This window comes from Flavobacterium ammonificans (genome assembly GCF_020886115.1).
GTDB classification, from domain to species: Bacteria; Bacteroidota; Bacteroidia; order Flavobacteriales; family Flavobacteriaceae; genus Flavobacterium; species Flavobacterium ammonificans.
The window spans coordinates 1614805-1672475 of record NZ_AP025185.1 but is presented as its reverse complement, the minus strand read 5'-3'; the positions used below and the strand labels follow the sequence as shown (position 1 = coordinate 1672475).

Annotated in this window: 53 protein-coding genes and 1 other RNA gene (2 of these 54 only partly in view); 33 read left to right on the top strand and 21 right to left on the bottom strand. The window is 34.7% G+C overall.

Annotation, left to right across the window (positions count from 1 at the left end):
• A protein-coding gene (locus tag LPC20_RS07420; protein ID WP_338083175.1) for an ABC transporter permease crosses the window boundary here: on the top strand, window positions 1-185 show its 3' end. It extends 2179 nt beyond the left edge of the window; only the last 185 of its 2364 coding nucleotides appear in the window; its start codon lies off the left edge, out of view; the stop codon is at window positions 183-185.
• Complete coding sequence (locus tag LPC20_RS07415) at window positions 178-1482, top strand: TolC family protein (RefSeq protein ID WP_229324027.1); 1305 nt, start codon at window positions 178-180, stop codon at window positions 1480-1482. Before LPC20_RS07420 ends, LPC20_RS07415 begins: the two co-directional genes overlap by 8 nt.
• A gap of 137 nt (window positions 1483-1619) precedes the next feature.
• On the opposite strand, the gene LPC20_RS07410 is transcribed toward LPC20_RS07415, so the two are convergent.
• The 3 genes from LPC20_RS07410 to LPC20_RS07400 form a co-directional block, all read right to left on the bottom strand.
• A complete protein-coding gene (locus tag LPC20_RS07410; protein ID WP_229324025.1) occupies window positions 1620-3596 on the bottom strand; it encodes a tetratricopeptide repeat-containing sensor histidine kinase in 1977 nt (658 codons plus the stop codon).
• A 57-nt stretch (window positions 3597-3653) separates the two neighbouring features.
• Window positions 3654-3842, bottom strand: coding sequence for a hypothetical protein (locus tag LPC20_RS07405; RefSeq protein ID WP_229324023.1), 189 nt, complete (start codon window positions 3840-3842; stop codon window positions 3654-3656).
• A 280-nt stretch (window positions 3843-4122) separates the two neighbouring features.
• Window positions 4123-4839, bottom strand: coding sequence for a LytR/AlgR family response regulator transcription factor (locus LPC20_RS07400; protein ID WP_229324020.1), 717 nt, complete (start codon window positions 4837-4839; stop codon window positions 4123-4125).
• Between the two features lie 133 nt (window positions 4840-4972).
• Here LPC20_RS07400 and LPC20_RS07395 point away from each other — a divergent pair, with 133 nt between their 5' ends.
• The 17 genes from LPC20_RS07395 to LPC20_RS07315 all read left to right on the top strand — a co-directional run bounded on the left by LPC20_RS07395 (window position 4973) and on the right by LPC20_RS07315 (window position 21165).
• On the top strand, window positions 4973-5644 hold the full coding sequence (locus LPC20_RS07395; protein WP_229324018.1) for a response regulator: 672 nt from the start codon (window positions 4973-4975) through the stop codon (window positions 5642-5644).
• Window positions 5645-5849: 205 nt separating this feature from the next.
• Window positions 5850-5996, top strand: a complete 147-nt coding sequence (locus LPC20_RS07390; RefSeq protein WP_229324016.1) for a hypothetical protein — start codon at window positions 5850-5852, stop codon at window positions 5994-5996.
• 120 nt (window positions 5997-6116) lie between these two features.
• Window positions 6117-6416 (top strand): hypothetical protein, encoded by a 300-nt coding sequence (locus LPC20_RS07385; RefSeq protein ID WP_229324014.1) that lies wholly within the window; start codon window positions 6117-6119, stop codon window positions 6414-6416.
• 72 nt (window positions 6417-6488) lie between these two features.
• The gene (locus tag LPC20_RS07380) at window positions 6489-7220 is read left to right on the top strand and encodes a GLPGLI family protein (protein WP_229324012.1); all 732 of its coding nucleotides are present in this window, start codon (window positions 6489-6491) and stop codon (window positions 7218-7220) included.
• Window positions 7208-9868 (top strand): TonB-dependent receptor, encoded by a 2661-nt coding sequence (locus LPC20_RS07375; protein ID WP_229324010.1) that lies wholly within the window; start codon window positions 7208-7210, stop codon window positions 9866-9868. The genes LPC20_RS07380 and LPC20_RS07375 overlap by 13 nt, the downstream gene beginning before the upstream one ends.
• A 487-nt stretch (window positions 9869-10355) precedes the next feature.
• Complete coding sequence (locus tag LPC20_RS07370; protein WP_229324008.1) at window positions 10356-11204, top strand: RteC domain-containing protein; 849 nt, start codon at window positions 10356-10358, stop codon at window positions 11202-11204.
• A gap of 627 nt (window positions 11205-11831) precedes the next feature.
• Complete coding sequence (locus LPC20_RS07365) at window positions 11832-12107, top strand: helix-turn-helix domain-containing protein (RefSeq protein ID WP_229324006.1); 276 nt, start codon at window positions 11832-11834, stop codon at window positions 12105-12107.
• 453 nt (window positions 12108-12560) lie between these two features.
• A complete protein-coding gene (locus LPC20_RS07360) occupies window positions 12561-13229 on the top strand; it encodes a transcriptional regulator (RefSeq protein WP_229324004.1) in 669 nt (222 codons plus the stop codon).
• Window positions 13230-13296: 67 nt separating this feature from the next.
• Complete coding sequence (locus LPC20_RS07355; protein ID WP_229324002.1) at window positions 13297-13902, top strand: P-loop NTPase family protein; 606 nt, start codon at window positions 13297-13299, stop codon at window positions 13900-13902.
• Between the two features lie 363 nt (window positions 13903-14265).
• Window positions 14266-14517 carry a hypothetical protein gene (locus LPC20_RS07350; RefSeq protein WP_229324000.1) on the top strand — a complete coding sequence of 84 codons (252 nt, stop codon included), beginning with the start codon at window positions 14266-14268 and terminating at the stop codon, window positions 14515-14517.
• Between the two features lie 103 nt (window positions 14518-14620).
• Window positions 14621-15571 (top strand): hypothetical protein, encoded by a 951-nt coding sequence (locus LPC20_RS07345; protein ID WP_229323998.1) that lies wholly within the window; start codon window positions 14621-14623, stop codon window positions 15569-15571.
• Window positions 15572-15945: 374 nt separating this feature from the next.
• Complete coding sequence (locus tag LPC20_RS07340) at window positions 15946-16377, top strand: hypothetical protein (RefSeq protein WP_229323996.1); 432 nt, start codon at window positions 15946-15948, stop codon at window positions 16375-16377.
• Between the two features lie 65 nt (window positions 16378-16442).
• The gene (locus tag LPC20_RS07335; protein WP_229323994.1) at window positions 16443-16607 is read left to right on the top strand and encodes a hypothetical protein; all 165 of its coding nucleotides are present in this window, start codon (window positions 16443-16445) and stop codon (window positions 16605-16607) included.
• A 90-nt stretch (window positions 16608-16697) separates the two neighbouring features.
• Window positions 16698-17753 carry a nucleotidyltransferase-like protein gene (locus LPC20_RS07330; protein WP_229323992.1) on the top strand — a complete coding sequence of 352 codons (1056 nt, stop codon included), beginning with the start codon at window positions 16698-16700 and terminating at the stop codon, window positions 17751-17753.
• A complete protein-coding gene (cap12, locus tag LPC20_RS07325; protein ID WP_229323990.1) occupies window positions 17750-18688 on the top strand; it encodes a CBASS system CD-NTase-associated NAD(+) hydrolase Cap12 in 939 nt (312 codons plus the stop codon). The genes LPC20_RS07330 and cap12 overlap by 4 nt, the downstream gene beginning before the upstream one ends.
• 204 nt (window positions 18689-18892) lie before the next feature.
• Window positions 18893-19591, top strand: a complete 699-nt coding sequence (locus tag LPC20_RS07320; RefSeq protein WP_229323988.1) for a hypothetical protein — start codon at window positions 18893-18895, stop codon at window positions 19589-19591.
• Between the two features lie 185 nt (window positions 19592-19776).
• Window positions 19777-21165, top strand: coding sequence for an ATP-binding protein (locus LPC20_RS07315; RefSeq protein ID WP_229323986.1), 1389 nt, complete (start codon window positions 19777-19779; stop codon window positions 21163-21165).
• A gap of 998 nt (window positions 21166-22163) precedes the next feature.
• Here the strand turns inward: LPC20_RS07315 and LPC20_RS07310 are convergent.
• Genes LPC20_RS07310 through LPC20_RS07300 form a run of 3 tightly spaced genes read right to left on the bottom strand, consistent with a single transcriptional unit; the run spans window position 22164 to window position 23552 of the window.
• Window positions 22164-22370: a hypothetical protein gene (locus LPC20_RS07310; RefSeq protein WP_338083174.1), complete on the bottom strand. Its 207-nt coding sequence runs from the start codon at window positions 22368-22370 to the stop codon at window positions 22164-22166.
• 30 nt (window positions 22371-22400) lie between these two features.
• Complete coding sequence (locus LPC20_RS07305; RefSeq protein WP_229323982.1) at window positions 22401-22796, bottom strand: DUF5675 family protein; 396 nt, start codon at window positions 22794-22796, stop codon at window positions 22401-22403.
• A complete protein-coding gene (locus LPC20_RS07300) occupies window positions 22797-23552 on the bottom strand; it encodes a hypothetical protein (protein WP_229327144.1) in 756 nt (251 codons plus the stop codon).
• 1024 nt (window positions 23553-24576) lie between these two features.
• On the opposite strand from LPC20_RS07300, the gene LPC20_RS07295 reads away from it, so the two are divergent.
• Window positions 24577-25062 (top strand): DUF2147 domain-containing protein, encoded by a 486-nt coding sequence (locus tag LPC20_RS07295; protein WP_229323980.1) that lies wholly within the window; start codon window positions 24577-24579, stop codon window positions 25060-25062.
• Here LPC20_RS07295 and LPC20_RS07290 read toward each other — a convergent pair.
• A complete protein-coding gene (locus LPC20_RS07290) occupies window positions 25059-26075 on the bottom strand; it encodes a DUF6268 family outer membrane beta-barrel protein (protein ID WP_229323978.1) in 1017 nt (338 codons plus the stop codon). The genes LPC20_RS07295 and LPC20_RS07290 overlap by 4 nt on opposite strands.
• Before the next feature lie 196 nt (window positions 26076-26271).
• Here LPC20_RS07290 and LPC20_RS07285 point away from each other — a divergent pair, with 196 nt between their 5' ends.
• The gene (locus LPC20_RS07285) at window positions 26272-26721 is read left to right on the top strand and encodes a LexA family protein (protein WP_229323976.1); all 450 of its coding nucleotides are present in this window, start codon (window positions 26272-26274) and stop codon (window positions 26719-26721) included.
• The gene (locus tag LPC20_RS07280; RefSeq protein WP_229323974.1) at window positions 26721-27980 is read left to right on the top strand and encodes a Y-family DNA polymerase; all 1260 of its coding nucleotides are present in this window, start codon (window positions 26721-26723) and stop codon (window positions 27978-27980) included. The genes LPC20_RS07285 and LPC20_RS07280 overlap by 1 nt, the downstream gene beginning before the upstream one ends.
• 19 nt (window positions 27981-27999) lie before the next feature.
• On the opposite strand, the gene LPC20_RS07275 is transcribed toward LPC20_RS07280, so the two are convergent.
• Entirely contained in the window at window positions 28000-28338 is a 339-nt protein-coding gene (locus tag LPC20_RS07275) for a 7(1) septoil knot domain-containing protein (RefSeq protein WP_229323972.1), read from the bottom strand.
• Between the two features lie 127 nt (window positions 28339-28465).
• On the opposite strand from LPC20_RS07275, the gene gcvT reads away from it, so the two are divergent.
• Together gcvT and LPC20_RS07265 are read left to right on the top strand one after the other, a co-directional pair.
• Window positions 28466-29548, top strand: coding sequence for a glycine cleavage system aminomethyltransferase GcvT (gene gcvT / locus LPC20_RS07270; RefSeq protein ID WP_229323970.1), 1083 nt, complete (start codon window positions 28466-28468; stop codon window positions 29546-29548).
• A 57-nt stretch (window positions 29549-29605) separates the two neighbouring features.
• A complete protein-coding gene (locus tag LPC20_RS07265; RefSeq protein ID WP_229323968.1) occupies window positions 29606-30316 on the top strand; it encodes a YebC/PmpR family DNA-binding transcriptional regulator in 711 nt (236 codons plus the stop codon).
• Window positions 30317-30452: 136 nt separating this feature from the next.
• Here LPC20_RS07265 and capA read toward each other — a convergent pair whose 3' ends face one another.
• Together capA and LPC20_RS07255 are read right to left on the bottom strand one after the other, a co-directional pair.
• Complete coding sequence (gene capA, locus LPC20_RS07260) at window positions 30453-31493, bottom strand: cysteate synthase (protein ID WP_229323966.1); 1041 nt, start codon at window positions 31491-31493, stop codon at window positions 30453-30455.
• 72 nt (window positions 31494-31565) lie between these two features.
• Window positions 31566-33701, bottom strand: coding sequence for a S9 family peptidase (locus LPC20_RS07255; RefSeq protein WP_229323964.1), 2136 nt, complete (start codon window positions 33699-33701; stop codon window positions 31566-31568).
• Window positions 33702-33772: 71 nt separating this feature from the next.
• Here LPC20_RS07255 and LPC20_RS07250 point away from each other — a divergent pair, with 71 nt between their 5' ends.
• Entirely contained in the window at window positions 33773-34093 is a 321-nt protein-coding gene (locus LPC20_RS07250) for a YbaB/EbfC family nucleoid-associated protein (RefSeq protein ID WP_229323962.1), read from the top strand.
• A 1-nt stretch (window position 34094) separates the two neighbouring features.
• On the opposite strand, the gene LPC20_RS07245 is transcribed toward LPC20_RS07250, so the two are convergent.
• Entirely contained in the window at window positions 34095-34775 is a 681-nt protein-coding gene (locus LPC20_RS07245; RefSeq protein ID WP_229323960.1) for a VOC family protein, read from the bottom strand.
• Between the two features lie 2 nt (window positions 34776-34777).
• The gene (locus LPC20_RS07240) at window positions 34778-35803 is read right to left on the bottom strand and encodes a threonine aldolase family protein (protein WP_229323958.1); all 1026 of its coding nucleotides are present in this window, start codon (window positions 35801-35803) and stop codon (window positions 34778-34780) included.
• Window positions 35804-35892: 89 nt separating this feature from the next.
• Here LPC20_RS07240 and prfB point away from each other — a divergent pair.
• The 3 genes from prfB to LPC20_RS07225 all read left to right on the top strand — a co-directional run bounded on the left by prfB (window position 35893) and on the right by LPC20_RS07225 (window position 39857).
• Window positions 35893-36991, top strand: a protein-coding gene (gene prfB / locus LPC20_RS07235; protein ID WP_229323956.1) for a peptide chain release factor 2 whose coding sequence is annotated in 2 segments (ribosomal slippage) — window positions 35893-35955 and window positions 35957-36991 — 1098 coding nt in all. Because the reading frame shifts where the segments join, the coding sequence is not laid out codon by codon here.
• Between the two features lie 142 nt (window positions 36992-37133).
• A complete protein-coding gene (gene lpxD / locus LPC20_RS07230; protein WP_229323954.1) occupies window positions 37134-38132 on the top strand; it encodes a UDP-3-O-(3-hydroxymyristoyl)glucosamine N-acyltransferase in 999 nt (332 codons plus the stop codon).
• Between the two features lie 96 nt (window positions 38133-38228).
• Window positions 38229-39857 (top strand): acyl-CoA carboxylase subunit beta, encoded by a 1629-nt coding sequence (locus LPC20_RS07225; RefSeq protein WP_229323952.1) that lies wholly within the window; start codon window positions 38229-38231, stop codon window positions 39855-39857.
• 47 nt (window positions 39858-39904) lie between these two features.
• Here LPC20_RS07225 and LPC20_RS07220 read toward each other — a convergent pair whose 3' ends face one another.
• Complete coding sequence (locus LPC20_RS07220) at window positions 39905-40945, bottom strand: AMP-binding protein (RefSeq protein WP_229323950.1); 1041 nt, start codon at window positions 40943-40945, stop codon at window positions 39905-39907.
• A 21-nt stretch (window positions 40946-40966) separates the two neighbouring features.
• Window positions 40967-41878, bottom strand: a complete 912-nt coding sequence (locus LPC20_RS07215; protein WP_229323948.1) for a CPBP family intramembrane glutamic endopeptidase — start codon at window positions 41876-41878, stop codon at window positions 40967-40969.
• A 76-nt stretch (window positions 41879-41954) separates the two neighbouring features.
• Here LPC20_RS07215 and arsC point away from each other — a divergent pair, with 76 nt between their 5' ends.
• A complete protein-coding gene (gene arsC / locus LPC20_RS07210; RefSeq protein WP_229323946.1) occupies window positions 41955-42299 on the top strand; it encodes an arsenate reductase (glutaredoxin) in 345 nt (114 codons plus the stop codon).
• Between the two features lie 89 nt (window positions 42300-42388).
• Window positions 42389-44848, top strand: coding sequence for a TonB-dependent receptor (locus LPC20_RS07205; protein WP_229323945.1), 2460 nt, complete (start codon window positions 42389-42391; stop codon window positions 44846-44848).
• A gap of 350 nt (window positions 44849-45198) precedes the next feature.
• Here LPC20_RS07205 and LPC20_RS07200 read toward each other — a convergent pair whose 3' ends face one another.
• Window positions 45199-46416, bottom strand: coding sequence for an NAD(P)-dependent oxidoreductase (locus LPC20_RS07200; protein WP_229323943.1), 1218 nt, complete (start codon window positions 46414-46416; stop codon window positions 45199-45201).
• Window positions 46417-46640: 224 nt separating this feature from the next.
• Between LPC20_RS07200 and LPC20_RS07195 the strand changes: the two genes are divergently transcribed.
• Both LPC20_RS07195 and ssrA read left to right on the top strand, forming a co-directional pair.
• Entirely contained in the window at window positions 46641-47840 is a 1200-nt protein-coding gene (locus LPC20_RS07195) for a serine hydrolase domain-containing protein (protein WP_229323941.1), read from the top strand.
• Window positions 47841-48036: 196 nt separating this feature from the next.
• Window positions 48037-48433, top strand: a transfer-messenger RNA (tmRNA) gene (gene ssrA / locus LPC20_RS07190).
• 67 nt (window positions 48434-48500) lie between these two features.
• Here the strand turns inward: ssrA and LPC20_RS07185 are convergent.
• The 6 genes from LPC20_RS07185 to LPC20_RS07160 all read right to left on the bottom strand — a co-directional run bounded on the left by LPC20_RS07185 (window position 48501) and on the right by LPC20_RS07160 (window position 57227).
• On the bottom strand, window positions 48501-51926 hold the full coding sequence (locus tag LPC20_RS07185; RefSeq protein ID WP_229323940.1) for a methylmalonyl-CoA mutase family protein: 3426 nt from the start codon (window positions 51924-51926) through the stop codon (window positions 48501-48503).
• 112 nt (window positions 51927-52038) lie between these two features.
• The gene (locus LPC20_RS07180) at window positions 52039-53094 is read right to left on the bottom strand and encodes an o-succinylbenzoate synthase (RefSeq protein ID WP_229323938.1); all 1056 of its coding nucleotides are present in this window, start codon (window positions 53092-53094) and stop codon (window positions 52039-52041) included.
• A 6-nt stretch (window positions 53095-53100) separates the two neighbouring features.
• A complete protein-coding gene (locus tag LPC20_RS07175; RefSeq protein WP_229323936.1) occupies window positions 53101-54300 on the bottom strand; it encodes a tetratricopeptide repeat protein in 1200 nt (399 codons plus the stop codon).
• 75 nt (window positions 54301-54375) lie between these two features.
• Window positions 54376-55326, bottom strand: a complete 951-nt coding sequence (gene menA, locus LPC20_RS07170) for a 1,4-dihydroxy-2-naphthoate octaprenyltransferase (RefSeq protein ID WP_229323934.1) — start codon at window positions 55324-55326, stop codon at window positions 54376-54378.
• A 69-nt stretch (window positions 55327-55395) separates the two neighbouring features.
• The gene (locus LPC20_RS07165; RefSeq protein WP_229323932.1) at window positions 55396-56235 is read right to left on the bottom strand and encodes a 1,4-dihydroxy-2-naphthoyl-CoA synthase; all 840 of its coding nucleotides are present in this window, start codon (window positions 56233-56235) and stop codon (window positions 55396-55398) included.
• A 137-nt stretch (window positions 56236-56372) separates the two neighbouring features.
• The gene (locus LPC20_RS07160; RefSeq protein ID WP_229327142.1) at window positions 56373-57227 is read right to left on the bottom strand and encodes a CvfB family protein; all 855 of its coding nucleotides are present in this window, start codon (window positions 57225-57227) and stop codon (window positions 56373-56375) included.
• 147 nt (window positions 57228-57374) lie between these two features.
• Here LPC20_RS07160 and LPC20_RS07155 point away from each other — a divergent pair, with 147 nt between their 5' ends.
• Window positions 57375-57671: the start of a carbon-nitrogen hydrolase gene (locus LPC20_RS07155; RefSeq protein ID WP_229323930.1), read on the top strand. It continues 591 nt past the right edge of the window; 297 of the gene's 888 nt are visible here — the first part of the coding sequence; it begins with the start codon at window positions 57375-57377; the stop codon falls past the right edge of the window.

Below are 57671 nucleotides of genomic sequence, written 5' to 3'. Positions count from 1 at the left end.
CAGTGTTTCCAGTTTATTATTTATTGAGTAAGTGGCTTGAGAATTTTGCCTACCGAATTGAGATTACCGTACTCCCGTTTATTATAGGATTTTTGATTTTATTATTGTTTACATTAATTGTGGTATTATTTCGAGCTTATCAAGCTACCAAAGTAGATGTTCTCAAATATTTGAAATATGAATAAAAACAACATCATTATTATTTTATTAATTGGATTTAGTCATCTTGCAATTGGCCAAGTAAATACTTGGTCGGTGCAAGAATGTATGGACAAAGCATTGGAAAATAATATCGAAATTAAAATACGTCAACTCGAAGTAAAAAGAGTCCAGAAATCACATAATTCATTTTTAAATCAACTCTTGCCATCAGTTAATTTATTTGGTGATCAAAGTTATAATTTTGGTTCCACCATAGATCCTTCAACTAATGGGAGAGTAAGTTCGAATATTCAATTCGATAACTTTTATATTAATACTAAAATGAATTTGATTGATTTCGGTATGTTTTTTACCGTTCAAAAAGAAAAAATTGATATTGAAAAAGCAAAAGCTGAAAAAGAAATTATCGAAAATGAGTATAAATTGCAAGTTTTAGAAAGTTTTTATCAGGCACTTTTTACCCAAGAATTACTTACCATTCAAAAATTGCAACTCGATAACGCACTATTCAATTTGAATAGAATTCGAAAAGAAGTAGCTCTGGGAAGCAAACCAAAAAGTGATTTATATGATATGCAACTCAGTTTTTCACAAGAAGAAAAACGAATTGTAGAGACCGAACAACTTTCTAAAATTCAAAAAATGCAATTGTTTCAGTTAATGAACTTTCTCCAAATAAATCCATCAGAAGTAACTTTAGAGACAAATTTAATTGATGAAAAAGCATATGAAAATAATTCAGAATGGAATAACCCTAAAATTAAATTAGCCGAATTGAATTTCAAAAGTAATTTAAAATGGACTTCTATTCAACGTGCCAATAAATTACCCAGTCTAACTGCTTATTACTCTCTTTCAACGTTCTTTTACAAACCTATTGGTGAAACAAATAACAACTTAATTAGTTTTAGAAGTCAATTGGAAAACAACAAAAATCAACAATTTGGTATCCAAATGGCTGTGCCCATTTTTAATGGATTTAGAACAAATAAAAAAATAGCGACATCCAAAATTGAAACCGAAAAAAGTAAATTGATATTAGAACAAGAAGAACAAAAATTAAATAAACAACTTGCTTTAGAGGTTAGTAACAAAGAAAACTATGTGCAAATTCAACAGCGATTGATAGAAATGTTAGTTTTTGCCAAAGCATCATTTGCAACCACTCAAGCTAAATTTAGTACAGGAAAAATAGATGCACTCACCTTTGCATCAATAAAAAATGCAGTCATTTCTAGTGAATACGATTTACTTAAAAACAAACTGCAATTGCAATATGTCGATTTAAAAATCAGTTTAATTAAAAATAATAAATTATGATTTTAAAATAAATAAGATGTATTAAATAGATAGTTTTTAAAAAAAACTATGTTCATAGAAATGAATTTAAGATCTTGAGTTAAAAATTTGATAACAATAAAATAGTTTCTTTTAATTAAAGTAGTATATAAACCTTCCTAAATAACAAACTTACATTCAATACGAGTCCCCTGCCCTACAGCACTTTCAATACGAAAATCAGCCTTAACCAATCGAGCCCTATCCCGCATATTCTTAAGTCCAATTCCAGAAGAAGCGGTAGCCAAATCAAAACCTTTTCCTGTATCACTTACAGTCAGTAATAATGAACTAGCATCAGCTTGACCAATAGTAATATGACAGTCGGTTGCTGCGGCATATTTAACCACATTAGACAAGGCCTCTTGTACCATTCTGTAGAGCGTAATTTTTACCAAACCGGAAACTGCCTCCCAATCAATCCCAGCAGCACAATCCAAATGCAAATTCGTTTGGGTCGTTGCGCTAAGCTGTTGTACGCATTGTGCCAACAAGACAGGATAATCAAAGTGCGAAGCCACAACATCAGTATGCAAATCATGAGAAATCGCTCTAATATCCTGCTCAATAGTCTGTAGGACGTCTATTTGTTCCAATCGTTTGACCTCAACATCTGGAATAGAGGGAGAATTAAGCATGCCCAACTGCAATCGGGTGCCGTACAATTTATTCATCACATTATCGTGCAACTCCCTCGAAATCCGATTCTGCTCCTCTTCCCTAGCGCTATTGAGCGCAACTTGCGAAGAACGCATCAAATCAAACAACTCCAACTCGGCCGCTTGCAATTGCTTTCTGTAGGCAATCTCTTTACGCTGGCCTATCACATAACGAACACCCAAAGCAGCCACCAAAACCACCACGCCAAAAATCAAATACAAATTCTTACTGCTCAATTCTTTATTCGCATCCTCCACCACAGCGGTTTCGTATTCAATGCGAGCGTACTTGTTTCTGTTTTTGCGTTGGACAACAGCAAGACTATCCGTTAGCCGAATAATCTTTCCTTTATAATAGGAATCACGTTGAGGTTCCGCTTTTGAGAGTAAATCATAAACTAATTTCAATTCATTACTCGCTTTGATCTTATTCTCTAAAACCAATGCCCTATTCAAATAATCTCGTGATTTTGTAGTGTCTTTAACTTTTAAATAATATTCAGCAAGATTTATAATTTTATATAAAACATTACTCTCTGTATCATTTTTTAATGAAATGTTATAGGCTTTTAATAATAAGGGCTTGGCATTTTTTAAATCACCACTTTTCATTTTTGAATAACCAAGATTGCCTAACACATTGGCATAATCACTAGGCCATTTTTTTGCAATACCATCATTTAAAACAGAGTTTAATTCTTTTACTGATTTATCAAACTCATTTCTTTTATCATAAACATTAGCAATATTTACAGATAAAGTGAGTTTATATTTAAAAGTATTAGATGTTTTTAATAGTTTTAATTCATTTTTAGCATAACCAAAGTATTTAAGTGCATTTTCATTATCATCCAATCTCTCGAGTGTACAGCCCATCATATTGTAAACAGTATACAATAACTCATGGTTAGAACTATACTTCAAAAATTGAAGAGAATTTGAAAATTCAATTTCACTTTCAGTATAGTTTCCTTCATAAAATAAAATATACCCTTTATTAAAAAGCATTTTACCTATTAATTCATCGTTTCCTAATATTTGATATAACTTTTCTGCTTTTCTATAATAATAGAATGCACTGTCTTTATGATCTTGTTCATACGCATCTCCAATGTAATTATAAGATTTTGCAATTGACAAAGTATCATGGAGCGAATTAGATATTAACAACGCTTTTCTACTAACATCAAGAGATTTAAAATTTTGATTGAGATAATAATACTCGGTTGACAAATCAAAGAGATAATTTACAGAGGAAACTGTTTGAGGCAATTCAATTATAGAGTTATTTAAAGAATCTAAAAAAGTAATTTTTTTATCAACATCAAAGGCAATGTATTGAGGTGTCTGAAAAATAGTTGTGCTTAAAGAATTATTTTCTCTTTTGGAACAAGAGAAGAACAGAATAAATAAAATTAAATTTATTAGTTTTTTCAATGATTTTTATTTCAAAAATAAACAAAAAAGACTACGCATAAACATAGTCTTTTTTAATTATCTTAATTTTGGAGTATTTGGCTGCCTATCATCCGCAGCAACCTCCGAACTCACATTCGTTGGCTTGACCACGGTCTTTTCAGCACTAGCTGCTGGGTCTCCAGGTAAAGAATCCGCTGTACACGATTGTAAAACAATACTAAAAACAAACAATAAAATAAATTTCGATACAATTGGGGTTTTCATAATAAATCATTTTTAAGGATTAGAAATAACATCCTAGCCAAGCCTTCTGGGCGCAGCGATTCAATTGATTATTCTGAAAAGAAGGGCGGTCATTCTCAGAGCCGTTTTTAGCATCCTTACCCTACGCTAAAAACAACCACTAAAGCTTTAATTCCATTGATTGGATAAGCCAAATATACCAAGTGCATGCAGTAAAAAAAACGAAATAAACCCCTGATTAGCAACTGCTAAACCAACTGTAGTAACTCAACCGCTTTTGCGAGTAACTGACAAAATGGGTTCAGGAAATCCGAATGATAATCGTATCTATAGCTTCTTTATAGGTTCTGGAAAAAGGTAAGGCAATCTCATTGTTCAACAGATAGCACTGGTTTTTACCCAAGTTAATCCGACTTACATGACCCACATTAATAACGTAGCTGTGGTGAATTCGAAAGAAATAAAAAGGTAACAATTGCTCAAAATGTTTCAAGGTCTTAAAAGCCGTAATGACCTTTCCGGATTGCAAATAAAAATCGGTCGTATTATTATCGGCTTTCAAATAGACAATATCCCGCGTGGTAATAAAATGGTAATCACCATTGGATTTGATAGCAATTTTATCGGCATACAAAGCCTGGTGGGTCTTTTGAAAACGAAACAAGCATTTGCGCAACTCATTCGGGTCTACTGGATGCAACAAATAGCCATACACGCCCCGCTGATAGGCATCAAATGCTTGTTCTTTCGAACTACTCAAAACGATTATAGTAGGCATTACATCCAAAAACTCATGCAATTCACTCAATAAAGAAAGTCGTATTGCGTCTTCATCTGGAGTAGACAATCCGTCTAGGTGCATAAAAACAACATCGGGCTTCAATTCCAATATTTTATTGATGCCCTCGGTTCGATTGGCACAAACGGCCACACACAAAAAAGCATCGTGCGCTTTAATCAATTCTAATGTAGGCTCAATGACTTGGGATCCATCAATAAGTACATACGAAAATTGCATTTTTGTTTGCAATGTAAATAGGCTTTAAAACCTAATTTTACGGTTAAACCGTAATCTTTTCAATATTTTTTGATTAGGTTTGGAACGTTTTAGTTCCCAAATCTAAATCATTCGCGAACCAAACCATTGTATAATGAACATTCTTATTGTAGACGACCATCCGCTCATTGTAGACAGTTATGTGGCACTTTTATCCGCAATCGAAAGCAACAAGAATTCCAACTTTCATTTGGCTTACAATTGCAAAGAAGCCTATGACAAAGTAAACGCACTAAAGGCTAGCGAAATACCTTTAGACATAGCTTTTATTGATGTAAGTCTGCCTCCATACGAAGAAATGAACCTACGATCGGGTGATGAAATTGGAAGCCTGGTACAAAAACAATTTCCCAACTGTAGCATCATTATCATTTCGATGCACAGCGAACCTGTTTGGGTCAACCGAATTGTAAAAACACTCAATCCAATAGGTTTTATTTCAAAAAACGATATCAATTACAGAAGCTTCCCTACTATTATGGAAGCCATCTTAAAGAAAGAAACCTTTTACACCACATCCATTATGGAAGCGCAAAAGGAGTTTGTCGTTAAAAATATTCATTGGGACGAACACGATAGCAAAATAGTACAATTGATAGCCGAAGGACTCAAAACCAAAGATTTAGTAAATTACATTCCCCTTTCCCTGAGTACAATTGAAAAAAGAAAAGCCAACTTAAAAAGGCAACTCATCTTTGAAGGAGGCTCCGATGCCGAACTCATTGAACGCGTTAAAAAAATGGGATTACTAAGCAGTCTTAGTTAATTTCAAGTACATATAAACCTATATAGATTTCACTCCACAAGTGCAGTATTTATTATTAATCTTAATTGAAAAAATCCAAACCGTACTCTTTAGATCCCCACCATGAATAAACCGTAAAAACAACCTTGAAAACCCGTAAAATTAAATTAAAAAACGAGTTTAGGTTTGTAATTGTAAATCAATGCCAATAAATCTTCTAAAAAAAATGAAAGTAGATGAAAGCATGTTTACAATCCGAATCACGCCAAGCGATATTTGGGATGTTTCAAGAAATAACACTATCAAGGTTCGTGAAAGTTTTCAATGTTCAGCCAACATAATGGCATTTAAATCAAATCGAAATAGCACTTAACCAGATAAAAAAAACTTGTAACGGGCAGAAACTCCATAGTGGAAAACAACCGCAGAAAATCTTTGACTGCCTTAACGAGCCGGAAGCTCTTGCAAAGATTCGAGCAAAAAATTATTTAGTATGAAAAAATTATTTCTAACTTTTACGTTATTATTGATTGGTAGTTTGGCTTTTGCAACTAGCTCTAATCAATCGAAATTATTAAACAATGTAGTTACAACTGTTGATACTTATTCAATTGATTCAAAATTATTAAAAGATGAATTAATTGGTACTTGTACTGTAACAGTTAGAATTTACAATGCCGATGGTGAACTCACTACAACAAAAATACATACATTTTACAATGTGGCAAGTGAATCAGAATGTCAAACTTGGTTAGATGCAGTAAGATTAAGTTACGTATTACAACAAGCATAATAACAAATTATTAATTATATTGGCATCATCAATTTAGATGCCAATATAATACTAACTAGAAATTTATCACACGTGAAATACATCATTTTTACACTTTTTTTTCTTCAATCCGCTTTTGGACAAAATAATATAGAAATTAATTATATAATCAAATACAATACAGAAATATACAATGAAAAAAATGGAACCTTATTATTAGATTTAAAACAAAAAAAATCAGTTTTTAATATTTCTAAAAGTAATCTAAAATCAGATTTTCAACAAGAAGCTAATCAAATAAATGTAATTCAGAAAGATGTAGAACGTTATATTATAACTGACTTCAAAAATGATTCATTAATTTTTAAAGAAAAAATCAATAACGAAACTTATATTGTTTTTGAAAATGTTCCAAAAATAAAATGGGAACTCAAATCAGAAATAACAAAAAAAATTGATAATTATATTTGTTACAAAGCAACTACAAATTTTAGAGGTCGAAATTACACAGCTTGGTACTCTCTAGAATATCCAATTCAAATGGGACCATGGAAATTTAATGGTTTGCCTGGATTAATTATGGAAATATATGATGATACAAATAGATATTATTGGGGAGTAACTCAAATAAAGTTTACAAATAAAGAAATAATATTTCCCAATGAAATTAGTCTTTATAAAAAAATTGATTTAAAAAAATATGTTGAATTACGCTACGATAACATTATGGGTAATATTGATTCTCAATTACCAAGGGGAACAGAAACTCAAACAATAAAAGTCGAAAGAAATGGGCTTGAAATTAAATTTGAATGGGAAAATTAACATTGTTATTAATTTTAGCTTCTTTATCATTTTCTGCATATGGGCAAAACTATTTTAAAGGGACAATAATTGACGCTAAAAAAGAGCCAATAATCTCTGCCAGTGTTATTTTAAAAGATAATACTGGAAGTATCATTACATATAATTATACAGATGAACTAGGTAAATACAGTTTAAAAACTGAAAAAACAGGTCAATTGGTTTTAATTGCTTCTTCAATTGGTTTTGAACAACAAAGCAAAGAGATTAGTATTGAAAACAAAAACGAAATAAAGACAATTGATTTTATATTAACTTCAAAAGTTACAGAACTCAAAGAAATAATAATTGAATCAAAAAAACCAATTACTATAAAAAAGGATACTATCATTTTCAATGCAGATTCTTTCAAGCAAGGGAATGAACAAGTAGTAGAAGATTTACTAAAAAAAATACCCGGTTTAAATATTGACGCAAATGGCACCATCAAAGTAGGGAATCAAGAAGTTGAAAAAGTGATGATAGATGGAGATGATTTATTTGAGAAAGGATACAAAATCCTGACTAAAAACATGCCTGTTAACCCAATTGACAAGGTAGAACTATATCAAAACTATTCGAACAATAAACACCTTAAAGGTATAGAAAATAGCCAGAAAGTAGCTTTGAATTTAACATTAAAAGAAGATGCAAAACGTGTTTGGTTTGGTAATATTCAAGCGGGTAACAATTTTACAACTGAAAATAGATATGAGGTCAGAAGCAATTTAATGAATTTTGGAAAAAAAAATAAATATTACTTTCTGACAAATTTAAATAATAATGGTACAGATGCTACTGGAGATATCAATCACTTAATTCGTCCCTATCGTTTTGATGAGCCCTCAAGTTTAGGAGATAATCAAATAGCAAATACAGTATTAGGTTTGGGTTTCGAAACCCCAAATCTAAAACAAAAAAGAGTGAATCTAAACAATGCTGAAATGGTATCCTTAAATAGTATTTTTACATTATCTGAAAAGGTAAAATTAAAAGCACTTGGATTTTTTAACAATGATGAAGTTGATTTTTTTAGAAATAGTTTTCAATCGTTTTCGGTTGGAACAACAACATTTACTAATACTGAAGATTTAGTAGGTCGTAAAACACAATTTACAGGTTTTGGAAAAATCGATTTGACTTATGATATTTCAAAAACAAAAACAGTAGAATATACAGGGAAATTTAATAAAACGAATGAAAAAAATAGAAGTAATTTATTATTCAACAATGATGTATTAAATGAAAGATTAAATTCAAATAATGAATTAATTGACCAAAAAATAAATTATACCCATAAATTTAAGGATAACAAAGTTTTTTTGATTTCAGGTAGGTACATCAACGAAAAAACACCTCAAAATTATTCTGTAAATCAATCTCTTTTTAATAACATATTTACAAATAACGTTAACAACACCAAACAATTTAGCGAAAATAAAATGGAATTTCTTGGCGTTGAAGCACATTTGTTAAACAAAAAGAAAAACGGTGATTTACTGGAAATTAAATTTGGTAATCAATTACGAATTGATAATTTAGATACTCGTTTTGAATTGTATCAAAATGAAAATAATCTCGCTTTTCCAAATGGGTATCAAAACAATTTAATTTATACTTCAAACGATTTGTATTTGTCAGCTAAATATCGTTTTAAATTGAATAAATTTTCTTTATTAACCCAATCCGATTTTCATCAATTATACAATGAATTAGTAAATAGCAACACGAGTTCAAATCAAAATCCTTTTTTTATAATGCCTAAAATTGGCATAGAATGGAAAATTAACGACAACAATAAAATCCTTAGTTCCTATTCTTATAATACCACAAACGCAAGTGTTTTAGACGTATATTCAGGTTTTATACAAACTGGTTACCGTTCGTTTTCAAAAGGGTTAGAAGAGTTTAATCAATTGAATTCATCAAGTGCCATTTTAAATTATACTTATGGCAGTTGGGGCGACAAGTTTTTTGCTAATACTTTTCTCTTGTATTCCAAAAACAATGATTTTTTCAGTACCAATTCTATTATTGCTCAAAATTATTCACAATCTGAAAAAATAATCATCAAAGATCGTGAGTTTGTGACTTTTTCATCTAGTATTGACCGCTATTTTAAACCAATAAAATCGAACCTGAAAATCAATTTAGGAGCAACAAAGTCCAATTTTAAAAACATTGTAAATAGTTCAAATTTAAGAGAAGTAAAAAACTTTAATACTGATTATGGTTTTGAATTACGATCAGGTTTTAGAGGGTTTTTTAATTATCATATTGGATCAAAATGGAATTTCAACGAGGTTGAAACAACCATTAAAAATAGTTTTACAGACAATATGAGTTTTTTAGATTTGTCATTTATACTTAATGATAAATTTAATATTCAAGTACAATCAGAACGATACTTTTTTGGCAATTTGGACAAAAAAAACAATAAATATTATTTCTTGGATCTAGAAGCGCGTTATGTGATAAAAGATAATAAACTAACTCTTTTCTTGTCAGCTAATAATCTTTTTAACACTGAGAAATTTAGAAACTATAGTATTTCAGACATCAACATTTCTCAAACCGAATATCGATTAATGCCTAGATATGTGTTATTAAAAATGGAATATCGATTTTAAAATAGTTCTACCTCACTACATTCCCCCTTCCCTCAATACAATTGAAAAAAGAAAAGCCAACTTAAAAAGGCAACTCATCTTTGAAGGGGGCTCCGATGCCGAACTCATTGAACGCGTTAAAAAAATGGGATTACTAAGCAGTCCTATCAATACAAAACCGTAAAAAAATAGTCAAAAAACCGTAATGGAATAGTAATTATTTGTAGTAAAATTGAAGCCGTTTTACAACAGATAATCAATTGCATGCGCAATTAAGAGGTAACACAGAGAAAAAATAAAAAAGTATAAACCAGATAGCAAACATCGTAAATCGAACATCGCCCCGTAGCTTCGGGGTTGTAAATCGAACATCGTAAATCGTATATCGTAAATCAAAAATCGCCATGTCCCCACCTTAAAAAAATTATAAACCAGATAGTCATATCGTAAATCGCCCCGAAGCTTCGGGGTCATAAATCGTATATCGACTATCGCAAATCCATTTCCCTTGAATCCCAAATACGCCCCCCTATTACGCAACCTCAACGAGCAGTTGAACTTCATCGATTTAGAAATCGACAATCCCATTCAGCAGTGCGAACAAGCCATTAACGTCATTCTCAAATCCATTCATGCCGTTCGGAAAATAGTAGCCAAAGCTAATTTTAAATCAGAAGGAGAAGAAATTAAATTCTTTAAGGAAGTCAAACCGCAGTTCACTTCCAAGCTAATTTATTTCAACCAAATCTATCAAATAGAGCGAAAAAAGCCCAGTGGTGGTGATCGCATACTGAAGAAATACTACAACAACGAACTCTCCAAACTGAAAGCCTTTTTTGACAAAGAATTGGATTTCTACCAATACTTCCGTGCCGGTAATACCTATTTAGATTACCAATATTTCCTCCGAGGCAAGTTTGACATCAAACTCGCCTTAGACTCCTATTATTTCGAAACAGATCCTTCCTTTGCCACCTCCCATGATTTCAAAGTAGCCACAATCCTAGCCAATGATCTCATTCAATTGTATATCGAAAACCAACTATTGGTCCTAGAAAAAAAAGAAAGCTTAGAAAATTCACAACGCGAACCGAAAGGGAAAATAACTTGGACCAGCTCCAAAGTCGCCCTAACCGAACTCCTGTATGCATTACACACCGAAGGAGTATTCAACAATGGTGCTGCCGACCTCAAAGACATCGCCGAATACTTCGAACATATATTCGAAATCGACTTGGGACAATACCGCAGAGCCTTCCTCGAAATCAGAGCCCGCAAAAGTGAGAAAACCAAATTCATCACCAACCTCAACCACCAACTCCTCAAACGCATGGACAACCTCGACGAACTAATCTGACAACCGTAAATCGTATATCATACATCGTATATCATACATCGTATATCGTATATCGACAACCGCCATCTGAAACCTAAACATGATGCCTTACTACAAAACTCATCCGAGCTTAGAGTCCGCAGTCGAGTGTCAAATAGTCGAAGAATTAGTACAAATGAAAAGCTGTCTGAGCGCAGCGAGTTCTTTTCATTTCTAATTCAAGACTTAATTTGACCGACGAGGGCTCAAGTCTTGACCTTTTGTTTCTTTTGAAATCGAAGATTCACGAATTCCAATAAAATATAAACCCATTAGTAATCAAGACAAAATACATCAAAAATTAACTGATAAACATCAACTGAAACCTATTCATGATGCCTTACTACAAAACTCATCCGACCTTAGAGTCCGCAGTCGAGTGTCAAATATTCGCGGAATTCGTAAAATGAAAAACTGTTTGAGCGAAGCGAGTTTTTTTTCATTTAGAATTCAAGAATAAATTTGACCGACGAGGGCTCAAGTCTTGACCTTTTGTTTCTTTTGGGTCAAGCCAAAAGAAAAAAAACACCCAACCCCCACCCCGTTGTGAAACAAAACAAATCAAACACTACAATTTTGCACCATAACTAATAATTTAAATTAAATACTATGGCAATTGAAGTAATCACAAAAGAAGACCTAAACGAGTTCCGCCAATTATTAATCGCCGACCTCAGCACCCTATTAGAAATCAAACCCCAACAGCAGCAAAAAAAGTGGCTCAAATCCAATGAAGTCCGAGAGCTGTTGAACATCTCACCCGGCACACTCCAAAACCTCCGCATCAACGGCACACTGACCTACACTAGAGTCGGCGGTATTATCTTTTATGAATCCGCCCACATCGACAAACTATTAAATGGAAACAAAACCATCAACCGATAACCGATAACTGATAACTGATAACTGATAACTGATAACTGATAACTGATAACTGATAACTGATAACCGTCAATTGAAACCTAAACCCGTTTATGCACCACAAAACGCAACCGACCTTAGAGTCCGCAGTCGTGCGTCAAATAGTCGAAGAGGGCGAAAAATGAAAAGCTGTTTGAGGCTTTAGCCGAGTTTTTTTCATTTAGCCCTCGAGAATAAATTTGACCGACGAGGACTCCAAGTCTTGACCTTTTGTTTCTTTTGGGTCAAGCCAAAAGAAAGGAAAAAAGAAGAATCAGAGTTAACCCAAATCCGAGAACCAATAACAGATAACCGACAACCAATAACCAACAACTGACAACCGATAACCGACAACAGAAAATGAACTACATCAAACACCTCACCGGTTTCTTCATACAAATCGCCCATGAAGCAACCCTCAACCCAACCCACATCAGTTTGTACCTCGCCCTCTTTCAACGATGGAACATCAACCGATTCAAAAATCCCATTACCATTTCCAGAGACGAAATGATGAAAGCCAGTAAAATAGCTTCCAAGGCTACTTACCACAAATGCATCAAAGAACTGCAGCGATTGGGATTCATTGACTACCTGCCCTCCTACAATCCGTATGCGGGAACCACGGTAATTATCCACGATTTATCCAACGGTAGCAGTACCAAAAATAGGCAGCCTACTAGTCAGGTCGCTGAACAGGTTGCTGAACCCTCTATATATAGTAAACCTATACTTAAAACAAAAAGAAAACATTATAAAGAGACCACCCCAGAAAAATTGGAAATTAAGGAAGAAGAAAATGTCTTGGCAGTAGCCAAAGAGAACATCCAAAAAACACACCCGGCGCTCGAAATTGTGAAAGGATATTTCAGCAGTCAAGAAGTCTCCGAATTCGAAGCAGAACGCTTTTTCAATTACTATACCAGTAACGGATGGCTAATTGGCGGAAAAACAAAAATGAAAGACTGGCAAGCCGCCGCGCGCAATTGGATCCTCAATACCGCCAAATTCAGCAGCAGCCTCCCACCCAAAACAACAGGAGCCAACAAACCCCAGGCGCAAAACCTTCACACAACAGTAGACAAAAACTACGACGAACCACTTTAGTATTATTTGTCATACTGAACTTGTTTCAGTATCTCGAACTCGTTACAACCCATAATAAACCGAAAAAATGAAAACCCACTACGACTACCCCGAAATAATCAAATGGCTCGAACAAAAAGGAAAAACCGACTACGGTACGCAATTCCATTTCCGTGAAGCCGACCAAAACAACCTATCCAAACTCATCGCCTACTACCTCAAAGACGAAGTAGTAGCGACCCTATTTGACCTAGACCTCAGCAAAGGAATCCTCCTCACGGGACCAATCGGTTGTGGCAAAACCTCACTGATGAGCTTAATGAAATACGTCACCCACAGAGACAACCGTTTCCATTTAAAAACCTGCCGCGACATTAGTTTCGAATTCATCAAAGACGGCTACGAAGTCATTCATCGCTACAGCCGGGGCAACAACCAAGAAGGTCGCAACTACTGCTTTGACGATTTGGGAGTGGAAAAAAACTTGAAATACTTCGGTAACGAATGCAATGTCATGGCCGAAATCATCCTATCACGCTATGATCTGTTTGTGTCCAAGAAAGTGCAAACCCACATCACCACCAACCTCTCCGCCTCCGAAATAGAAAACGCCTATGGCAACCGTGTTCGCTCCCGAATGCGCGCCATGCTCAACCTCATCTCCTTCGACAAATCCACCCCCGACAAGCGGTAGTCATTGCGAGGAACGAAGCAACAAAAAAAGAAGACCAAATAGTAAACTACTTAATCCTATTTTTACTACTTTTATAATCCAAATCATTTACACCCAAATTAAAATGAACTACACCATTTCGCCCCCAAACACACCAAGCCATCCGCTTGGCAAACTTCAATTACCATTAACCGTAACGAATTGTCCGGAAAACCGTAAAATCATTCCCGACAAACTTTCTATTTTTCCAAAAACAAAATAAGACGTTTGTTATTACTCTAATGTGCTATCGCTTTTGATAGTGTATTGGGATTAATAGCATATAAAATTTTAACAGGAAAACCGAAAACTGGAACAAAGAGTAGGGCAATAAAAAAATAAAGTATGTCAGTAGAAAAAATTTTAAATGAAAGTTGGAGCGAATATGATGATAAAAAAATCAGAGATAACAGAGACCGTAGGTATTTCGCTTGTCAAGAAACATGGGAAGTAGACTATTTAATCAAAAAAATCAAAAAATATTTCCCTTTTCATAATGATACACAAATATTAAATGCAATTAAAAGCTGTTGCAATACAGTTTCAGCTCCAAGACCTAGGACTGAATTCGTTAAATGTGTCATTGAAAAATTATAACTATATGATTTTAAAAGTTATATACTCATAAAATAGTATTTAAAAAAATCACTCATCTTATAAAATTATGGCGAAAATATATCTATTAGGTCAAAAAATAGAAATGGACAAAAATGTAAGTCTATACTATGAATTAAATTATAGACTCAAAGAATTAGGACACGAAATTTTTGATGAAGAAACCGATTACGGTAAAGAACAAGAATATTCATTTAAAAAAGCAATTTTAGCTTCTGATGTAATTATTCCAATAATTACTTCATATTCATTAAAATCAAAAAATTTTTTAAATGAGCTTATCCAATTAAGAAATTATACTAGTCAGCGAAATGATAAATTATTAATTCCAATAGTAGCAGGTGAAATTAATTATGAAAACTTTCCTGAAAGTATATTAAGCATCAACTTTATTACATTAAAAAACAAACTTTCAGAAAATGAAATTAATGAAGTTGTTAAAAAAATCAACGAAGCAATAAATTCTTTTTTAGGTAAAAAGTTGGCAACTGATGAACAGGCTCAAGAAATAAAGGAAAAAATTGAAACAACTGCTCCATCTTATATTAATGAAACCCTAAGCGGATTAAATATTAGAGAGAAAAGACAAAGTAACTCTGGTCGTTTTTGGTATTGTCTAGGTTTTATTTCACTAGTTAGTGGAATTGGTATTGCGATTTGGTTTTCAAATACTACTTTAAGTGTATTCAAAGAACAGGAAAATTGGAGTTTAACAACTTTTTATGCCTTGAAGAGTGTTTTTATTATAATACTCTTAATAGCAGCTTCAAAATACTCTTTCACGCTAGGAAAATCCTATATGAGTGAATCATTAAAAATTGCAGACAGAATCCACGCAATTTCTTTTGGAAAATTTTATCTACAAGTTTTTAATGACAAAATTAATCCCGATGAAATCAAAGAGATATTCAGAGATTGGAATATTAATAATCAATTGAATAATTTCTCAAATCAATCTTCATCAGATTACGACCCAAAAATTATTGAAAGAAGTATTGAACTCATAGATAAAGTAAGAAATATTGGGGGTAAATAAAAGTCTCATGACTTTATAACTATATTATAAGACTAGTCAGTAACTAACTTAAAAAAATAACCCTATGACCATACAAGTAATCAAACCAGGACCAAAAAGAACTGCAACGCCAACAGGAACACCTGCAAAATCAACAACAAAAAAATAGAATTAATAAACTGCTAGCAATACTTAAAAAAGGAATATCACATCAATGATATTAAAAAATAGCGGTAATTATTCCAAACAAATCAATTAAAAGAGACATATGGCTAAAAAAAATCAACCACGGGAAAAGACCCAAACAAAAAAAACTGATTCTTCACCCGGAAAATCTCTAAAACCTAGCATTAATATTAAACTCGGGAGAACTGGAGGTCCAAACTCACCTAAAGATGGCAAGTGATCATATAAAAAAACCGCTCAAAGAGTGGTTAAACGATTTTAACGACGCGACTAGTAAAATAAGTGAACTAGTAAGAAATTTTGCATTTGCTGCAATTGGAATTATTTGGATTTTTAAAAGTGCAGATTTGGCCAAAAACATTATTCCAACAGATTTAATTATTCCGCTCAAATTTGTTGTTATTGGTTTATCGTTGGATTTGTTCCAATACATTTGGAAAGCAATAAATGTTTATATTTTTTATAGTGTATATGAGTGTCGATATGATAAAGGTATATTAAACGACAACGATATATCTGATGTTAAATTTCCAATTTACATTGAGATTTTTTCTTGGCTATTTTTCATTTCAAAAATAATATTCATTGTATTGGCATACTGTAATATTTATATTTTCTTAATATCAAGAATAGGGTCGTAACTACCGCTAATCTAGATTGCGCGGATTTGTAATCCGTGCTTAATCATTATTAAAAATAAATACCTATGAACATTCAAGCAATCAAACCAGGACCAAAAAGAACAGCAATAGCAACAGGAAAACCTGAACAACATCAACGTGATAATAAAAATACACTTGGCAACACACCATCATTAAAACCATCGAAATCAACAAAAAAAAGAATAAGTACACTACTGACAACACTTTAAATGTTAAATAAAAACTTATGCTATCTAGTATTTAGTGGCAAGGCTATCGAATCGTATACTAACAAAAGAAAAAACTTTAAAAATTAAAAAATGGCTAAAAGTTATAGGCAATTAATAGAAAATGTAAAAGGACGAATTAATCCAGAACATTTTGCAATCAAGAAATCTTTTTCGGACGAAATATCAACTATTTCCTATAGTGAAATATTGACTTATATAAGGTTAGCTATGAAGGGAGTTGAACCTGAATACACACAAAAAAGTAAAGATGCAGGCGAAAGGGTAAAAGAGTATTTATCAAAAGAACTGAAAGATGTAAGCTTTAAATATCAAGGTTCTGTAATGACTGACACACACATTAAAGGACACAGCGATATAGATTTATTAACAATTTGCGAAAAATTTTACCAACCTGACAATTATAACATCAAAAAATTATTAGAAAATTCTGAACAACGAATAAAATTCTTTTCGTCATTACCAAAACTTGAAAAAGAAGTTACAAGCTCAACTTATCAAGGAAATGCTTTGGAAGATTTGAGAAATTTAAGAATAGATAGTGAAAATATTTTAAAAGGAGTCTATTCGACCTGCGACATAAACAAACCAAAATCAATTAAGATTAAAAATTTAAGTTTAAATCGTGAAGTTGATATCGTAATTGCAAATTGGTATGATGACATCACATCTGTTATAAATGACAAAGGTGATTATCGTGGTATACAAGTTTATAATAAAGATCCACATTCAAGAGGTGAAGCAGACTATCCATTTTTGAGCATAAAGCGAATTAATGAAAGAAGTTCACTTACAAATGGAAGGTTAAAAAAAATGATACGTTTTTTAAAAAATAATAAAGCTAATTCAGATCACGATATTGATTTAAGCAGTTTCGATATCAATGCTATTTGTTATGATATTAGTGTTTATGAATATCAAAATCTTTCATTTTATGAATTAGTCCCTGTAATTTATAATCAAATGAAGAAAATTGCAACTGACGAAAATAAAGCAGATAGTTTGGTTTCAGTAGATGGTAGAGAATATATTTTTAGAGGAAATAATGTAAAAAAAGACAATTTGAAAAAATTATTGGCAGAGGTAGAAGGTATTTTTATAGACTTGAAAAGCACATTAAGAATATGATTAAGAAAAAACTATTTATTGGTTCATCTTCGGAAGAATCGAAACTTGCAGAGCAAGTAAAAAAATTATTAGATGCTGATTTTGAAGTTACAATTTGGAATGACAATGTTTGGGACACAGCAATTTTTAAAATCAATCAAAATTTTTTAGCCGATTTACTTAAAGCGTCATTACAATTTGATTTTGGAATTTTATTAGGGACAAGTGATGATAAAATAATATTTAGAGGGGAAGAAATGTTGCAACCACGAGACAATGTTCTTTTTGAGCTTGGTTTATTTACAGGACGTTTAGGAACTTCTAAATGTGCCTTTTTAATAGACAACGAAATTAAACTTCCTTCGGATTTTAATGGTCTAACATTAGCAAGATTTGACAAAGCTGATCCAAAAACATTGATAAATTCAGTTAAGCAAATTAGTGATTTATTTAAAAACAGTTCAGATGATGAAATTAATTTTTTCCCATCTGCTACACTAGCTTCTGTGTATTATGAGAATTTAGTAACTCCTATTTGTAGATACATTATTGATAATGGAGGTTTTACAAAAGAAGATAAGCACTATCAAAAGTGCAGAATTAATATTATAGTTCCTGACAGAATAAATCAAGATGTAAACTTACAATTTGAAAAACTCAAAGCAACATTTAAGACCGAAAATGTATCTTTCAAATATTCAGGAAGACCAAGACAAATTAGTATTGACACTCAAATAAAAAATGAAACAATAGAGTTTATTGAATTTCCGACAATTATTACGGGTATAAATCACGCTATCTCAAATTTATTACCAAATGACTTTAATAAACAAAGTCTAGATTATAACACAATACTTGACAGGGAATTAAGACGATTTATTACAACATTGAAATTGCTTTTAATAAAGGGGGGGTTTGACGAAATGGTTACCGTAAAAAGAGAAAGTGAACTTTAAGCCCTCTGCTACCGCGCGATTCCTATCGCGTGGTAAATAACTAAAAAAGAATAATAAAAAGCAAATAATCATCCAAGTTATCAAAACAAGACCAAAAAGAACAGCTACATCAACATGGAAAAAAATAGAATTAATACACCAACCAATATTTAAAAAATTATATAGCATTGATGCTATTTAATAGTTAGACATAATTTATTAATCATGACGATAATAATTGGATTTGTAACAAAATCATCTGCTGTAGTGGCTAGTGATGGAAGAATTTCTGGTGATGCATACTATGAAGGAGAAATTTTGCAGAGAAAATCTGAAGTGATATCAGATAAATTTGACAAAACTTTTTCACTAAAAAATGGGACATTAATTGGAGCTGTCTCGGGTATAATGAGATTTCAAGGAAAAAAAACCAGTGAGCATATTGCTTCGCTAGTAGTAGAATACGATTCCGTTCCATACTCCTTGGATGAACTTGCAGAATATGTTTGTGAAGGAATTAAAACTGGTTTACTAAAAGTATCAAATGATGAAATTCTTTTTCGATTTAGATCAATTGACCTAATACTTATAGGTAGCAAATCAGATTCTGATTCAACTTATGAAATAAAAAGTTGTAGAATAAAACCAAACGATACCAATACTAGCATCGACTACAATATCGACACTAAAGACCCTGTAAAAGATAACCTTACTCACTGGCAGATTTTTGGTGACGATACTTCGCAAGCTATTGTCAATACCTTTTTGCAAAATGAAATCGGATTACTTAAAGTACATAACAAAAAAAAACTTAGATCAATATCATACAAGGCAATCAGGCTTGGAATAAAAAACTCAACTATTAGCATATCAGGAGATCACCAAACCTGTGGCGGTAAAGTCTTTGTAATAAATACTAATTAAACTATCTAAGATGGAGCGGTTTTACATTCAGTGATTAGTCAATATAAAAACGGCAAAAAATAAATAGTATTGCCAATTTTATAAAACTTAAAAAGAGGGAGTAATTCTAATAAAACTAAATAGCTTTTAGAAATTAGTATTATTTTTGCTAATGCCGCATGTATAAATACAAATTATAACAATCAATGCTCAACCCAACTGAAATAAAATCAATAATAGCTGCTGGAGAAGGGTATAATGCCGAATTCAAAGTAAGTATTCCTAGCAAGATAAAAGAAATTACAGAAGAAGTATGTGCTTTTGCAAATGCTTCAGGTGGGATTGTATTAATTGGGGTTGATGATGCAAATACTATCAAAGGGATAACTATTGATAATGGGAAACGTTCAGCTATTCAAAATTCTATCAATGAAATATCTCCTACATTAAAATGTGAATTCTACATTGTTGACGTAGAGGGTTTGAATGTAGCGGTTATAGAAGTGCCATCGGGTCAAAACAAACCTTATATCCTTTCAGGTGCAATTTTTGTGCGTCAAGGTCCAAATTCACAAAAGCTCACATCTGTTGAAGAAATGAGAGACTTTTTCCAACAAGCAGGCAAAATATATTTTGATGATGCTTCTTGTTTAGATGCAACTATTGAAAAAGATATAGCAAAAGAAAATATCGATACCTTTAGATTTGAAGCAGGTTTAGTAAATGTAACTTCAGATGAACAATTATTTTCAAACTTAAAATTAATTACAAACGATGGCTATGTAAAAAATGGAACTGTTTTATTTTTCGGTAACAATCCAGAACAGTTTTTCGAAAAAGCAGTAATTCGTTGTATAGCATTTGAGGGTATCGATAAACGTTATATAATTGATGACAAGTTAATGACTGGAACATTATACCAGCAATATCAAAAAAGTATGATTTGGTTAAAGTCTAAACTAGATGTGAGATATGATATTGAAGGAGAAGGCGGTAAACCAAGAAAAGAACTCTGGGAAATTCCAGAAACAGCTTTTAAAGAAACTATCATAAACTCTTTGGCACATCGTGATTACTATGATAAAGGAGCTAGAATAACAATAGAAGTTTTTGATGATCGTGTCGAAATATCAAATCCAGGCGGTTTAATAAGTGCAGTGCCAAGAAATGAATTTGGTAAAAGAAGTGCTAGTAGAAATCCATTAATTTTCGGTTTATTCGAGAGAATGCGATTGGTAGAGCAAATAGGATCCGGTATAACTCGTATTAGAGATGTAATGAATGATGAAGGTCTAACTCCTCCCGAATTTAATATAGATGGAATGTTTACTGTCACATTAAGAAGACCATTTGATTTTAAAAAATGGGTGAATAAGTGGGTGAATAATTTATCTGAAAAACAAATTCTAATCCTTACTGCAATTCATCACAACACCAAAATTAAAAAAACAGAATTACAGCAATTAGTCGATTTTAGTGCTACTGCCTTAGATAACAATATAGAAATTCTTAAAAAAGAGGGTCTATTGGAACGAGAAGGAACCAAAGGAGGTATTTGGATAATACATTATAGCAACCCAAAAGTGGGTGAATAACTGGGTGAATAATTTAGAGTACTAAACAAAATCCATCCTACCTTTTCAATACGGGCAATCAATCGGTCTCTCTCCAGTCGGTAGCTTTGTTCCGTTCGGCTGCTCCAGTCGGCTTACGCCCTCCATTCCGCAGTCAGTGCACCACCATAAAAAAACAGTCGCTTCAATAAGCCACTGTTTTTTTTTGTGCCACACTTCCTCATCTTCACACGCCACCTACCTTGCGTTCGTCGGGGCTACCACATCCACCCTACCGCTTCATTCAGCTACAGTCCGCTGGCTACCTTTCGCTTCATCTCAGCCGTAGGCTGTCTGCAGCCCCTTATAGTTTGGGCGGTTGCTCCTTCGCTCAGCCATCGGGATCGGCGCCGTTAGCACTTCGCCCTAAATCAAGGTACGCCATAGGCGGTCCTTCATTGTTTCCCCGCCGTACTACGCTCGCATCATTACGCTCCACTACGTAAACTCCGTTACGCTCTCATCCTGCGGTGGCTGTTCGATTGCCGCAACCCCGCCACTGCGCTCCTCGAAAAAGCAACTTCCGCTACCGCTACAGTTCCTTTTCTGCGGTGCTTGGGGGTGTTTATTGCCCCACTCGCTTGGTAAAAAAGTATCCTGTTCTTTGAAAAGAAAAAGAAAAAAAGTCAGCTAAACTAGCGTGCAGTCCTCACTTCCAGTCGGTCGTGCCTCCCTCCATTCCCGTTCGTCCTTTCCGCTATAACGAGTGCTTTCTTTTTTTCTCTTTTTTCTTTTCAAAAGCAGATAATAAAAAAGCCAAATCTCACGACTTGGCTTTAATTCGTTTGACCCAAAGGTCACCACAACAAGGGTCAAACTACTGATCCGACTTCTTAATAAATAGTTTAAGCACTAGCGAAAGTAAAAAACTCACAATAGCACCAATAGCAGCTAAAATCACCGTCTTGAAGACGTCTTCCGAGCTGAGGTTGGGCAAAACACTCAAAAAAGTGCCGCCCGCCGTACCTCTCAGGGTCAAATTAGTGTGGTTCATGCTCGGTTTCATTTAAAGTCGTAACCTGACTGACCGCCGAGACTACACTGCCTGCAACAGCCAGATAGCCTCCTATCGAGGTAATTACGACTGGTAATGCAATGGGTGTGGCCAAAATAGTGCCGCCTACAGCCGCTAATCCCAATCCAATGGATCGAAGTACTTTGAAAAATTTTGGTGTCGGAGCTTTCACTCGTTGAATGAGATTCATCTGATTTAAGTTTTAAGATTGTACAATCAATACAACAGTTTCTTTGGCATCTAACTGTTGGTAAACCAACTTTTTTAAGGTGCCAAAAGCCTGTTTCGACAAAAGTCCTCTTCCTGGACCTGAAATAGTCGTTACGGGAGCGATACATCCGTTCAATTCCCGCAAAGCATTATTGGCGGGGTGAAACAAAATAAAAGTTCTGTTCCTCACTCCCACTACTTCCAAATGCCAACGGAATTTGGGAGCATACCGCTTGCGTAACAAGTATTTCCCTTCTGGAATACACGACACCCTTTTCTTGTTATATTTCCAAGGGAGTTCAATGGTATTACAAATGAACCGCCCCTCCATAGCGAGTGTTCCGTTGGTTCCCGAAGGGAAATAGGTTCTTGTTAACACTAAAACCATCTATAGTCCACTCACTTGAACTAATGATAGCGGGTTAAATGCCCCATTTTTAAGTGGGTACATCGAACCATTTACCTCTTGGTAAAATTCTACTCCTAAAGCCAAAAACAACGGTTTGGTGCTGTTAGGAGTCACTGGATTGACATGGTTGATCACCGCCGTAGCAGTGGTATCCCAAGCAAGGATTGCCGTCTCCGAACTGCTGCTCACAAAAGTTTCCGCCTCAAAATCGACCTCCGCCCCCGCAGATACAATTTTAAAATGCGTAGTCCCTCCAGGTGCAGCAATCATATTCAACGGAATGAAAGAAGCCATATTTAACTTGATTTCGCCAGCTACTCTGTCGATTGTTCCCGTAAAGGGAGCAAACAAAGTAGTGCCTAGTTTCCCACCGATATTGAATTCAAAACCCAATAAGAGTTCTGCCTCGCCGTCAATGACATTGCGTAGCCCTCTTTCGTTGGTTTGATCCGCCTGAATCACTTTTATCATCGACTGCGTCAATCGGCTCACCATTCTACCATCGGCAGAGTTCAAGAGTAATGTTCGTAAAGCAGTACGCAGGGTTTTCCCTGCTTTGCCTGCTCTCCCAAATTCCGAACCGTTCTCTCGGGTGCGCTGAAACGCAGGATCACTAGCAATTCGATTGGCTTCAATACCGCCTTTCTCGCGTGCCAAATGCCCATCCTTAGTTTTATAAAAGGTAATATCCCCAATAGTCCCTTTTAATTTAATTATGCCTTTTTGTCTTGCCATAATTACCCCAAATCTTTGATTAATAATTAATTTTTGATACTCGTACCAATCTTTTTTTACTGCAGCATTTTGATTGATTTTAAGCAAATATGATACTTAAACTTTTTATTTAAAATAAGCTATACTACCATTTGACCTATAATGACATAATTGACAAATAAAACAACAAATGACCTCTAAAATAATTTCCCTGGTACAAGATAGAATTAGTAAAATAGTGCTTAAATTTAGGTCCAAAATAAGCATAGGAACAAGCCAGTCAACCCCCAATCAAAAGCATAGATAAAGTATGAAAACAGTCATTAAAAGAGTATGCATCTACCCAAAGGACATACAACGCATTACAGGCAAGAGTTACCGTCAAAGCACTAGAATATTACAGAAGTTAAGGATCCACCTTAATAAGCAACAAAATGAACTCGTGAGTATAGAAGAGTTTTGCCAATACACCAGTTTAAAGTACGAACAAGTATTACCACTAATAATAGACTAAACAGTACTGATTATTGAACTAATATAGTTGCATTCTTAATTTTATTTGATTAAATTTGAAGTATCATCACAAATAGGAAATTCAGTCCATTTTGGAGGGGCACAATTAGGGGCACTTGAAAAAATACACACAGTATTATACTGATAAACAGCTATATAAGGAAGGTTCAAAAATCCCTCTTTCTCCGCAACAGAAAACCCGAAACGAAAGTTTCGGGTTTTTTTATTTCTTCCAACTCGAAAAGTTTACTTTTAAGAGTGAAGAAGAAATAAAAAAACGAATCAAAATTTATTTTTGTTTGGTTTTCTTTGTAGGACTCCCCCTCTGGGATCATGGAATAATACCTCTTTCTCCTAAAAAAACAACTCATTGAGGTGCTTTTTTTATTAAAATCAAACGTCCCAAACAACTATTTAATTCTTAGATCAAAAACTACAATCCATTTAAATAAAAATAAATTTTACACTTTAAAATAAATTTTATTTATATTTGAATTTAGAATTTTAACCCATCAACTTAATTTTTTACGCTATGAAATCTACGTTTATCGCTTTTAAAAAATCGGCCTTTACTTTACTTACTACTTTAACCGTTCTTTTTGGAACCACAGCAATGGGGTTGCCTGTTGAAGAGCCTAATGCTATCGTAGGAATCTGGAAAACAGGAGATGGAAATGCAGTGGTGCGCATTTATAAAAACGGAGATAAATTCCAAGGAAAAATTGTATGGCTTAAAGAACCTAATGATCCAGAAACAGGAAAAGCCAAATTAGACAAAAACAACCCAACTCAATCATCACAAAACAGACCCATACTAGGTTTAATCAATATTTGGGGATTTAGCCAAACATCGAAAAACCTTTGGGAAGAGGGTAATATTTATGACCCAAAAAGTGGGAATACCTATTCTTGTACCATAAAAATGATCAATGCCAACTCTCTAGAAGTAAGAGGTTATATTGGGGTGTCATTAATTGGTCGCACCGATGTTTGGACCCGTCAAGTCGCTAAAAATTAAGGCGAAACAAAATTCAAACTTAGATTGAAATAAAACGGATTGCCAAGTGGGCTAGTAAAATACTGCTGGTTCACTTCTTTGGCATCGTGCTGGTTTACCACGTCAAAACGCCAGTTGTAACGCAATCCTGCTTGTGCACTTAACCAAACAAATCCACTCAATTTTTTATCCCACATAACTCTTGGTTTGAATTCGCCTCGCTGGATAAAAACTTTTCCAGTTGGGCTATCCGGTAAATTCATGAAAAATTGATTTCCCTCTAATTCAAAACCTACTTGAAGAATATTGGAGGTAGAGAAATTGTATTTCAGATGGCCACGAGCTGGCAATAAAAGTTCCATACCCCAGCGGTCATTAAATGCTTTGTTCCAAAAAAGCACAGGGATGTGTAACAGTTGTCCTGCACGATAGGTGCGCGAGATACCTGCTCCAATCATATTTTTATCCGAAGTTTTCCATCCATAAATCAAAGCGCCACTAAAGGTAAATGCGTCACTAGTTAGATCGCTTAAACGCTGATAAAAACCATTCATATCTCCGCTAGCTTGGAAAATCATAAAATTCTTTTCGTTCAAGGGCTTGAAAATAGTGGTAGTAATTCCCGTTGTAGTCATTGCTCTTGCATCAAGTCGTTGAGCAAATGAATTCCTGCCTGGATTATCAATTGAAAATTGACTTGACCAGTAGTTGGCTCCTAATTGCCAAATAATCTTGGTATTTGAAATTACAGGAATGTTGGCCTGCGCTTTTATAGCTGATACTTGATTGACGCGTATATCTTGATTCATTAAAGACATTCCATCTCTAACTCCAGGCATCATAAAACTACCTTGTTGTTCGAATCCCAAACTCAAGATTCGTTGGGGAACTTGATTGAGTACTTTTTGATTACAATATCTTTTTACCCCTTCAGCATCACCAAAATTGCTATAATCTAAAACCTCTGTGCTATCTACTTGAGCAATTGCATTTGTAGAAAAAAATACCAAACAAACTAATACTATTTTGTACATAAACTTATTTTTACGGATTATTTTACCTACAAATATAAGTTACCAAATGTTTGAATTACAATATTTTTTGAAAAAATTAAGTACAATTTGAATGCTATACCAATACCTATTCGACCAATCCTAGAAAAAAGTAGTTGATAACTTTAATCGGTGAATTACTTTTTAATTAGCTCCTTCTGAGTTAATTTTGGAAAGAATGAAACTGAAAAAATTACATACCACAACAACCTTAGAATTCTACACTCCTGTTTATGCAACAGCGATGGAACTACCTTATGTTGATGCGGGTATTAGAGCGAGATTCCCCTCGCCTGCTGATGATTTTATCGAGTTATCTATTGACCTTAACACCCATTTAATCAAGCACAAAGACACCACTTTCTTTGCAACAGTAAAAGGGCATTCGATGAAAAATGCGGGTATTTATGACGGTGATTTACTCATTATTGATAAAAGTTTAGAGCCGCAAAATGATAAAATTGCGATCTGTCAAATTGATGGTGAGTTTACAGTGAAACGAATCAAGATTGAAAAAAATATCGTTTGGCTCATCGCCGAAAATGAGGACTTTGAACCAATTAAAGTGACTCCTGAAAATGAATTGATTATTTGGGGTATTGTAACCGCATCCATAAAAAAATTCTAATGTTTGCACTAGTTGATTGCAATAATTTTTATGCCTCTTGTCAAAGAGTATTCGAACCGCATTTAATAGGAAAACCTGTTGTTATCCTATCTAATAATGACGGTTGCGTTATTGCACGATCCAATGAAGCAAAAGCATTAGGTGTACCAATGGGAGCGCCAGCATTTCAATTTAAAAGTATCTTTAAAGAGCATAATGTTCATGTTTTTTCTTCCAACTATGCCTTGTATGGAGACATGAGCAATAGAGTTATGAACTTACTCGCTACTTTTACTCCCGAAATAGAAGTGTATAGTATTGACGAAGCTTTTTTAAAATTCCAAGGATTTGAGCAATTTAATCTGGAAGAATACGGTCTTACTATTCAGCGTACAGTTACTAAAGGTACCGGAATTCCAATCAGTGTGGGATTTGCTCCAACTAAAGCTTTGGCCAAAGTAGCCAATAAAATAGCAAAAAAATTTCCTGATCGAACTAAAAGTGTCTATGTAATCGATACCGAAGAGAAACGAATAAAAGCATTAAAGTGGACTAAAATTGACGATGTTTGGGGTATTGGACACCAACATGCAAAACGATTGAAAGCGCTTCAAATAAAGAATGCCTATCAATTCACCAAACTGCACGATGACTGGGTTAGAAAAGAAATGTCAGTGGTAGGATTACGACTAAAGCACGAACTAGAAGGGAAACCCCGATTGGATTTAGAAACTCCAACCAGTAAAAAAGCCATTGCAACTACTCGGTCATTCGAAAAACCCTATCAAACTATTGAAGAAGTAGCCGAAAGAGTAGCAACATTTACAGCTCATTGCGCAGAAAAACTCAGAAAGCAAAAAAGTCAATGCAATATGGTAATGGTATTTGTTAAAACCAATCGGTTCAGTCAGGATGCCCCTCAATATTCTAGAAGTATTGTAATAAAAACAGATTACCCTACTGATTCGACTATTGACTTAAATAAGTATGCACAAATAGGATTAAAAGCGATTTTTAAAGAAGGATACCAATACAAAAAAGCGGGTGTAATCGTGATGGGCTTAACGCCAAATAACGAAACGCAACTGTCCTTATTCAACTTTTCTAATCCAAAACACCAACCCATAATGTGTGTCGTTGATAAACTAAACGCAGCCATGGGAAAAACTACCGTTCGATTCGCCTCACAATCTATTGGTAGACAATGGAAGATGAAACAAGAAAGATTATCGCCTTGCTATACCACTCGAATTAAGGAAATTGTGACAATTAAAGTGTAATACAAGTAGGCTATCCAAATCAATACAACAAATGACGCTTAGAAGAGTTGCGCCAGCCGGCTTGATTTTGATACGAAACAAAAAATATCTTTAAATCGGCTTGATTTTCATAATCTACAAAATAAACCTTCTTTTTAGCTTGATTCTGATAGTCCGTAAAAAACCATTTGCCATCATTATCTCCCGCTTGATTGGGATAATTGACTTTAAATACTTTTAAATCAGCTTGATTTTCATATTTGACTACAAATACTTTAACGTCAGCCTGATTGGGATAGTTGACCGAAAAAACTTTTTGAGCAGTCGCCGATAGACCAAAAGTCAAGCTAAGAATAACAGCATAACAAAACGATTTCATAATCCAATACTTTACAATTGAAATTTAAAAGTACTGAAAAATAGCTTTCAAAATCCGTTTCGCATATTTTTTGCCACTCCATAAAAAAGCGATAAATTAGCGCCATCAAAAAAATTACTTCAATCAAATGAAAAATACAGCTTTAACCCACATTCACGAAAGTTTAGGAGCTAAAATGCTTCCGTTTGCAGGATACAATATGCCCATTCTTTACGAAGGGGTCAATGCTGAACACGAAATTGTTCGAACAGGCGTGGGCGTTTTTGACGTTTCGCATATGGGAGAATTTCTGCTATCAGGTCCGAATGCCTTAGCTTTAATACAAAAAGTAACCTCAAATGACGCGGCTACCTTAACTATTGGAAGAGCACAATATTCTTGTTTGCCTAATACAGAAGGTGGAATTGTAGACGATTTATTGGTTTACAAAATGAAAGAAGACGAATACCTATTAGTGGTAAATGCTTCTAATATTGAGAAAGACTGGAACTGGATTAGTAGTCATAATGATTTGGATGTAGTAATGCAAAATCTTTCTGATGACTACTCTTTATTAGCTATTCAAGGGCCAAAAGCGGTGGATGCGATGCAAAGTTTGTCTTCATTGGATTTAGCACAAATAGCATACTATCATTTTGAAGTAGGTGATTTTGCCGGAATCAATGAGGTGATCATCTCAGCAACGGGTTATACAGGATCAGGAGGATTTGAAATTTATTGTAAAAATGCCGATGTAGAGCACATTTGGAATGCCGTTTTTGAAGCTGGAAAAGCATTCAAAATCCAACCTATCGGATTAGCTGCTCGTGATACTTTACGTTTAGAAATGGGATTCTGTTTGTACGGAAACGATATTAACGATACTACTTCGCCATTAGAAGCAGGATTGGGTTGGATTACCAAATTCAATAAAGAATTCACTAATTCAGCTGCGCTTAAAAAGCAAAAAGAAAATGGTGTAACCAAAAAATTGGTTGGGTTTGAAATGCAAGAGCGTGCCGTGCCAAGACACGATTACGAAATTGTAGATGCTGCTGGAAACGCCATCGGAATTGTAACTTCTGGAACCATGTCGCCTTCCATGAATAAAGGCATTGGCTTAGGCTATGTGAATGCAGAATTTAGTGGTACTGGTAGCGATATCTACATCCGAATTCGCAAAAATGATGTTCCTGCCAAAGTGGTTCAATTACCTTTTTATAAAAAATAACAGCAATTGTAAAACTGCAAAATAATAGTATTTTTGCATCGTTAAAAAATATCAGAAATGGGAAGAGCGTTTGAATTTAGAAAAGGAAGAAAAATGAAACGTTGGTCAGCAATGGCCAAAGCCTTTACTAGAATTGGTAAAGATATTGTAATGGCAGTAAAAGAGGGAGGTCCAAATCCGGATGCCAACTCTCGATTAAGAGCTGTAATACAGAATGCAAAGGCAGCTAATATGCCTAAAGATAATGTCGAGCGTGCCATTAAAAAAGCAACCGACAAAGATACGGCTAACTACAAAGAAGTATTGTTTGAAGGTTATGCGCCTCACGGAATTGCACTTTTGATTGAAACGGCTACCGATAATAATAATAGAACTGTAGCTAACATTCGTTCTTATTTCAATAAATGTAATGGTACTATGGGAACACAAGGTTCCGTTGAATTTATGTTTGATCATACTTGTAATTTCCGTGTTCCAAAAGAAGGCTTAGATCCTGAAGAATTGGAATTAGAATTCATTGATTTTGGTGCTGAAGAAGTTTTTGAAGACGAAGACGGTATTTTAATCTACGCGCCTTTTGGAAGTTTTGGAACTATTCAAAAAGAATTAGAAAACAGAGGTTTAGAAATTTTATCTTCTGGATTTGAAAGAATTCCTCAAATTACTAAAAAACTTACCGAAGAACAGGTTGCAGACGTAGAAAAGCTAATTGAGAAAATTGAAGAAGATGATGATGTGATGAACGTCTATCATACTATGGAAGAATAATTTCCCTTTTATTGGTTAAGCCCCAATTAATTCAGATACAAACTCTCGATTCGTCGGGAGTTTTTTCGTTTATAAGGGTTAGAAATAAAAAAACTCCAGATTGCTCTGGAGTTTTAATTAGTATTTGCAAAGCAAACTATTTTATGAATTCTATTTTTTGAGCTTCTTCTTCGTTAATACTATCAAAAAATCCTTGTTCGTTCATCCAATCATCGCTAAAGACTTTACTCATGTATCGGGAACCATGATCTGGAAATATCGCAATTACATTACTATCTGGAGTAAACTCCCCTTCCTCTGCATATTGCTTAATTGCCTGAAGTACGGCACCTGAAGTATAGCCTACGAACAAACCTTCTGTTTTAGCTAAATCACGTGTAGCGTGGGCACTTTCTTCATCCGTTACCTTCATGAATTTATCTATAATATCAAAATCAGTAACCGATGGGATTAAGTTTTTACCTAAACCTTCGATTCGGTACGGATAAATTTCCTCTTTATCAAATTCTCTAGTCTCGTGGTATTTTTTTAATACCGAACCAAAAGCATCTACACCTAAAATTTTAATATTTGGATTTTGCTCTTTCAAATACTTAGCAGTACCCGATAAAGTTCCTCCGGTCCCACTACAAGCCACAAGGTGCGTGATTTTTCCGTTGGTTTGTTTCCAAATCTCAGGCCCCGTACTCAGATAGTGAGCATCAAAATTCAATTGATTAAAATATTGATTGATATAAATAGATCCTTTAGTTTCTTCGTGCAAACGTTTCGCTACACTGTAATACGAACGTTCATCATCAGCTGATACGTGTGCAGGGCAAACATATACTTTGGCACCCATAGCACGAAGCATATCGATTTTATCTTTGGATGATTTTGAACTTACCGCTAGAATACAATTGTATCCTTTAATGATACTGACCATCGCCAAACTAAAACCGGTATTACCAGAAGTAGTCTCCACAATGGTATCCCCTGGAGAAAGAATCCCCTGCTTCTCAGCTTGTTCAATAATATAAAGTGCTATTCTGTCTTTGGAGGAGTGACCTGGGTTAAATGCCTCTACCTTAGCATAGAAATTACCTTCTATTCCTTCGGTTACTTTTTTTAGCTTGATAAGTGGTGTATTACCTATCAAATCTAAAACCGAATTATGAGCATTTATTTCTTCTTTCATAAAAAAAAATAGTTTATTCAGGTCTTATTAAAGCAACCCTAATAAGTGACAAATTTAAGAATAAATTTCTAATTATTTTTTAATTTCTTCTAAATCCAATAAAAATGCAAACTCTTTGGCCAACTCTTTAAGGGCTTCAAATCGACCTGACGCCCCGCCATGACCTGCATCCATATTAGTATGAAGGTATAAATTAGTATTTCCTTTTTTATGAGTACGCAATTTAGCAACCCATTTAGCTGGTTCCCAATACTGTACCTGAGAATCGTGTAAACCTGTAGAAACAAATAGATTTGGATAAACTTGTTCTTTCACATTATCATAAGGAGAATAGGATAACATATAGTCGTAATATTTTTTATTATTTGGATTGCCCCATTCGTCATATTCTCCTGTTGTCAACGGAATACTATCATCTAACATCGTTGTAATCACATCTACAAATGGAACCTGCGCAATAACACCGTGGTATAATTCGGGTGCCATATTAACCACTGCTCCCATTAACAATCCGCCTGCCGAACCTCCTTCAGCATACAAATGTGCTGGTGACGTATATTTTTCCCGTATTAAAAATTGAGAACAATCAATAAAATCTGTAAATGTATTTTTCTTTTTCAATAATTTTCCGTCTTCATACCATTGTCTGCCTAAATCTTCGCCACCACGAATGTGCGCAATAGCATAAATAAAACCACGATCTAATAATGACAAACGAGTGGTTGAAAAGTAGGGCTCCATAGTTACGCCATACGATCCATAAGCATACTGCAATAAGGGATTGTTTCCATCTTTTTTCAAACCTTTTCGATACACTAATGAAATAGGTACTTTAACTCCGTCTTTGGCGGTAGCCCAAACGCGCTCTTCTACGTAATTATTTTTATCAAATTGCCCCCCTAAAACGGCTTGCTCTTTTTTGATTTCTTTTTCTTTGGTCTTCATATTGAAATCAATCACCGAAGATGGTGTTGCCAATGATTGGTAACTGTAACGCAAAATATCAGTATCAAAATCAACATTAGTTGTGGTGTAGGCATTGTACGTTTCGCTTCCAAAAGGCAGGTAATACTCCCCTTCTCCACTCCAAGGCATAATGCGAATGTGGTTCAAACCATTGGAACGTTCTTCGACTACCAAATAGTTGCTGAAGATTTCAATGTCTTCAATTAAAACGTCTTCTCGATGCGCAAGGACTTCTTTCCAATGTTTCTTTTCAGTCGCATTTTCAGGAGTTTTCATCAATTTAAAATTGGTCGCTTTGTCTTTATTGGTTAAAATATAAAACGAATCGCCAAAATGAGAAATACTGTATTCTAGTCCGCGAACTCTTGGCTGAAACACTTTGAATTCCGCGTCTGGTGTATCCGAATTCAAAATACGATATTCTGTTGTCAAGGTACTTTCAGCACCAATGACAATGTATTTTTTGGATTTTTCTTTGCCAACCGAAACATTGAAGGTATCGTCTTTTTCTTCATAAACCAATACATCTTTATCGGCTGTAGTTCCCAATTTGTGTTTGAAAATCTGATTGGCACGCAAGGTTACTTTGTCTTGTCGTGTGTAAAAAAGGGTGTGGTTATCATTGGCCCAAACCGAACCTCCTGTTGCATTTTCAATAACATCTGATAGTATTTCATTAGTCTCCAAATTCTTAATTTGAATGGTATAAATACGTCTGCCAACAGTATCAACTCCAAAGGAAGCAAATCGATTGTCTGGACTTACACTCAATCCGCCCAATTGAAAAAAAGTATGTCCTTTGGCCAATTCGTTGCAATCAAATAAAATTTCTTCTTTGGCATCCAGACTTCCTTTTTTACGAGAGTAAATTGGATAATCTTGTCCTTTTTCATATCGTGTGATATAAAAATAGCCATTGTATAAATACGGAACTGATTGATCGTCTTCTTTGATACGCCCTTTCATTTCTTCAAAAAGCGCCTTTTGAAAATCTTTGGTATGCGCCGTCATGGCATCATAATAGGCATTTTCTTGATTCAAATAATCAATCACTTCAGGATTCTCCCTATCATTTAACCAAAAATAATTATCAGTTCGAACCTGATTGTGTTTCTTTAATTGCTTTGGAAGTATTTTAGCTACAGGAGCTGCAATAGTATGTGACATAGACTGTGCTTTAATCGTTGTAAATGAAGACGCAAAAATAACACAAACAAAGTGGAACACTAGTGTATTTTTCATGATTATTTAATTTAAAATAAACATCTAATGTACTAATTTTACACCAAATACTAATCAACAAATAAAGCAATATGGATTTAATGGGAATGATGGGTAAATTAAGAGAAACCCAACAAAAAATAGAAGACACTAAAAAACGTTTGGATTCGGTACTAATTGATGAGCAAAGTAGCGACGGAACACTTAAAGTTACTTTAACTGCCAATAGAACTATCAAATCAATTGCAATTGATGATGCCTTATTAGAAGACAAAGAGCAACTGGAAGATTATTTGATCTTGGTACTCAATAAAGCCATCGAAAAAGCGACTAAAGTAAATGAAGCGGAATTAGATGCGGTAGCCAAAATGGACATGCCCATGATTCCAGGAATGGATAATTTGTTTAAATAATTTAAACTATTCGTTTGGCAGGATATCCTGAGACAAAATCAACCACATTCTGTTTCAGGAAATCTTGTAAATGATTGGATTGCAAATGCAATTGAAAATCAAATTCCGAATAAAATCCCTCCCAAACAATAATTTGTTTCGCATCAGTTGTATTCGAATGTAGTTCAAATAAAAAATTTCCTGCTTCTAACTTAGTTTCTGCTTGTAATTTTTTCAATGCTTCGATTGCAGTATCAAAATCAACCTCGGGTTTAATAGCCAAGATTGCAGTAGAAAAATAATGCGAATTGTTTTTTGCAACAGGTTCAATCAAATCCCATAAGTTCCCGTACAAATCTTCAAAAACCAACACCTTTCCGTAATTTTCTTGCTTAGATTCGCGAACAATATTGACTTTTTTGTCTATTAAATTTTGACGTTCTCTTTCTAAATTATCCGTATTTAAGAATAAGAAAACGCGTCCTCCCGTTTGATTTCCTATAGATTTTAACTGTTCTTCATTGGCCGCTTTCGCTAATAACAATCGGCATTGCGAATTATTTGGAGCAACAACCACCCAACGTTTAGTATCACTTAAGACGGTATCTTCAATTAAATCAAAATGTAATTTCTGCGTATAAAAAGCAATCGCTTCGTCATAGTCTTTAACTACTAAAGTAATTTGGTTGATGTGATTCGCCATTATTAAAGAGTTAACTTTTCTAAAGTTTCTAAAACATAGGTATGCATCACTTCGCGGTAGTCCAAATGCGTTACAATTCGCAATTTGCCTTGACCCATCGAACTAATTAAAATGTTCTTCTGTTTTAGGATTTCCATGAACTGACTTTCATTGACTTGTGGCGCCAACGAAAATATTAATATATTAGTTTCTACAGGCTCAACCGAAGCTACCCAATCTTTACGCTCTAAAACGGCTGCCAATTCTTTGGCACGACGATGATCATCCGCTAAACGTTCTATATTATGATCCAAGGCATAGATTCCAGCAGCAGCCAAATAGCCTACTTGACGCATTCCACCACCAAAAATTTTACGAACACGCAAGGCACGATGAATCGTTTTCTTGTCCGCCAATAAAACAGAACCTATTGGTGCGCCTAGTCCTTTGGATAAACAAACCGAAATCGTATCAAATAGTTTTCCGAATTCTTTTGGATCTTGGTTTTTGGTTACCAAAGCATTCCAAATTCGGGCACCATCCAAATGAAATTTTAAATTGTGATCCACACAAACTTGTTTGATTTGGCGCAAATCCTCTAATTCATAACAAGCTCCTCCTCCTTTGTTAGTGGTGTTTTCTACACAAACCAAACTCGTCAACGGACTGTGGTAAAATTCCGGATCGTTAATTGCTGATTTCACTTGAGCAGCCGTAATCATTCCGCGATTGCCATTCAACAAACAACAGGAAACACCGCTATTGAAAGAAACGCCACCACCTTCGTAGTTGTAAACGTGCGCATATTTATCTGCAATTAATTGTTCGCCCGGTTGGGTATGCAATTTAATTGCCGTTTGATTCGCCATCGTTCCTGAAGGGAAAAATAATCCCGCTTCCATTCCGAATAGTGCTGCTACTTTAGCCTCTAATTCAATTACTGTTGGGTCTTGTTTGTACACATCGTCGCCTACAACTGCATTGAACATGTATTGTAACATTTCGTGTGTAGGCTTTGTAATCGTATCGCTAACTAGGTTTATTTCCATTTTTATGTTGTTATAGTGAAGGACAAACAATAGTCGAATTGTCTTTCCTTAAAAAAGTCTTATTTTTGCCTCACAAAATTACATAATTTATGACAACTACCGAACAAATAAAAGGTATTGTAGAACGCCTTGGTGCGTTGAGGAGGTATCTTTGACGTTGATGCCAAATTAATTGAAATTACAAACGAGGAAGAAAAGACCTTTGCACCTGACTTTTGGAACAATGCCAAAGAAGCTGAAATCGTTGTCAAAAACCTTCGAAACAAGAAAAAGTGGATTGAAGATTACAACAAAGCTGTTGAGCTGAGTGATGAATTGCAGTTAGCGTATGAATTTTACAAAGAAGGCGAACTTTCGGTAGAAGAATTAGACGAACAATATCGTGCCACCGAGTTGCATATAGAAAGCATTGAATTCAAAAATATGCTTTCGGAAGAAGGAGATACTTTGAGCGCCGTGCTACAAATTACGGCTGGTGCCGGAGGTACAGAAAGTTGTGATTGGGCCTCTATGTTGATGCGAATGTACTTGATGTGGGCTGAAAAACAAGGCTACAAAGTCAAAGAATTGAACTTCCAGGAAGGTGATGTAGCGGGAATCAAAACTGTGACTTTGGAAATTGAAGGCGATTATGCTTTTGGTTATTTGAAAGGAGAAAATGGTGTGCATCGATTAGTACGAATTTCGCCTTTTGATAGCAATGCCAAAAGACATACGTCGTTTGTTTCTGTTTATGTGTATCCGTTAGTAGATGATACCATCGAAATAGACATTAATCCAGCAGATATCGAAATTACTACTGCTCGTTCCAGTGGTGCTGGTGGACAAAATGTAAATAAGGTAGAGACTAAAGTACAATTGGTACACAAACCAACAGGCATTCAGATTCAATGTTCGGAAACGCGTTCGCAACACGATAATAGAAACCGTGCGATGCAAATGCTTCGTTCGCAATTGTACGAAATTGAGTTGAAAAAACAACTTGCCCAACGTGCCGATATTGAAGCAGGTAAGATGAAAATTGAATGGGGATCGCAAATTAGAAATTACGTAATGCACCCCTACAAATTAGTCAAAGACGTTCGTAGCGGATTCGAATCAACCGATGTAGATGGCGTGATGAATGGAGAAATTGACCATTTCTTGAAAGCTTATCTGATGATGATGGGACAAAAAGAAGAAGAATAAACTTCATTTTAAACTCAAAATACAACTCCTCAACTTTCTAATTAAGAATAGTTTGAGGAGCTTTTTATTTTCAAAAAAGTTGTGATTTCATCTTTAATTGATTTTATTTGAATTAAATACTGTTATTAACCAACCTAAAACTATGAAATCGTATTCTATTCAAGAGATCAACGAAGTACTCAAAGGTACTATTGTTGGATCAATTAACCCCACAATTACCGCTCCTGAACAACTAGACGAAGCATCTGCAACTGAAATTACTTTTATTGGTCACCGAAAATATGAAAAAAATTGGGCTACTTCAAAAGCCTGTGCTGCTGTAGTCAACGAAGATATTAGCATCGAACCTGGAGACAATCGGATATTTATCAAAGTAAAAAATGCCGATTTAGCGATGTCACAGGTATTGGAACTTTTTGCACCGCCAAGTCCCGTATTTCATGTCGAAATTCATCCAACTGCCGTAATTGATGCTTCAGCTACAATTGGAAAAGGGAGTAAAATTGGAGCCAATGTGTATGTTGGTCCCAAAACAACCATCGGAGAAAATACCATCCTCTACCCTAACGTAACCGTTTTGGACGAATGTTCCATTGGAAATAATACTGTAATTTGGTCAGGAACTGTAGTTCGTGAACGTTGTCATATTGGTCATCATTGTATCATCCATCCTAATGCGACTATTGGCGCTGATGGTTTTGGTTTCAGACCTGATCCTGAAAAAGGCTTGGTGAAGATTCCGCAAATTGGGAATGTCGTGATTGGAAATGGCGTTGAAATTGGGGCTAACTCTTGCGTAGACCGAGGGAAATTTAGTTCTACCGTTTTAGGCGACGGCTGTAAAATTGACAATTTAGTTCAAATTGGTCACAACAGTAAACTAGGTCGTTTTTGTATTATGGCTGGAAACTCTGGATTGGCAGGTTCTGTTACTTTAGGAACAGGTGTTATCATTGGCGGAAGCGCTTCTATTAAAGACCACACAACTCTTGGCGACGGCGCTATTGTAGGTGCGGGTTCAGGAGTTGTAAGTAATGTAGAGGCGGGAAAAACCGTTTTAGGTTACCCAGCCGTTGATGCTAGAGATGCATTAAAACAATGGGCGATTTTAAAACGTCTTGTAGAAGATTCTAAAAAATAGTCCTACAATTTTATCAAAAATATAACATCTACAACCATACAAAATGGTTGTATGATTTCGTATTTTCGCTTTCTAATTTGACAAAAAAGCATTTCAATGGATTTGAATTTCAATAAAAACGAAGATCACAACAAATTATTACTTTCGGAACTCCGCAGAAAGTTGGGAGAAGTAAAACTGGGAGGCGGAGAAAAACGCATTCAAAAATTACATGCTGAAGGAAAAATGACAGCACGTGAACGTATTGATTATTTACTTGATGCTAACGAAAAAAGTATTGAAATTGGAGCCTTTGTGGGCGAAGGAATGTACAAAGAACACGGCGGCTGTCCATCGGGCGGGGTCGTAGTTAAACTAGGATACATCAAAGGAAAACAATGTATTGTCGTTGCCAATGATGCGACTGTAAAAGCGGGTGCTTGGTTTCCAATAACCGCTAAGAAAAACCTTCGTGCGCAAGAAATTGCCATGGAAAATCGCATTCCTATTATCTATTTAGTGGATAGTGCTGGGGTGTATTTGCCTTTACAAGATGAAATTTTTCCTGACAAAGAACACTTTGGTCGCATATTCAGAAACAATGCCTTAATGAGCAGTATGGGAATTACTCAAATTTCGGCAGTGATGGGAAGTTGTGTGGCTGGCGGGGCGTACTTACCCATCATGAGTGACGAAGCTTTAATTGTAGACAAAACCGGAAGTATCTTTTTAGCCGGAAGTTATTTAGTGAAAGCCGCTATTGGCGAAAGCATTGACAACGAGACATTAGGTGGTGCAACAACGCATTGCGAAATCTCAGGAGTGACCGATTATAAAGCCAAAGATGACAAAGACGCTTTGGACAAAATAAAAAATATCGTTGATAAAATTGGTGATTATAACAAAGCCGGTTTCAACCGAATCAAATCAGAGAAACCTGCTCAAGACGAAAACGAATTGTATGGCGTGCTCCCAAAAGCGCGTACCGATCAATACGATATGATGGAAATCATCAAGCGAATGGTGGATAATTCTGAATTTGAAGCTTACAAAGAAGGTTATGGTCAAACTATCATTACGGGCTATGCTCGAATAGACGGTTGGGCTGTGGGAATAGTAGCCAATCAACGAAAAGTAGTCAAAACTAAAAACGGCGAAATGCAATTTGGTGGGGTGATTTACTCCGATTCAGCAGACAAAGCAACACGATTTATAGCCAATTGCAACCAAAAGAAAATTCCGTTAGTGTTTTTACAAGATGTAACTGGATTTATGGTAGGTAGCAAATCGGAGCATGGCGGTATTATAAAAGACGGTGCCAAAATGGTGAATGCTGTTTCCAATTCGGTGGTGCCAAAATTCACTGTCATTGTTGGCAACTCTTATGGAGCTGGGAATTATGCCATGTGTGGGAAAGCTTACGACCCGCGTTTGATTGTGGCTTGGCCGAGTGCTGAATTAGCCGTAATGGGTGGCACACAAGCTGCCAAAGTATTGGCGCAGATTGAAGCTAGTTCGCTAAAAGCAAAAGGAGAAGAAGTCGATGAAGCTAAAGAAGCAGAATTGTTTGCCAAAATAAAAGCACGTTATGACGAACAAGTATCGCCTTACTATGCAGCCTCTCGTTTATGGACTGATGCCATTATTGACCCTATAGAAACGCGTACTTGGATTTCGATGGGAATTGAAGCGGCCAACCACGCTCCTATTGAGAAACCATTTAATTTAGGGGTGATTCAAACATAAAATAAAAAGAGAGGTAATTACCTCTCTTTTTTTATTCTCTAAATTAATTAACCAATACTTTGGTCTCGTATTACTTTACCGGTAGCAGTTCGCTTAAATTCTGAAATAAATACAATCTCTTTTGGTTTTTCGTATTTGTCTAAAACTTCAAAAATAGATTCGTCAATTGGCATTGATTCCCCTTCCACATACAATACTAATTTTTCTCCTAAAAGTTCATCGGCTTGTCCGTACACAAAAAAGCAGTTTGAAATTGAGGATGCTAGTTTTTCTTCTATTTGCTCCGGAATTAATTTGATCCCGCCGCTATTAATCACGTTATCAATACGGCCTTTCCAAACAAACTGAGTATCTGAAATTAATTCGGCCAAATCATTAGTCTTGATAGTTTCAGTACTAATTTTATGCGCATCAATCACTAAACACTGTCTGTCATCAATTGTGATTTTTACATTAGGCAAGACCGAAAAAGCACTCTCTCCTATTCGCTTTGCTGCAATATGCGTAATCGTTTCGGTCATTCCGTAAGTTTCATAAATCTGAGACGGAACCTTAACTAACTCTTGTTCTAAAGTTTTATTTACTTTGGCACCTCCAATAATTAACGTTTTAATTCGGCCTAAGTCTTTCATAGAATTTTTAGCTTGTAAAGGCACCATTCCACAAAAATCAAAAGATCCTTTTACTCCTTCTAATGGATGCGAACTTGGTGCTACAAATTCCATGTCTAAACCTAAAATAAAGGCTCTTACAAACATCATTTTACCCGCAACATAGTCGGTTGGTAAACAATGAAGCACTTTTTGCCCAGGTTGCAAATCAAAAAAATCTCCTGTTGCTAAAGCTGAATTGACCATCGCTTGTTTGTCTACACGAATATTTTTTGGTGCCCCTGTAGAACCCGAGGTATTCATTTCTAAATAGGGTTTTGCATCAAACCAATCCAAAATAAAAATCCCTAGCGGTTTTTCATAAGCTTCCCCTTCTTTAATAAACGAATAGGCTACGCGAAGTAAATCGTCTTTGGTAAAACTAAAGCCATTTAATTTGAACTTGTTGTGAACGTTTTGATAAGTTACTGTACTCATTAGTATTTATTTAGGTAATATTTAAAATCTTCCTGTTAATTTTTCTTTCCAATTAGACCAATGGTATTTTTTTGCAAAAAGCAAAATTAGCATTGGAAAAATAATACTCACCGGTAAAATGATATCAAAGAAAACACTTGGATCTGAGGTGCTTTTTAAAATGGAATGGGTTTGAAATGCAGTCCAATCCGAAGTGACTAATAAAGCTGCAATAAAATTATTCGCAAAATGAAAGCCCAAGGCTAATTCTATTCCGTCATCCATCAAAGTGATAATCCCCAAAAATAATCCTGTCCCGATATAGTATATTAAAATAGAATACCCCATTTTATCTACTTCGGGATTAGCGATATGCAATAACCCAAAAATAACTGATGTCATGAGCAATGGAAACCATTTGTTTTTTGCCAAATTTCCGAAACCTTGCATCAAGTATCCTCTAAAAATTAATTCTTCACAACCTATTTGGAAAGGAAAAAGTAATAATCCAATACCAAATAAAACCAAAAATGGAATCCAATTCAACTGAACTATGAAATCCTCTGGATACAAAATGTAAACAACAACTGTGGAAACGATTGAGATTCCAGCCCAAATAGAAAATGAAAATAAGACGCGGTGCCAATCTATCTTAGATCGAGATGTAATGATTTGTATGAATGATTGTTTGTGAAAAAACCGAACTAAAGCATATAATTGAAAGAACACAATAACAAATGAGACTAACATCAAAAACAAGCTCAGATTGGAATCAAAAAAATTCATCGTTGCTTCATACGAACTTGGATAAGGAATTTTATCTATAGAAGACTTGAGAAGTACTCCCAAGGTAAAAGGCAATTGCCCAACTATGGAAGCACAAAACAAAATAAAAGAACCCACTAAATATTTCCAAAATACTGATTCTTTTGTGCTAACTTGTTCTAAAAACATAGTTTGATTTGTAAAATTATGTCTCTAAAATACAGTTTTAATTTCAATTTTCATTACTTCGCAAAAAATTAATACTATGATTGAAATATACCACAACCCGCGTTGCGGAAAATCAAGAAACTGTTTGGCATTAGTTTCTGAAAAAGAAGAAGCAATTACTGTTATCAAATACCTGGAAAATCCTTTGTCAAATCAAAATCTTAAAGAGTTACTTCAAAAACTCAACTTTAAACCCATTCAATTGGTTCGAGTAAAAGAAAAAATTTGGATTGAAAATTTTAAAAACAAACAACTGACCGACGAAGGGATTATTCAAGCAATGGTTGATCACCCTATTCTAATTGAAAGACCAATTGTGGTAAAAGGAAACAAAGCTATTATAGGAAGAGTAATCGATGAGTTGAATCAATTTATTTTGTAAATAACGTATTTAACTTTTATTTATGAACTGACTAATGTAACCTTTTCCAGTTTATAGAGTCTAAACACCGTAATTAAAAATCATAATTGATGAAAAAATTAAATGCAATTGCATTAATCCTACTGTTTTTAAGCAGTATTATAAGCTTTGGTCAACAAGCACCAATTAAAGCAAAATTAAAAGTAACAGGTAAAGTTGTTGAAAAAACAACCAACCAACCTCTTGAATATGCAACAATAACATTACGCCTACCAGACAATCCTAAAGCAGTTGCGGGTGGAATTACCAACAACAAAGGGGAATTTGCTGTAGAAGTCAACCCAGGCACTTATGCAATTTCTATAGAATTTATTTCATTTAAACCTACCGAAATTAAATCGAAATCAATACAGAGCAATACGAATTTAGGAACAATTGCACTATTAGAAGATGCAGCACAATTAAATGAAGTTGTTGTCCGCGCTGAAAAAACAACAGTTGAGATAAAATTAGATAAAAAAGTTTTTAATGTAGGTACCGATTTAATGGTAAAAGGAGGTACAGTAAGTGATGTGCTTTCGAATATTCCATCTGTGTCAGTTGACGTAGAGGGAAATGTTAGTTTGCGTGGTAATGAAAATGTCAGAATCTTAATTGATGGGAGACCATCGAATGCAATCAATATAGTCGAAGCACTGCGAATTATTCCTGCTGATGCCATTGACAAAGTGGAAGTAATTACCAATCCATCAGCAAGATATGATGCTGAAGGTGGTGGGGGGATTCTTAATATTATTTTGAAAAAAGGAAAGAATCAAGGGTTTAATGGAACATTTATAGCTAGTGGTGGATTTCCAGAAAATACTAGTTTGACAGGAACTGTAAACTACAAAACTAAAAATATTAGTTTATATACAACTCAAGGTTACAGCCTTAGAAGTAGTCCAGGAAATATGATCAATGAAACAGCCTATCTAAATCCAGACAATTCAGTTAAAAATTATATTATAGAGCCTCGAACAAATGATCGATATGGTAAAGGCTATAATGCAAATATCGGAATGGATATAAACATTAATGAGTCAACTACTTGGACAAATACATTTAATTACAGAAATAATTTAGGAATTAATAACGATTTAGTATTTCAAAACTACCTGACGGCTCTAAATGAATTTGATAATACAAGAACTCGTTTAAATAGAGAAAATAGTGATAGTGAAAACTTTGAATACACATCTAATTTTGTAAAAAACTTTAAAAAGCCTGGACATAAATTCAGTATTGACGGTTCAATTTCTTCTAATAATGATGATAATACCGCATTCATTACTGAAACTGCTACAAATACAACCGCAATAAAAATTGACAATACCTTAAATAATCAACAACAAGATCGAATTTTAATTCAAAGTGATTATGTTTTACCTCTTAAAAATGGTAGTCAATTTGAAGCAGGATACAGAGGTGATTTTTTAGATCTTTTAACTGATTATGAAGTAATGATTAACGGTGTCATTAATCCGAATTTTACAAATATCCTACAATACAAAGAAAAGGTAAATGCATTGTATACTCAATACGGTTTCAAAAAAAACAAAGCCTCCTTTCTTTTGGGTCTGCGTTATGAGGATTCTAATATTGAAATCAATCAGTTGGCTACATCAGATTTTAACACCAAGAAGTATGGTAATTTCTTCCCATCTGCATTTTTTACTTACGAATTATCTGATAAGGCTAGCACATCAATTAGCTATAGCCGAAGAATTCAGAGACCTCGCGGAAGATTATTAAACCCATTTAACAATTTATCAAGTAATATAAACATCTTTGTTGGTAATCCTGATTTAGATCCATCTATGACAGACGCAATAGATTTTGGGTATATAAAACGATGGTCTAAATTAACATTAAGTACTTCTTTATATCTAAACAAAACAATTGATGCGTTTCAATTTGCAAGAAGAGAATCGGGTAGTTTTGTTAACGGAACCCCAATAATCATTAGTTCACCAATCAATTTAGCGACAGAATATCGCTCAGGTTTTGAATTTACCTTAAATTATTCTCCATACAAATGGTGGAAGTTGAATTCTAACTTCAACTTTTTTAGAAGTGAAACTGATGGCGATTTTACTTATACTAATTTTAATAACGTAAAGATTGTTCAAAACTTTGACAATGTGGCGACATCTTGGTTTAGCCGATTGACATCGAAAATTACACTTCCAAACAAAATTGATTGGCAAACCAATTTAATGTATATGGGTGGTCAAACTAATGCGCAGGGAAGAGTGATTGGGAATTTTAGTGCTAATCTTGCCTTCAGTAAAGATGTGATGAAAGATAAAGGAACATTTACTCTAAATGTAAGTGATGTTTTTAATGGTCGAAAAAGAATTATGGAGACTTTCTTACCTGGTGTAATTAGTTCAAGATCTGAAATGCAATGGCGAGTAAGACAAGTCACTCTTTCCTTCACGTACCGCTTTAATAAAGCTAAAAACGAAAGAGAAAGACAACCAAAGAGATTAAACGATGGTGGTGGTGATATGGAATTTCAAGGTTAAAAGTATAGGTTAGGTTAATTCATAAAAAAAGCTCCATAAATGGAGCTTTTTTTTGTAAAACAAACTATTTAATTAGATTGCTCTTCTTTCTTTTTTGCTTTCTTTTCTTTGTAAGCTTCCCAAGAAGCTCCACCTACCCAATACGACACGAATCCAACTAAAAAAAACATTAGCCAAAAACCCATTGTCAAAATAGTTAAGAAAAGTAAAAAGCCTAAGTACTGTGAAAAAGTAAACATATTTTCCGGAATTAAGTGTATACAAGTACAAATGTAAGTTTAATATTTTGTCCCGACAACAAAAAAATAAAAAACAAATCGTTAAAATTTCAAGATAGACCTTACTAGTGCCTATCCTAAATCTACATAATCTTGCAAGTATTTAAATCTATCGGTTAATCTACCGCTATCTGTAATTTTAGCTCGATGCAAAAGTCCGTCTACATCGCCGCTCATTAGTGCTGGAAACACATGCTTAATGAACTGTTCTCCAAAGCCATCACTAGCGTCTTTAGGCAACTCACAAGGTAAATTATCAACAGCCATTACAACAATTGCTGCTGGATGAAAAACATCTACTTCGGTTCCCTCAGAAGGTAAATAACCGTAAAAAGGTTCAGCGATTGTAGAAGCGCGAACTGTACACGCAATTGGACCATCTACATCACAGGAAATATCAGCTACAACTTTGATCTTGCAATCTTGTGATTTTAGCATCTCACGAGAAAGAATTTGAGGCGCTCCATTGCCATAAAAATGTCCAAAAATTGCAATATCTGCTACATTAGCAAATCTGGCAAAATCAGATTCATACTCTTCTGGATGGTGATAAAAATCATTGTTATCGGTTGATCCTCCATCTTTTCTCTTGTTATACTCCAATACATCTATTTGTACATAAACCGCTTGAGTATATTTTTTCGATAAAAAATCAGCCACACCAACACGCTTAATTTTCATTGCATCCAACATTTCGATACAACCAGAACCTACTTTTCCTGTACCTGTTACTACAATTTTTAAGGGAGGTAAGACCTGACGTTTCAAATATGAAATTAACATGGCTTGATCCGATAAGGTTTCCGCTTTGGGTAACTTAAACAATTCAAATTTTAATCCAAAAGCCCTGAACGCATTATACGTTCCTACTATTCCTGCATATTTACCGAAACCGATAAGTCGCTTTTCATCGGCATCAACTATGGTTTCATGATCGTATAATGTAATATTGTTTTCCAAAATTTCCCTCAAAAGCGCTTGATTATGAGGCTGCTTTTTAATTGTATGAGAAAAAAAGAAATAGGATTTATTTGGAATTAAATTAACTAAAGGCACTTCCTTAACTCCAATTAAAACATCACAATCAGCAACATTATCAGTCACTTCTATCCCTAAAGATTGATAGTCTTCGTCTTTATATACACGATTTTCTGAACTTTCTACTACAAATTGAGCAGTAGGATACAGCTGTTGTAGCTGAACTATAGCAGTTGGCGACAAAACCACTCTTCGATCAGGGGGATTTTTACGTTCTCGAATAATTCCAAATCTAAGAGCGCTTTTACTCATAATTTACTAATTTTATTAGGTATGTAACCTCACAAATTTAATAATTAAAAAATCAACTTAAAACTATTTTAAGAATTCAATAGCAATCTATTTTTAAAAAAGATTGAAATACAATAAATTAGAAATTTAATAACAAAATATGTGAATAAAAAGTGATTGATAATTTAAAAAAAGCATTCTAAAATAGATGTATTCTATATATTTGTGCATCAAGTGCCACAATAATGAAATATATTAATACATCCTATTCACTGTCAATTCTACTATTACTTTTTCTAGTAAGCTCATGTAAAAAAGTAGAATTCGAAAACACTATAAAAGATTCTGAACTTCCTAAAAATGTTTTGCCAAAAATGAAGCCTTTGGTAGAAGAACCTTCATTAGATGGCAACTTTATTTCAAATACTCGTAAAAAAATTGCTCATTTTTACAATAAGAATTGGCCTAAAAAAAGAGCTAATGGTGCTTTTTTAGTTGCAAAAAACGGTCAAATTGTTTTTGAAAAATACGATGGATTAGCCAACTTCAATAAAAAAGATACAATTACCGCATCTACTCCATTACACATAGCCTCAGTAAGTAAAGTAATTACAGCGGCTGCAGTTTTAAAACTTGCGAATGCCAAACGTTTGAGTTTAGATCAAAAAGTGAAATCCATTTTAAAAGAATTTCCTTTTGAAGATATAACAGTAAGAATGTTACTCAACCACCGAAGTGGACTTCGTAATTACGCCTATTTTACAGATAGAAATGACGGCGTTTGGGACAGACGTAACAGATTGAAAAATCAAGACATATTAAACATTTTAGCTACCAAAAATATAGGTGTAGAATCCAAAGCCAATACCCGATTTGCTTATTGCAATACTAATTATGCATTGTTAGCATTAATCATAGAAAAAATAACAGGCACTAGTTATAAAGACGCTATGGCTGAAATGATTTTCAAACCTCTAGGAATGACTAATACATTCGTATTCGACTATGAGAAAGATAAAAATCGGATTGTTCCTTCCTACAAAGCCAATGGAATAGAAATCGGTAAAGATTATCTCGATGAGGTTTATGGAGACAAAAATATATTTTCAACCGCTAGAGATTTGTTAAAATTCGACCGAGCTAGAAATAGAAAAGATTTTTTAGAGCCAGAATTAGCTAAACAAGTCTATGTTGGCTACAGCAAAGAAAAGGAAGGTGAGAAAAATTATGGTCTAGGCATACGAATGATTAATTGGAAAACAGGTCAGAATTTTTATTTTCATAACGGTTGGTGGCACGGAAATACTTCATCTTACATAACACTTCCAAAAGAACAAGTAACTATTATTGCTTTGTCCAATAAGATGAATAAAAGTACTTATAATGTAAAAAAAGTAGCTCCTTTATTTGGCGATTACCCATTTGAAATGGATACTGAAGAATAATTCGATATATGATATTCGATATACAATCCCGACGCTTCGGGACGATATACGATATTCGATCCCGACGCTTCGGGACGATTATATGATTTATGATTTGGAATTTGAATTACCAAAATCAATTCGTTTTTATCATTAAAAAAGATTTACCTTTGCAACTCCATTTTCGGAACAGTTTTTGACTATTCCAGGTCATTATGGGGTCGACTGGTTTTGACAGCAAGTCGAATTGAAAAGTAAGCAGGTCGAGAACTGAAGTAATTCTCGTTAATAAAAGGCTTCACACTTTTTACACGGCGAAGGAAACTACGCTCTTGCTGCATAATCTGAATCATAGTAAGATTAGCCTCGTCCTACCAGGTAGGAAAGCAGGATTCTCCTCAAAGGCTTTGGTTTATAGCATTTGATCTAGGGGAATCGTAAATATAAACCTAGAGTATCGTAAGTTTTGGGCGGTACTTGAAAATAAAAAAACTAAGTGTTTTGTGGCTGTTTCTGGCCTAGCAAAACATCGAAAATTCAATCAGGAAATAAGCCTGTAGAAAGCTCTTTAGTTGCTTGTTTGGACCCGGGTTCGATTCCCGGCGACTCCACAAAAAAACCTGATAATCAATTGATTATCAGGTTTTTTTTTAAAAAACTATAATTTCATTTATAAGTCAATTACATATTTCGTCTGTATTGTCCACCCACTTCAAACAACGCATTGGTAATTTGTCCTAACGAACATACTTTGGTAGCCTCCATTAACTTTTCAAAAATATTTTGATTATTAATCGCTGCGTCTTGAATACTGTTCAATTGTTCAGTTACTTTTTCGGCGCCCGATTGATGTAGATTATGCAACATATCAATTTGATATTGCTTCTCTTCTTCCGTTGCACGAATAACCTCTGCAGGAATAACCGTTGGTGAACCTTTTGAGCTCAAGAAGGTATTTACCCCGATAATTGGAAATTCGCCTGTATGTTTCAAGGTTTCGTAATACAAACTTTCTTCCTGAATTTTGGAACGTTGGTACATGGTTTCCATCGCACCCAATACACCGCCACGTTCTGTAATTCGGTCAAATTCTTGTAAAACAGCCTCTTCTACTAAATCGGTTAATTCTTCGATAATGAACGAACCTTGAATTGGATTTTCGTTTTTCGCTAATCCTAATTCTTTATTAATAATCAACTGAATTGCCATAGCTCTTCGCACAGATTCTTCTGTTGGCGTAGTAATGGCTTCGTCATACGCATTCGTATGTAAGGAATTACAGTTGTCGTAAATCGCATACAAAGCTTGTAGCGTCGTACGAATATCATTAAAATCAATTTCTTGCGCATGCAACGAACGTCCAGAAGTTTGAATGTGGTATTTCAACATTTGCGCTCTTTCGTTGGCTCCGTATTTGTTTTTCATGGCTTTCGCCCAAATTTTACGAGCCACACGACCAATAACCGCATATTCTGGATCCACTCCGTTAGAGAAAAAGAACGATAAATTCGGACCGAAATCGTTGATGTTCATTCCGCGACTCAAATAGTATTCCACGTAAGTGAAACCATTAGCTAAGGTAAATGCTAATTGGGTAATTGGGTTCGCTCCTGCTTCTGCAATATGATATCCAGAAATAGAAACCGAATAAAAATTACGAACGTTTTGTTTGATGAAATACTCCTGTACATCACCCATTAATCGTAAAGCAAATTCAGTAGAGAAAATACAAGTATTTTGTGCTTGATCTTCTTTTAAAATATCGGCTTGAACCGTACCACGAAGTTGTGCTAAGGTTTTAACTTTGATATCATTATAAACATCTAATGGTAAAACTTGATCGCCAGTTACGCCTAAAAGCATCAACCCTAATCCATTATTCCCTTCTGGTAAATCGCCTTGATACGAAGGACGTGTTACCCCTTTTTGCTTATAAATTTCGTTGATTTTAGCTTCAACTTCCTTTTGTAAACCATTTTCAATAATGTATTTTTCACAGTTTTGATCGATAGCCGCATTCATAAAGAATCCTAACAACATTGGAGCTGGTCCATTAATCGTCATGGATACAGAAGTCATTGGATGACTCAAATCGAAACCAGAATACAATTTTTTTGCATCGTCTAAACAACAAATTGAAACTCCAGCATTACCAATTTTTCCATAAATATCAGGACGAATGTGAGGGTCATTTCCGTACAAAGTCACCGAATCAAAAGCCGTTGATAATCGTTTTGCTGGCAATCCTGCAGAAACATAGTGAAAACGCTTGTTAGTTCGTTCTGGTCCTCCTTCACCTGCAAACATTCTACTTGGATCTTCGCCTTCTCTTTTAAATGGATACAATCCAGAAGCAAAAGGGAATTCTCCAGGAACATTTTCTTGTAAATTCCATTTTAAAATATCGCCCCAAGCTTGGTATTTTGGCAAAGCTACCTTTGGAATTTGCAAATGCGAAAGCGATTCGGTATGTGTTGCAATTTTAATTTCTTTATCTCGAACTTTAAAACTATACACTGGATTTTTATATTTATTCACTTTTTCGTCCCAAGTTAAAATGATTTCCCAGTTGTAAGAGTCAAGGTTCATTTTTACTCGGTCGAATTCTTTAGTCAATAACGAAACGAAATCTTTGTTATCGGCATTGATTTTTAAAGAATCTTCAACTATTCCTGCTTTATCTAATTGTGGTAAATTACCGTTAACCGATTCCACAGTTTTAAAAATTCCGTATAATTTTTGAGCTACTTCTACTTGAGAAAGTACCGTTTCATCGTATTTTCTATTGTTTTCTGCAATTTCAGATAAATAACGGGTTCTATGAGGTGGAATTACGAAAATCTTCTCGCTCATTTCACGCGTAATTTCAAAAGTCGATTGTAAATCAGCTCCTGTTTTTTCTACAATCTTATCCATTATGGATTTGTACAGCGTATTCATTCCTGGATCGTTGAATTGTGAAGCGATAGTTCCAAAAATTGGCATTTTATCTGTATCTACATCCCATAAATTATGATTGCGTTGGTATTGTTTTTTTACATCACGAATGGCATCTAAAGCACCACGTTTGTCGAATTTATTCAGCGCCACTAAATCGGCAAAATCCAACATATCGATTTTTTCTAACTGTGTTGCAGCTCCAAACTCGGGAGTCATTACGTATAACGAAACATCTGAATGTTCTAAAATTTCGGTATCCGATTGTCCAATTCCAGACGTTTCTAAAATTATGATATCGTATTTAGCCGCTTTCAGAACTTCAATTGCTTCAGCTACATATTTTGATAAGGCCAAATTGGATTGACGAGTAGCCAACGAACGCATATAAACTCTTGAATTGTTAATCGCATTCATACGAATTCTATCGCCCAATAAAGCGCCACCAGTCTTACGTTTTGAGGGGTCAACCGAAATCAATCCGATTGTTTTTTCTGGGAAATCGATTAAAAAACGACGAACCAATTCATCTACTAAAGATGATTTTCCTGCGCCACCTGTACCGGTAATGCCCAAAACAGGAATTTTAGAGGTTTCATTTTTTTGATGAATTTGGTCAAAAACCGATTTAGCAATTTCTGGAAAGTTCTCAGCAGCCGAAATTAATCGTGCAATAGCTGTTGGATTTTTCTCTTCTATGTGCGATAATTCTCCAGTTAATTTATCTCCAATTGGATAATCAGACCGTTTGACCAAATCGTTAATCATACCTTGTAATCCCATGGCACGGCCATCATCTGGAGAATAAATTCTTTCAATGCCATACTCGTGTAATTCTGAAATTTCTGAAGGTAAGATTACGCCTCCACCTCCGCCAAATATTTTGATGTGACCAGCTCCTTTTTCCTTAAGTAAATCGTACATGTATTTGAAATACTCGTTGTGACCCCCTTGATAAGAAGTCATTGCAATTGCATTCGCATCCTCTTGAATGGCAGTATTTACAACTTCTTCAACACTTCTATCATGTCCAAGATGAATTACCTCTACACCAGTGGCTTGGATAATTCTTCGCATGATGTTAATGGCTGCATCGTGTCCGTCAAAAAGTGACGCTGCGGTTACAATTCTTACTTTATTAACAGGAATATAAGGAGTTTGTGAATCCATTTAACAATACAATTTAAATTAAATTACGAATTTATAAATTATCGAATAAAAAATGCTTCAAAAATATTTAAAATTTAAAAAAACATTATAAAAATTGAGAATACAACTAATTTTATTGTAATTCCAATTCATTTAGGTTAAAATTCGACCAAGAAGAACTCTTCCTGTACCATAATTGTCCTTGATCAACAGTCAAAGGACAATCAAAATTATTAGTATATAAGGCTCCGGTTCCTAATCCTTGAGGCATTTGATTGTTCTGTAAAAAAGTCCATTGAGCTATAGCATTCAATCCAATATTACTTTCTAAAGCCGAGGTAATCCACCAACCTATTTGGTACTTTTCAGCTAATGAAATCCACTCTTGCGTGCCTCTAAATCCACCTACGAAACTAGGCTTCAAAATAATATATTGGGGTTTGATTTTTCGCAATAAAGCCTCTTTTTCTTCCAGTCCAAAAACACCAATCAACTCTTCGTCTAAAGCAATTGGAAATGGAGTGGTTTTACATAGTTCTGACATACTGTCAGTATTGTTTTTAGCAATAGGTTGCTCAATACTATGTAACTTAAATCCAGATAATTGAGTTAATTTATTTAAAGCTTTATTTTTATCAAAAGCACCATTAGCATCTAATCGTATTTCGACTTCTTCAGCAGTAAAATTAGCTCGGATAAACCGCAATAATTGCAATTCTTTTTCAAAATCAATGGCGCCTATTTTCAATTTTACACATCGAAATCCATCTGCTAATTTTTCTTCAATTTGTTCCTTCATAAACGCTTCCTCTCCCATCCAAATCAGCCCGTTAATTGGAATCGATTTTTGACCTTCAGTAAAGTCAGAAGGAAAGAGTAAAAAAGGGGTTTCGCTCTCCAAAGATTGGAATGCCATCTCTACTCCAAATTGAATCGAAGGAAATTCTAACAACGCTTCCCAAAGCAAGTCTTTACCCAAATGAATATTAGCGCAAGTCCATGTCAATTTTTCTTCGTAATCCGGACGATCATCACAGCTAAGCCCACGAAGTATTCCGCACTCGCCTATTCCCTTTTTGCCGTCTTGTTCCAAAACGATAAACCAGGTTTCCTTATCCGTCATAACTCCTCTGGAAGTTCCCGAAGGACGTTTAAAATGCAGTAAATACTTGTGATAGGTTGCTTTCAAAGGGAATTATTCTAAAATTTTTAAAACAGCGTTGAAGTTTTCATCTTGAATTCCTGCTTTTTGAAAAGCATCGAAATCCAATTTTGTTTTTTGCGTCCAACTCAAACTATCCGTAACATTTTGATTGGAATAGGTTTTATGAATTGCTTTAGCTGACTTATAATTCCCATTCAGCAAATAAGCATGCGCTAAATTCAATTGAATCAACAGTTCTGTAACGTCTAATTTTTCACCTTCTTGAAGTATTTTAAGCGCTTTACTGTATTGCTTTGTAATCAAATAGTAATAACCAAGTGTATTGTAGTCGGTTACTTTAGCCTTACCATTATTGATTATAGTATTCATTTTAGCAATTGCAGCACCATAACTACCCTTTTTCGCCAAAACTGCGGCTTGTGTGCGTAAATCTGAATTGAATGCGTCAGAAGCGCCCGTTTCGTTAAAACAAATTGTCCCAAAATCTTTAAAAGCTTTATTGCGTTCTTCAATTAATAATTTTTGAAACTCTTTGAACGTATATTTTAATTGGATTTTATCTGAAACACAAACGCAAAAATCACCTGAATTAGTCATTTTTTGAGACAAATTAGAGGTTTTACATTGATCAATAATCGCTTTGCGATTATCTTTGGTCCAACCACGACTCAATTTGTAATCTACCCAAGGCACTACTTCAAGAACAATCTTTTGATTCATGATCCAGTTTTTACTTTCGAAACCAAACCACAATAGATTATTTGATTTTAAACAAGTAGATTTATCCATGGACAGGCGTTTTGCGTCTTTACTAACAGGTTCATCTTGAATAAAACAAGCTTCATCTGTATTTCCAGTTGTTACATAATTATTCGCCGCATCCGACTTAGAAAAAATAGCATATTTGCATTTGTCGTCTCCCGATATTTTCGAAACCAAAAATACAGCTCCAGCCGAACCCTGACTGATTCCTGTCGGATCTGGAATCGCTTTTAAAACCGAAACCAAGCTATTCGCCATTTGTTGGTTTTTGTCCAAAAGCGTAATACGGTATATTACCTCAGTAGTTCCTGTTGGCAAATCGTCAATCTTAATTAATATACGATCGCGAGCCGAAACCACTACTTCTTTTGTAGTTGAACGTTCTTTATCCCAATAGCCGTCTTTTTGAGCAAACAGCACCGGAATAGTCATAAAAAAGAAAATGAACGAACTTATAATTTTTAACATAGCTGATTAATCTCTGTATTGTATTGTATTGTACTCCTAGTTGATTTAAAAATTGTAATTGATATTGGTATTGTGTTACGAATTGTTTACAATTAAGTCCGAAAAGAAAAAAATCATACACAAAGCTAACAATACCGAAAGCGCAAATGTACTCAATGCTACTTTTTTTAATTCAGGATCTAACAATTTGTTATTTTGATTTTTACGAACAGTTAATAGATGTTTTACTAAAGGTAAATAAGCAATTAAAAACAAATACTGATCAAAGTGAAAATCACTCAAAACAGCAAAAATCAAAACCAAAAACATGGCTCCTATAATCAAGAAGTAATGGTATTTTTTAGCATTTTCAATTCCCATTTTTACAACCAACGTATTTTTTCCTGATTTTCTATCCGAAGCTTCGTCACGCATATTGTTTAAATTCAGCACTGCTACGCTTAAGAAACCAATCGCTGATGCTGGCAAAATCAAAATCGCATCCATTTGTTTGGAATACAAAAAATTAACTCCAAGCGTACTTACTAATCCGAAAAACACAAATACAAATACATCTCCAAAACCACGGTAACCGTAAGCAGAGTTCCCTACTGTATAGCGAATAGCAGAAGCGATGGCTGCAATACCTAAAATCAAATAAAATAACGAATAGCCTAGATTGTGTGCTCCAAAGGCCAGATAAATTAAATAAATAGCCGAAAACAAAGTCAATCCTGAAGTCAGGATAATAGCGCTTTTCATAGCCTGAGGAGTAATTACCCCTGACTGAATAGTTCGCTTTGGACCCACTCTATCTTCGTTATCAGTTCCTTTAATTCCGTCGCCATAATCATTGGCAAAATTAGAAAGGATTTGCAATCCTAAAGTAGTTAGAATAGCAAAAGCAAAAAGTTTCCAGTTGAAAACTTCCGTTGGAGTAAGCACATCATCCGTTGGATTGGCCAAGGCATACATACTTCCCACAATAATTCCAGAAACTGATAAGGGCAAGGTTCTTAATCGAGCGGCTTCTATCCAGTGTTTCATTTTTCAGGTTATGAGTTTAATTAATAGGTTTATAAAGTTAAAATATTTAACGCTTTACTTAAAACCCAATTATGGTAACCATTTTTTCTCGAAATTCGGCTTTCTTTTTTCCAAAAAGGCATTTCTACCTTCTATAGCTTCTTCTGTCATGTAGGCCAAACGAGTGGCTTCGCCTGCAAAAACTTGTTGTCCAACCATACCATCATCGGTTAGATTCATAGCGAATTTCAACATTTTGATAGATGTTGGCGATTTAGCTAAAATTTCTTGCGCCCATTCATAAGCGGTATCTTCTAATTCGTCATGCGGAATAACAGCATTCACCATCCCCATTTCATAAGCTTCTTGAGCCGAATAATTGCGACCTAAGAAAAAGATTTCACGTGCTTTTTTCTGTCCTACCATTTTGGCTAAATATGCCGAACCGTAGCCTCCATCAAAACTGGTTACATCAGCATCTGTTTGTTTAAAAATAGCGTGTTCTTTACTCGCTAAAGTCAAATCACACACTACGTGCAAACTATGTCCGCCACCGACAGCCCAACCTGGAACAACACAGATAACCGCTTTTGGCATAAAACGAATCAATCGTTGTACATCTAAAATATTCAATCTATGGTAACCGTCTTCACCCACGTATCCTTGGTGTCCACGTGCTTTTTGATCTCCGCCACTGCAAAAAGACCAAATTCCGTCTTTGGACGAAGGTCCTTCTGCCGATAATAAGACCACTCCTATCGAAGTATCTTCTTGTGCATCATGAAAGGCTTGTAATAATTCGGAAGTAGTTTTAGGTCGAAACGCATTACGCACATCAGGGCGATTAAAAGCGATTCGTGCTACTCCATTGCATTTTTTATAGGTGATATCTTCAAATTCTCGGACTGTTTTCCAATCTATCTTGCTCATAATTCTTTGATTTGAGTGTAAAAATAAGTCATTTTTTAGATTCTCTACTAAAAAGAAAACTTAAAGTTAGCGGTGCAACATAAAAAAAGGCAACTCAATAAAATGAATTGCCTTTTGCTTCTATTATAAATTTCAAATTACTCTTTAATCAAGTAAATTCCGTCGTCTTTAATTTCAATTAATTTCTCTTTGTACAAAGCGCCGATTGCTTTCTTAAAAGTCTTTTTACTCATTTTTAAGACCGTTTTAATATCTTCTGGATGCGAATTATCATTTAAACGTAAAAAGCCACGATTCGCACGCAATTCATCTAAAATTTTCTCCGCATTAGGTTCGATACTTTGATATCCTTGCACTTGCAGCGCCACATCAATCTTATTATCAGGACGAATGTTTTTAATGTAACCTCTCATTCTGTCACCGGTTCGAATAGCATCGTCGTATACCTCATCTTTGTACAACAACCCTTTGTGTTGTTCATTGATAATTACATTGATTCCGATTTCCGTGATATGCGAAACAATCAAATCTACTTCTTCTCCTTTTTCAACCGTCAAATGATCGTTACTCAAAAACTGATTGGTTTTGCTTGAAGCCACCAAACGATTGGTTTTTTCGTCCATATACAAATACACCAAATAGCGTTTTCCTTTTTCCATTGGACGCGCTTGTTCTTTGAACGGAACCAAGATATCTTTTTCCATTCCCCAATCCATAAAAGCACCAATCTGGTTGATGTAATTCACACGCAAAAGTGCAAATTCATTCAACAAAATATAAGGCGCTAAGGTCGTGGCTACTGGGCGTTCTTCGTGATCTAAATACACAAAAACAATTAACTCTTCTCCTATTTCAAATTCGTTTGGAACGTATTTGTTGGGCAAGAGCACATCGTGAATCCCTTCAGGATCTTTTTCGGGATTTCCCAAAAACAAACCTACTTTAGTGTCACGTAATATGGTAAGCGTATTGTATTTTCCTATTGCTAACATTTCTTCAATTCTAGAGTGCAAATGTACGAAGCCATTTTGAATATCCGAACTATTCGCAAGAAACATAATAAAGGGTTAATTTTTCTGAATTCCTTTTCGTGTACTCTTTATAAAAATAACTATTTTTGCGGTCTAATTTTTTTAGCTATGCCAAATAAAAAATACAAAATCGCAGTTATTCAATTGAATCTGAATGATGTTGCCGAAAACAACTTAAAGAAATGTTTGAGTTGGGTTCGTGATGCAGCTAGTCAGGGTGCCGAAGTAATTTCGCTACCCGAATTGTACAGCAGTCATTATTTTTGTCAAAGTGAAGATGTCGCTAATTTTGCGTTAGCAGAACCATTGTATAGTACTTCTTTTATTGCTTTTAGTGCATTAGCAAAAGAATTAGGCGTTGTGATTATTGTTCCTTTCTTCGAAAAAAGAATGGCGGGAATTTAC

Excerpts from the sequence above, each read along its gene's own strand:
- LPC20_RS07415 (WP_229324027.1), top strand. The coding sequence starts at position 178 with ATGAATAAAAACAACATCATTATTATTTTATTAATTGGATTTAGTCAT.
- LPC20_RS07405 (WP_229324023.1), bottom strand. The coding sequence starts at position 3,842 with ATGAAAACCCCAATTGTATCGAAATTTATTTTATTGTTTGTTTTTAGT.
- LPC20_RS07400 (WP_229324020.1), bottom strand. The coding sequence starts at position 4,839 with ATGCAATTTTCGTATGTACTTATTGATGGATCCCAAGTCATTGAGCCT.
- LPC20_RS07395 (WP_229324018.1), top strand. The coding sequence starts at position 4,973 with ATGAACATTCTTATTGTAGACGACCATCCGCTCATTGTAGACAGTTAT.
- LPC20_RS07390 (WP_229324016.1), top strand. The coding sequence starts at position 5,850 with ATGAAAGTAGATGAAAGCATGTTTACAATCCGAATCACGCCAAGCGAT.
- LPC20_RS07385 (WP_229324014.1), top strand. The coding sequence starts at position 6,117 with ATGAAAAAATTATTTCTAACTTTTACGTTATTATTGATTGGTAGTTTG.
- LPC20_RS07375 (WP_229324010.1), top strand. The coding sequence starts at position 7,208 with ATGGGAAAATTAACATTGTTATTAATTTTAGCTTCTTTATCATTTTCT.
- LPC20_RS07365 (WP_229324006.1), top strand. The coding sequence starts at position 11,832 with ATGGCAATTGAAGTAATCACAAAAGAAGACCTAAACGAGTTCCGCCAA.
- LPC20_RS07355 (WP_229324002.1), top strand. The coding sequence starts at position 13,297 with ATGAAAACCCACTACGACTACCCCGAAATAATCAAATGGCTCGAACAA.
- LPC20_RS07350 (WP_229324000.1), top strand. The coding sequence starts at position 14,266 with ATGTCAGTAGAAAAAATTTTAAATGAAAGTTGGAGCGAATATGATGAT.
- LPC20_RS07345 (WP_229323998.1), top strand. The coding sequence starts at position 14,621 with ATGGACAAAAATGTAAGTCTATACTATGAATTAAATTATAGACTCAAA.
- LPC20_RS07340 (WP_229323996.1), top strand. The coding sequence starts at position 15,946 with ATGGCAAGTGATCATATAAAAAAACCGCTCAAAGAGTGGTTAAACGAT.
- LPC20_RS07335 (WP_229323994.1), top strand. The coding sequence starts at position 16,443 with ATGAACATTCAAGCAATCAAACCAGGACCAAAAAGAACAGCAATAGCA.
- LPC20_RS07330 (WP_229323992.1), top strand. The coding sequence starts at position 16,698 with ATGGCTAAAAGTTATAGGCAATTAATAGAAAATGTAAAAGGACGAATT.
- cap12 (WP_229323990.1), top strand. The coding sequence starts at position 17,750 with ATGATTAAGAAAAAACTATTTATTGGTTCATCTTCGGAAGAATCGAAA.
- LPC20_RS07320 (WP_229323988.1), top strand. The coding sequence starts at position 18,893 with ATGACGATAATAATTGGATTTGTAACAAAATCATCTGCTGTAGTGGCT.
- LPC20_RS07315 (WP_229323986.1), top strand. The coding sequence starts at position 19,777 with ATGCTCAACCCAACTGAAATAAAATCAATAATAGCTGCTGGAGAAGGG.
- LPC20_RS07305 (WP_229323982.1), bottom strand. The coding sequence starts at position 22,796 with ATGGTTTTAGTGTTAACAAGAACCTATTTCCCTTCGGGAACCAACGGA.
- LPC20_RS07300 (WP_229327144.1), bottom strand. The coding sequence starts at position 23,552 with ATGGCAAGACAAAAAGGCATAATTAAATTAAAAGGGACTATTGGGGAT.
- LPC20_RS07295 (WP_229323980.1), top strand. The coding sequence starts at position 24,577 with ATGAAATCTACGTTTATCGCTTTTAAAAAATCGGCCTTTACTTTACTT.
- LPC20_RS07290 (WP_229323978.1), bottom strand. The coding sequence starts at position 26,075 with ATGTACAAAATAGTATTAGTTTGTTTGGTATTTTTTTCTACAAATGCA.
- LPC20_RS07285 (WP_229323976.1), top strand. The coding sequence starts at position 26,272 with ATGAAACTGAAAAAATTACATACCACAACAACCTTAGAATTCTACACT.
- LPC20_RS07280 (WP_229323974.1), top strand. The coding sequence starts at position 26,721 with ATGTTTGCACTAGTTGATTGCAATAATTTTTATGCCTCTTGTCAAAGA.
- LPC20_RS07275 (WP_229323972.1), bottom strand. The coding sequence starts at position 28,338 with ATGAAATCGTTTTGTTATGCTGTTATTCTTAGCTTGACTTTTGGTCTA.
- gcvT (WP_229323970.1), top strand. The coding sequence starts at position 28,466 with ATGAAAAATACAGCTTTAACCCACATTCACGAAAGTTTAGGAGCTAAA.
- LPC20_RS07265 (WP_229323968.1), top strand. The coding sequence starts at position 29,606 with ATGGGAAGAGCGTTTGAATTTAGAAAAGGAAGAAAAATGAAACGTTGG.
- capA (WP_229323966.1), bottom strand. The coding sequence starts at position 31,493 with ATGAAAGAAGAAATAAATGCTCATAATTCGGTTTTAGATTTGATAGGT.
- LPC20_RS07255 (WP_229323964.1), bottom strand. The coding sequence starts at position 33,701 with ATGAAAAATACACTAGTGTTCCACTTTGTTTGTGTTATTTTTGCGTCT.
- LPC20_RS07250 (WP_229323962.1), top strand. The coding sequence starts at position 33,773 with ATGGATTTAATGGGAATGATGGGTAAATTAAGAGAAACCCAACAAAAA.
- LPC20_RS07245 (WP_229323960.1), bottom strand. The coding sequence starts at position 34,775 with ATGGCGAATCACATCAACCAAATTACTTTAGTAGTTAAAGACTATGAC.
- LPC20_RS07240 (WP_229323958.1), bottom strand. The coding sequence starts at position 35,803 with ATGGAAATAAACCTAGTTAGCGATACGATTACAAAGCCTACACACGAA.
- lpxD (WP_229323954.1), top strand. The coding sequence starts at position 37,134 with ATGAAATCGTATTCTATTCAAGAGATCAACGAAGTACTCAAAGGTACT.
- LPC20_RS07225 (WP_229323952.1), top strand. The coding sequence starts at position 38,229 with ATGGATTTGAATTTCAATAAAAACGAAGATCACAACAAATTATTACTT.
- LPC20_RS07220 (WP_229323950.1), bottom strand. The coding sequence starts at position 40,945 with ATGAGTACAGTAACTTATCAAAACGTTCACAACAAGTTCAAATTAAAT.
- LPC20_RS07215 (WP_229323948.1), bottom strand. The coding sequence starts at position 41,878 with ATGTTTTTAGAACAAGTTAGCACAAAAGAATCAGTATTTTGGAAATAT.
- arsC (WP_229323946.1), top strand. The coding sequence starts at position 41,955 with ATGATTGAAATATACCACAACCCGCGTTGCGGAAAATCAAGAAACTGT.
- LPC20_RS07205 (WP_229323945.1), top strand. The coding sequence starts at position 42,389 with ATGAAAAAATTAAATGCAATTGCATTAATCCTACTGTTTTTAAGCAGT.
- LPC20_RS07200 (WP_229323943.1), bottom strand. The coding sequence starts at position 46,416 with ATGAGTAAAAGCGCTCTTAGATTTGGAATTATTCGAGAACGTAAAAAT.
- LPC20_RS07195 (WP_229323941.1), top strand. The coding sequence starts at position 46,641 with ATGAAATATATTAATACATCCTATTCACTGTCAATTCTACTATTACTT.
- LPC20_RS07185 (WP_229323940.1), bottom strand. The coding sequence starts at position 51,926 with ATGGATTCACAAACTCCTTATATTCCTGTTAATAAAGTAAGAATTGTA.
- LPC20_RS07175 (WP_229323936.1), bottom strand. The coding sequence starts at position 54,300 with ATGTTAAAAATTATAAGTTCGTTCATTTTCTTTTTTATGACTATTCCG.
- menA (WP_229323934.1), bottom strand. The coding sequence starts at position 55,326 with ATGAAACACTGGATAGAAGCCGCTCGATTAAGAACCTTGCCCTTATCA.
- LPC20_RS07165 (WP_229323932.1), bottom strand. The coding sequence starts at position 56,235 with ATGAGCAAGATAGATTGGAAAACAGTCCGAGAATTTGAAGATATCACC.
- LPC20_RS07160 (WP_229327142.1), bottom strand. The coding sequence starts at position 57,227 with ATGTTAGCAATAGGAAAATACAATACGCTTACCATATTACGTGACACT.